Annotated in this window: 43 protein-coding genes, 1 rRNA gene and 1 pseudogene; 34 read left to right on the top strand and 11 right to left on the bottom strand. The window is 43.5% G+C overall.

What is annotated here, in order from left to right; all coding sequences use genetic code 11:
* The 3 genes from BLR88_RS14480 to BLR88_RS20415 form a co-directional block, all read left to right on the top strand.
* A 23S ribosomal RNA gene (locus BLR88_RS14480) occupies positions 1–294 on the top strand; the annotation flags it as partial.
* A 168-nt stretch (positions 295–462) separates the two neighbouring features.
* Positions 463–651 carry an H-type small acid-soluble spore protein gene (locus BLR88_RS14475; RefSeq protein WP_057900092.1) on the top strand — a complete coding sequence of 63 codons (189 nt, stop codon included), beginning with the start codon at positions 463–465 and terminating at the stop codon, positions 649–651.
* A gap of 135 nt (positions 652–786) precedes the next feature.
* The gene (locus BLR88_RS20415) at positions 787–918 is read left to right on the top strand and encodes a hypothetical protein (protein WP_257721579.1); all 132 of its coding nucleotides are present in this window, start codon (positions 787–789) and stop codon (positions 916–918) included.
* Between the two features lie 140 nt (positions 919–1,058).
* On the opposite strand, the gene BLR88_RS14470 is transcribed toward BLR88_RS20415, so the two are convergent.
* From BLR88_RS14470 to fdhD, 3 genes are all read right to left on the bottom strand, one after another.
* Complete coding sequence (locus tag BLR88_RS14470) at positions 1,059–1,874, bottom strand: GNAT family N-acetyltransferase (protein WP_091260997.1); 816 nt, start codon at positions 1,872–1,874, stop codon at positions 1,059–1,061.
* Entirely contained in the window at positions 1,850–3,616 is a 1,767-nt protein-coding gene (locus tag BLR88_RS14465; protein ID WP_057900090.1) for an N-acetylglutaminylglutamine amidotransferase, read from the bottom strand. The genes BLR88_RS14470 and BLR88_RS14465 overlap by 25 nt, the downstream gene beginning before the upstream one ends.
* 448 nt (positions 3,617–4,064) lie before the next feature.
* Entirely contained in the window at positions 4,065–4,862 is a 798-nt protein-coding gene (fdhD, locus tag BLR88_RS14460) for a formate dehydrogenase accessory sulfurtransferase FdhD (protein WP_091260996.1), read from the bottom strand.
* 367 nt (positions 4,863–5,229) lie between these two features.
* Between fdhD and BLR88_RS14455 the strand changes: the two genes are divergently transcribed.
* The 7 genes from BLR88_RS14455 (at position 5,230) to BLR88_RS14425 (ending at position 15,006) form a co-directional block, all read left to right on the top strand.
* Positions 5,230–5,559, top strand: a complete 330-nt coding sequence (locus tag BLR88_RS14455) for a DUF3870 domain-containing protein (protein WP_091260994.1) — start codon at positions 5,230–5,232, stop codon at positions 5,557–5,559.
* A 144-nt stretch (positions 5,560–5,703) separates the two neighbouring features.
* Entirely contained in the window at positions 5,704–6,870 is a 1,167-nt protein-coding gene (locus tag BLR88_RS14450) for a DUF819 family protein (protein WP_057900087.1), read from the top strand.
* 14 nt (positions 6,871–6,884) lie between these two features.
* Positions 6,885–7,955, top strand: coding sequence for a dipeptide epimerase (locus BLR88_RS14445; RefSeq protein ID WP_091260992.1), 1,071 nt, complete (start codon positions 6,885–6,887; stop codon positions 7,953–7,955).
* A 409-nt stretch (positions 7,956–8,364) separates the two neighbouring features.
* Entirely contained in the window at positions 8,365–11,319 is a 2,955-nt protein-coding gene (gene fdhF / locus BLR88_RS14440; protein ID WP_091260991.1) for a formate dehydrogenase subunit alpha, read from the top strand.
* A complete protein-coding gene (locus BLR88_RS14435; protein ID WP_057900084.1) occupies positions 11,320–11,793 on the top strand; it encodes a helical membrane plugin domain-containing protein in 474 nt (157 codons plus the stop codon).
* Between the two features lie 477 nt (positions 11,794–12,270).
* A complete protein-coding gene (speB, locus tag BLR88_RS14430) occupies positions 12,271–13,206 on the top strand; it encodes an agmatinase (RefSeq protein WP_057900083.1) in 936 nt (311 codons plus the stop codon).
* A gap of 372 nt (positions 13,207–13,578) precedes the next feature.
* Positions 13,579–15,006 (top strand): APC family permease, encoded by a 1,428-nt coding sequence (locus BLR88_RS14425; RefSeq protein WP_057900082.1) that lies wholly within the window; start codon positions 13,579–13,581, stop codon positions 15,004–15,006.
* A gap of 446 nt (positions 15,007–15,452) precedes the next feature.
* On the opposite strand, the gene BLR88_RS19640 is transcribed toward BLR88_RS14425, so the two are convergent.
* Together BLR88_RS19640 and BLR88_RS14415 are read right to left on the bottom strand one after the other, a co-directional pair.
* The gene (locus tag BLR88_RS19640; RefSeq protein WP_175493635.1) at positions 15,453–15,620 is read right to left on the bottom strand and encodes a hypothetical protein; all 168 of its coding nucleotides are present in this window, start codon (positions 15,618–15,620) and stop codon (positions 15,453–15,455) included.
* Positions 15,621–15,699: 79 nt separating this feature from the next.
* A complete protein-coding gene (locus tag BLR88_RS14415) occupies positions 15,700–16,893 on the bottom strand; it encodes an MFS transporter (protein ID WP_057900080.1) in 1,194 nt (397 codons plus the stop codon).
* 166 nt (positions 16,894–17,059) lie between these two features.
* On the opposite strand from BLR88_RS14415, the gene BLR88_RS14410 reads away from it, so the two are divergent.
* Positions 17,060–17,275, top strand: a complete 216-nt coding sequence (locus BLR88_RS14410) for a hypothetical protein (protein WP_057900079.1) — start codon at positions 17,060–17,062, stop codon at positions 17,273–17,275.
* Between the two features lie 80 nt (positions 17,276–17,355).
* The gene (locus BLR88_RS19115; protein WP_139184987.1) at positions 17,356–17,616 is read left to right on the top strand and encodes a hypothetical protein; all 261 of its coding nucleotides are present in this window, start codon (positions 17,356–17,358) and stop codon (positions 17,614–17,616) included.
* Here BLR88_RS19115 and BLR88_RS14405 read toward each other — a convergent pair.
* Positions 17,572–17,913, bottom strand: a complete 342-nt coding sequence (locus tag BLR88_RS14405) for a hypothetical protein (protein WP_091260987.1) — start codon at positions 17,911–17,913, stop codon at positions 17,572–17,574. The two genes, BLR88_RS19115 and BLR88_RS14405, sit on opposite strands and share 45 nt — an antisense overlap.
* A gap of 642 nt (positions 17,914–18,555) precedes the next feature.
* On the opposite strand from BLR88_RS14405, the gene BLR88_RS14400 reads away from it, so the two are divergent.
* The 10 genes from BLR88_RS14400 (at position 18,556) to BLR88_RS14355 (ending at position 30,035) form a co-directional block, all read left to right on the top strand.
* Positions 18,556–18,843 (top strand): hypothetical protein, encoded by a 288-nt coding sequence (locus tag BLR88_RS14400; protein WP_139184986.1) that lies wholly within the window; start codon positions 18,556–18,558, stop codon positions 18,841–18,843.
* Between the two features lie 206 nt (positions 18,844–19,049).
* Positions 19,050–20,687 (top strand): PhoX family protein, encoded by a 1,638-nt coding sequence (locus BLR88_RS14395; RefSeq protein WP_091260985.1) that lies wholly within the window; start codon positions 19,050–19,052, stop codon positions 20,685–20,687.
* A 24-nt stretch (positions 20,688–20,711) separates the two neighbouring features.
* Entirely contained in the window at positions 20,712–20,930 is a 219-nt protein-coding gene (locus BLR88_RS14390) for a twin-arginine translocase TatA/TatE family subunit (RefSeq protein ID WP_057900075.1), read from the top strand.
* An 807-nt stretch (positions 20,931–21,737) separates the two neighbouring features.
* A complete protein-coding gene (locus tag BLR88_RS14380) occupies positions 21,738–23,195 on the top strand; it encodes an aldehyde dehydrogenase family protein (protein ID WP_057900448.1) in 1,458 nt (485 codons plus the stop codon).
* A 133-nt stretch (positions 23,196–23,328) separates the two neighbouring features.
* Complete coding sequence (locus BLR88_RS14375) at positions 23,329–24,708, top strand: putrescine aminotransferase (protein ID WP_091260983.1); 1,380 nt, start codon at positions 23,329–23,331, stop codon at positions 24,706–24,708.
* Between the two features lie 14 nt (positions 24,709–24,722).
* Positions 24,723–24,881 carry a hypothetical protein gene (locus tag BLR88_RS20190; RefSeq protein ID WP_254778326.1) on the top strand — a complete coding sequence of 53 codons (159 nt, stop codon included), beginning with the start codon at positions 24,723–24,725 and terminating at the stop codon, positions 24,879–24,881.
* A 236-nt stretch (positions 24,882–25,117) separates the two neighbouring features.
* A complete protein-coding gene (locus tag BLR88_RS14370) occupies positions 25,118–27,238 on the top strand; it encodes a sigma 54-interacting transcriptional regulator (protein WP_408863274.1) in 2,121 nt (706 codons plus the stop codon).
* 187 nt (positions 27,239–27,425) lie between these two features.
* Positions 27,426–27,755 carry a hypothetical protein gene (locus BLR88_RS14365; protein ID WP_057900071.1) on the top strand — a complete coding sequence of 110 codons (330 nt, stop codon included), beginning with the start codon at positions 27,426–27,428 and terminating at the stop codon, positions 27,753–27,755.
* Positions 27,756–27,885: 130 nt separating this feature from the next.
* Positions 27,886–28,611: a response regulator transcription factor gene (locus BLR88_RS14360; protein WP_057900070.1), complete on the top strand. Its 726-nt coding sequence runs from the start codon at positions 27,886–27,888 to the stop codon at positions 28,609–28,611.
* Positions 28,608–30,035 (top strand): sensor histidine kinase, encoded by a 1,428-nt coding sequence (locus BLR88_RS14355; RefSeq protein ID WP_091260981.1) that lies wholly within the window; start codon positions 28,608–28,610, stop codon positions 30,033–30,035. The genes BLR88_RS14360 and BLR88_RS14355 overlap by 4 nt, the downstream gene beginning before the upstream one ends.
* Before the next feature lie 165 nt (positions 30,036–30,200).
* Here BLR88_RS14355 and pdxR read toward each other — a convergent pair whose 3' ends face one another.
* Positions 30,201–31,643: a MocR-like pyridoxine biosynthesis transcription factor PdxR gene (pdxR, locus tag BLR88_RS14350; RefSeq protein WP_057900068.1), complete on the bottom strand. Its 1,443-nt coding sequence runs from the start codon at positions 31,641–31,643 to the stop codon at positions 30,201–30,203.
* A gap of 410 nt (positions 31,644–32,053) precedes the next feature.
* Positions 32,054–32,284 (bottom strand): hypothetical protein, encoded by a 231-nt coding sequence (locus BLR88_RS14345; RefSeq protein ID WP_057900067.1) that lies wholly within the window; start codon positions 32,282–32,284, stop codon positions 32,054–32,056.
* 201 nt (positions 32,285–32,485) lie between these two features.
* On the opposite strand from BLR88_RS14345, the gene BLR88_RS14340 reads away from it, so the two are divergent.
* The 8 genes from BLR88_RS14340 (at position 32,486) to BLR88_RS14305 (ending at position 39,268) form a co-directional block, all read left to right on the top strand.
* Positions 32,486–33,076: a sigma-70 family RNA polymerase sigma factor gene (locus BLR88_RS14340; protein ID WP_057900066.1), complete on the top strand. Its 591-nt coding sequence runs from the start codon at positions 32,486–32,488 to the stop codon at positions 33,074–33,076.
* Positions 33,066–33,980: a DUF3600 domain-containing protein gene (locus tag BLR88_RS14335; RefSeq protein WP_091260979.1), complete on the top strand. Its 915-nt coding sequence runs from the start codon at positions 33,066–33,068 to the stop codon at positions 33,978–33,980. Before BLR88_RS14340 ends, BLR88_RS14335 begins: the two co-directional genes overlap by 11 nt.
* 223 nt (positions 33,981–34,203) lie before the next feature.
* Positions 34,204–35,115: an ABC transporter ATP-binding protein gene (locus BLR88_RS14330; protein ID WP_057900064.1), complete on the top strand. Its 912-nt coding sequence runs from the start codon at positions 34,204–34,206 to the stop codon at positions 35,113–35,115.
* Positions 35,112–35,849: an ABC transporter permease gene (locus tag BLR88_RS14325; protein ID WP_057900063.1), complete on the top strand. Its 738-nt coding sequence runs from the start codon at positions 35,112–35,114 to the stop codon at positions 35,847–35,849. Before BLR88_RS14330 ends, BLR88_RS14325 begins: the two co-directional genes overlap by 4 nt.
* Positions 35,850–35,864: 15 nt before the next feature.
* Complete coding sequence (locus BLR88_RS14320; protein WP_057900062.1) at positions 35,865–36,605, top strand: ABC transporter permease; 741 nt, start codon at positions 35,865–35,867, stop codon at positions 36,603–36,605.
* A 202-nt stretch (positions 36,606–36,807) separates the two neighbouring features.
* Positions 36,808–37,077, top strand: a complete 270-nt coding sequence (locus tag BLR88_RS14315; RefSeq protein WP_057900061.1) for a FeoA family protein — start codon at positions 36,808–36,810, stop codon at positions 37,075–37,077.
* A 56-nt stretch (positions 37,078–37,133) separates the two neighbouring features.
* Complete coding sequence (locus BLR88_RS14310; RefSeq protein WP_204244872.1) at positions 37,134–37,877, top strand: FeoB small GTPase domain-containing protein; 744 nt, start codon at positions 37,134–37,136, stop codon at positions 37,875–37,877.
* Positions 37,862–39,268, top strand: a complete 1,407-nt coding sequence (locus BLR88_RS14305) for a nucleoside recognition domain-containing protein (protein ID WP_057900059.1) — start codon at positions 37,862–37,864, stop codon at positions 39,266–39,268. The genes BLR88_RS14310 and BLR88_RS14305 overlap by 16 nt, the downstream gene beginning before the upstream one ends.
* Positions 39,269–39,306: 38 nt before the next feature.
* On the opposite strand, the gene BLR88_RS14300 is transcribed toward BLR88_RS14305, so the two are convergent.
* The gene (locus tag BLR88_RS14300; protein ID WP_057900058.1) at positions 39,307–39,495 is read right to left on the bottom strand and encodes a hypothetical protein; all 189 of its coding nucleotides are present in this window, start codon (positions 39,493–39,495) and stop codon (positions 39,307–39,309) included.
* Between the two features lie 136 nt (positions 39,496–39,631).
* Here BLR88_RS14300 and BLR88_RS14295 point away from each other — a divergent pair, with 136 nt between their 5' ends.
* Genes BLR88_RS14295 through BLR88_RS14280 form a run of 4 tightly spaced genes read left to right on the top strand, consistent with a single transcriptional unit; the run spans position 39,632 to position 42,705 of the window.
* A complete protein-coding gene (locus tag BLR88_RS14295; protein ID WP_236781919.1) occupies positions 39,632–40,654 on the top strand; it encodes a metal ABC transporter substrate-binding protein in 1,023 nt (340 codons plus the stop codon).
* Positions 40,651–41,406 carry a metal ABC transporter ATP-binding protein gene (locus BLR88_RS14290; RefSeq protein WP_057900056.1) on the top strand — a complete coding sequence of 252 codons (756 nt, stop codon included), beginning with the start codon at positions 40,651–40,653 and terminating at the stop codon, positions 41,404–41,406. The genes BLR88_RS14295 and BLR88_RS14290 overlap by 4 nt, the downstream gene beginning before the upstream one ends.
* Before the next feature lie 17 nt (positions 41,407–41,423).
* The gene (locus BLR88_RS14285; RefSeq protein ID WP_057900055.1) at positions 41,424–42,257 is read left to right on the top strand and encodes a metal ABC transporter permease; all 834 of its coding nucleotides are present in this window, start codon (positions 41,424–41,426) and stop codon (positions 42,255–42,257) included.
* Positions 42,258–42,282: 25 nt separating this feature from the next.
* The gene (locus tag BLR88_RS14280) at positions 42,283–42,705 is read left to right on the top strand and encodes a Fur family transcriptional regulator (RefSeq protein WP_091260976.1); all 423 of its coding nucleotides are present in this window, start codon (positions 42,283–42,285) and stop codon (positions 42,703–42,705) included.
* A gap of 93 nt (positions 42,706–42,798) precedes the next feature.
* Here BLR88_RS14280 and BLR88_RS14275 read toward each other — a convergent pair whose 3' ends face one another.
* Together BLR88_RS14275 and BLR88_RS19970 are read right to left on the bottom strand one after the other, a co-directional pair.
* Positions 42,799–43,941 carry a tyrosine-type recombinase/integrase gene (locus tag BLR88_RS14275; RefSeq protein WP_091260974.1) on the bottom strand — a complete coding sequence of 381 codons (1,143 nt, stop codon included), beginning with the start codon at positions 43,939–43,941 and terminating at the stop codon, positions 42,799–42,801.
* A gap of 108 nt (positions 43,942–44,049) precedes the next feature.
* Positions 44,050–44,238: pseudogene (locus BLR88_RS19970) on the bottom strand (NYN domain-containing protein); the annotation flags it as partial.

The following is a 44,238-nucleotide window of genomic DNA, read 5'->3' as shown; positions in this document are numbered from 1 at the left end:
CGGTCCCTATCTGTCGTGGGCGCAGGAAATTTGAGAGGAGCTGTCCTTAGTACGAGAGGACCGGGATGGACGCACCGCTGGTGCACCAGTTGTTCCGCCAGGAGCACAGCTGGGTAGCCATGTGCGGACGGGATAAGCGCTGAAAGCATCTAAGCGTGAAGCCCCCCTCAAGATGAGATTTCCCACAGCGTAAGCTGGTAAGACCCCTTATAGATGATGAGGTGGATAGGTTCGAGGTGGAAGCGTGGCAACACGTGGAGCTGACGAATACTAATCGGTCGAGGGCTTAACCAAAGATAGACTGGATGTCCTGTGCGTCATGTTTCTTCTGATTCAGTTTTCAAGGTATAACGAAAGAGAACAGCCTTTTGTCTGAAACGTGTTTTTTTAGATAAAGGGCTGTTTTCTTTTTGTATAAATTCGGCCTAAGAACAAAAAATAAAGACCAAGGAGTGATAAACAATGGAAGTAAGACGCGCAAAAGAAATTTTGAATTCACATGATAAAATCGATGTTGGTTTCGAGGGGGTGCAGGTTTGGATTGATTCGATCGATGAACGGAGCAAAACAGCTAGAATACATACCTTGGACAATCCTGCGGATCGCAAAACAGTCGCGCTATCCGAACTGAAAGAATTGGAACATCATTAAAAAGTAGAGGCTGTCGCTTAACGTGGCAGCTTTTTTTATCGACAATGACCGCAGGCATTTGTTACTTCACAAGCAAAAATTTTTCTAGGGAATTTTCAGGCTGGCAGGACACAATATGCCCAGGGGGTGAACCGCTTGGAGTGGTTGATTCTAATCGGAGCTATCCTGGCATTTGTAACTGTTCAAAGGAAATGGTTTTATGATCCGACGCACCCGGAAAGCCCGAAGAAAACCCGAGCAAGCACATGGTTCAGAAGCAAAAAGTAAGCCTTTGAAGAGGAGAGCTTCTTCTCTCCTCCCTCTATACCGGGAGTTAGACAGCAAGGAAATGCCTCTACAGATTCTTTCAGGCTCCCGCTGGTAAAAACAGAAGCCAGGCGTAATAACCTGACTTTTTCCTTCGTCCCTTATTTTTTTGTTTCCGGGAACAAAAAGTCAATGAAATGCTGGGCGGTAGGCTGCGGTTCATGATTGGCGAGCCCAGGCCGTTCGTTGGCTTCAATAATCACGTATTCTTCGCCTGTGAAATCAGGCACCAGCAAATCCAACCCTACAACCGGAATGTTTAGCGCGCGGCCGATCCCTTTCGCCCGTCTGTTCGGATCGACGGCAAGCGCCCAAAAGCTTGCACCGTTGTCCGGATCGTTAAACGCCGCTTTATGATCGATGCCGGTAATCGTTCCGATAATTTCTCCATCCTCCGGGTCTTCCGCGACAAAATAGTTAAAAACATGGCTATACTGATTTTTCATCATTAAAACTGGGTCCGCCTCCACCATATTGCTTTTCCTATAAATCTCATTCACGCGCTCTGCATCACGTTCATCTGTCATGAAGCGGATACGGAATCCTTCGGGCTTCTTTTTTGACATGCGATAGTTATGAAGCCAAAGACGGAATGTAATGGACGGGTCAACGAACAGGAGGTTAGGTGCTTTGGAAAGCAGAACATGGTGGTTGCGCACGTAAATTGCCAAGTCGCGCCGCCCTGTCTCTTCCTCTAGAAAAAGCTCGATAAGCTTGCGATCGTCATCAAAGGTTTGCCCGAAAATGAGGTGACCCCAACCGCAGTCTATAGCAATATCGGACTGCATATCTTTTTTCTTTATTTCAGGAATGTTCTCTCCCCAGCTATGCAAGGAAGGGGTCATAAAACATTCTAGCCGGAATCGTTTTCTCTCTTCTCGATAAGGCATGATTAACACCCCATCTTTTGCAGCCATAATTCCAGCACGGTCAACTGCCAGAGCTTGCTTCCGCCCAATACGGTTATGTGCTCTTCCGGCGCACCCAGCAACTTTTCCACATAAGCCGGGTTAAATAGATTGCGTTTTTTCGCTTTTTCTGTCGTCAAAATGTCGCGTGCAAAATCAAGATATTCATTACGCAAGTATTTCAGGGCAGGCACAGGAAAATAACCTTTCTTTCGATAGATCACTTCATGCGGAATCAATCGTTCCGCCGCTTTTTTCAGAATATGTTTTCCGCTGCTAGCCACTTTCAATTCTGGCGGAATCGAAGCCGCCAGCTCTACAAGTTCATGGTCGAGAAAAGGCACGCGCGCTTCAAGACCCCATGCCATGGTCATATTATCTACGCGCTTTACCGGATCATCGATCAGCATAACCCGCGTATCCAGTCGCAACGCTTTATCCACCGGTATTGTGGCGCCCGGTGCGGCAAAGTGCGTAGATACGAACTTTCCAGACACATCGGAGCCATGGTATTTCGGCTGTAGGGCGTCTATTATTTCTTCGTGCGTGCGATCGAAGAAAGCTTTTTTATATTCTGTTACGGCATCGCGCGTACCGTTCATCATCTTCGGATACCAATGGTAGCCGGCAAACACTTCATCGGCACCTTGACCGCTCAGTACCACTTTCGTTTGCTTGCTGACCTCCTCCGACAGAAGGTAAAAAGCGACCGCATCGTGGCTAACCATCGGTTCCGCCATGGCGGTAACGGATTTTTCGATATTGGGAAGGAGGCGGCGGGAATCAATGAAAATCTTTTGATGTTTGGTTCTGAATTCTTTCGCGATCAGATCACTGTAATAGAATTCATTTCCTTCTTCATTTCCAACGTCTTCGAAGCCAATGGAATAGGTGTGGAGAGAGCAGGGATTGCATTCAGCCATAAGCGCAACAATCAGGCTGGAATCGAGACCGCCGCTAAGCAAGGCGCCTACAGGCACGTCGCTGACCATGCGTCGCTTTACGCTTTTCCTTAATCCATTCAGCACGCGCTCAATCCACTCTGCTTCCGATAGTGTTTCCCTCCGTTCAAACGTTACGTCCCAGTAGGAGAATATCTTTTTTTCTCCGTTTGCGTCGATGCTCATCACAGTCCCGGGTTGCAGCTTTTTTACGTTTTTAAAAATGGTATGCGGAGCCGGTACTACCGCGTGAAAGCTCAAGTAATAGTGAAGTGCTTCGGGAGAGAGCTCCGGACGAATGACTCCGACGCTTTTTAGCGCTTGCGTGTTGGAGGCAAAATAAAATGCTCTTCCTTCCTCAACGTAATATAAAGGTTTAATACCAAGTCGATCTCGGCCTAACAGAAAGCGTCCACGCGTCTCATCATGAATGCAGAAGGCAAACATTCCGTTTAACCGTTTGACGAATTCATCACCCCAGGCGTGATAAGCTTTCAGCAGAACTTCCGTATCGCTGGTTGAGCGGAACGAGTATCCTTTTTTTCGTAATTCATCACGTAGTTCCTGGAAATTGTAGATTTCGCCATTATAAACGATCGCTAGTTTTAACTCTTTGTCGATCATTGGTTGGTGGCCGTTTTCTGATAGGTCGATAATGCTCAGGCGCTTATGTCCGAAGCTTACTCCGTCTTTTGTATAGATTCCTTCATCATCCGGCCCGCGTGTTTCAAGAGCCGGAAGCATTTTTTCTATAAGAGTTTCATCCGTATGGTCTTTATCATAACGAATCACTCCACAAATGCCGCACATTGTTCTTTACACCATCTCCCATTTAAAAATTTATAAGAATAACATTTTTATCCTTTTTTCTCTATTCCACAATCTTTAGTCAACAAAATGGACTGAATTATAATAAATATAAAATTTTTCTTTATTCAACATAACATAACGCGCGTTTTATGATAACGTATTTTATGGCTTTATGCAAACGATGGAGGAAATTTGCTTGTTTTTTCCTAAATATGATTCTTTGTTCTTTCGAATTGAAAATAAAAAGACCTGCGACTTATTTCCTGTAAGGAAATAAGCCGAGCAGGTCTTTTTTTCAGAGCTTAGGCCGCTTCAGATTACTTGGAGTGGACTTTTCTCATAAATTCGTTTACATTAGCGGGTACTTTGCGATCAAGTTTTGATACAATAGATAAAATAAGAAAAAGGTGAGGGACATTGTTTTCCTGCTTTTTTCTTAATTTTTTCGTTATGGCTTTTTGATTCGTTCAGGATGCGTGTACACATTCAAAGAAGAATCACGAATAAAACCAACAGCGGTAATGCTCAGGTCTTCGGCTAGCTGGAGAGCCAGTTCGGTTGGAGCCGATTTGGACAGTACGATTTCACAGCCGATTTTCGCCACTTTCAACAGAACTTCAGAAGAAATACGACCGCTGAAAGCGATGATTTTATCATGCACAGGGATTGCGTTTTTCAGACAGAAACCGTAAATTTTATCCAGCGCGTTGTGGCGTCCGATATCTGTACGAGCAAGAACGATCCCGTTCCGGTCGCATAGTGCGGCGTTATGCGCGCCGCCTGTGCTTTGAAACAGGGCGGAAGCTTCCTGCATGAGGCGGATTAAACGAAAACACTCTTCAATAGTAAGTGTTACATTCTTTTCAGTCATTACTTTGGCCGTACGGGCATCGTTATAGAAATAGAAGTTTTGTCGGCTTTTACCACAGCAGGAGGAAATATAGCGTTTAGAATAGAATTGTTGGCTGATTTTATGAGCTTTATGCAATTCTACATAAGCGAATCCTTCCTGCTCCTGAATGATCAAGTTTTTGATGTCTTGATAGGAACGGATAACGCCTTCGGAAGCCAGAAAACCGATGACAAGATCATCAACGTATTCAGGTGTGCATACCACGGTAGCGAATTCTTCTTCGTCAAGAAAAATGGTCAATGGAAACTCGTTTACCACCTCGTCCTGGCATTCATACAGTTCGTTATTCTTATAGCGTAAGATTTGGCGCGTGCGGACTACAGGATAGGGCATGATAATCACTTCCGTCTTTTTTTATTCCTTAATTTTATTCTTCCGTTTTCAAAAGTCAAACTACGACTCTTACATTCGCTCTGGAAACGTGTTAACCCTGAAGAAGGGAGGAAGGAGAAGGAATGGATAAATATGGATATAGCGGTGACGGATCGCCCGTTCAATGCGGTGATTACTATAATAATGAAAAGCAGAAAGGCAATAGATTAGCTGATTTATGAGTTAGTAAAAAATGGTTGTCAAAAAATTAGTTCAATGATATAGTAAAATTAACTCCAAATGAAACCGTATACATGTCATAAGTTTCAACAAATTTCCGTTTGATTGTCGCTTATGACGTCTGTATCTTTATTGGGGGACATCGATTGTGTATTATGACAAAGATACAATTTATTTAATCGGGGATGTCAAAGCTCCACAAAATAATCCAATAACCGAGCAGTATAAGTCCTATTTCCTAGCACTAGTTGTCGATCGATCTACTGGTAAGATCGTTGATGCGGAATGTTCTGCAACGATTCAACTTACGGCGAAATTTGTTCAGTCATTATTTGTTGGACGGCGGATACAAGATGAAGGTCTTGTTGATGAAATTGCGAACCGTTATTTTGGTTCTTCGCAAAAAGCTCTAATTGTCGCATTAAAGGATGCTCGAAAGAAGTATAATCAAATTTTCACCGCTGCTTTGTCTAAATAAACCTAGACAAAATCCAGTCTGACCGTCAATATGGTAGACTGGATTTTTTATCTTGAAAAATACATATTATTACAAATATTATAAATATTTACTGTGTTACTGTAATGGTTATGGAACTTTTTTTACTACGAGGAGGGCCAGATGATGATTAAAGATGGATTTATGTATTTAAGTGTACTTGTTGCACTTGCGGCAGTAATGGTTGCGTTAGAAAAGCGTTTCCGCACTAAAGGATTATTTAAGTTTATTCCGGGAATTGTTCTTATTTATATTGGAGCTGCATTGATGAATACATTTGGTCTATTTTCTGAAAGTGATTCAATTAGTTCAACAAATAGGACAATTCGAAGTGCTTTATTACCTGGTATGCTAGCTTTAATGTTATTGAAATGTGATATTCGTGAAGTGTTTAAGCTCGGCCCCAGAATGTTAGGTGCCTTTTTTTCAGCAGTGTTTAGTATTTTAATAGGGTTTACTGTCACATATGTAATATTTAAAGGGTTTTATGTTCAAGATACGTGGAAGGCTTTTGGAGCATTGGCGGGAAGCTGGACGGGTGGTTCAGCAAACATGGTAGCGTTGCAGGGGATTTTCCATGTCCCAGAAAACATATTTGGTTATGCTTTAATGATGGATACGATTAACTATGCAGTTTGGGTTATGTTTATGTTCTGGCTTGTTCCATTTGCAGGAAAATTCAATCGTTGGACAAAAGCTGATGTCGGCTTTTTAAATCATTCAATAGAAGTTTCAGCGGCAAAAGAAGAAAATGAAAAAGAAGGCCCATCCTTTCAGCATATATTATATTTGTTAGGAATTGGGTTACTTATTTCTTCACTTTCCACTTTCGCAGGAAATCATTTGCCTGTCATCGGTGATGTTATCAATGCAACAACATGGACCATCATGATTGCTTCGGTTGTTGGACTTATACTTGCTGTAACGCCGGTTGCGAAAATACCAGGTTCAATGGATATATCCAATGTTATGTTATATATCGTAATTGCACTCATTGCATCACAATCGGACTTTTCTAATATTACACAAGCTCCGATTTATCTGTTGTCAGGCTTCTTAATTCTGCTCATTCATTTAATCGTTATGATTTTACTTGGAAAATTGTTCAAATACGACTTGTTTACATTAGGTGTTGCAAGTCTTGCCAATATCGGTGGAATGGCATCCGCACCAATGCTTGCTGCTTCTTATAATCGTTCGCTCATTCCGATTGGTGTCATAATGGCTCTGCTAGGTTCATTTACAGGAACATATTTTGGAATGTTAGTCGGTAAAATTTTGTCAAGTTTGTAGAAAGGATGAATTTTATGATTATTCGAGAGTTGTATGTAAAACAACGCCATTTACCACTGCGTGTACCTTTTAAAACAGCTCTTCGTACAGCTGTCGATATTGAAAGTTTAGAAGTTATGATTGAATTGGAGAATGGATTAACCGGAATTGGAGCGGCAGTGCCAACTTGGGTGATTACGGGTGATTCCAGTGAGAGTATTAAGGCGGCATTGCTAGGCCCTATTCGTTCAGCTATTATCGATGAGGATATAACCAATTTTAAGAAGGTGTTAAAAAAAGTACAAAAATGCTGTATTGGCAATACGAGTGCAAAAGCTGCGGCAGATGTTGCTCTTCACGATCTTTATGCTCGACTACTGCAACTCCCGCTCTATGCTTTACTAGGTGGGAAAGGAACGATTGAAACAGATATGACAGTCGGGGTTGACGATCCAGACGTAATGGCTGCGAATGCAGAAAAATCGGTGAAGGACGGGTTTAAAGTTTTAAAAATAAAAGTGGGGAATGACCCAACGTTAGATATCGCGCGGATACAAGCTATAAGAGAACGAATCCCTGCAACTATCAAAATTCGTTTAGATGCTAATCAAGGATGGACACCAAAAGAAGCTGTTCGTCTTATTCGTGAAATGGAAAACTTAGAGCTCGGAATTGAATTAGTTGAACAACCCGTCCATGCAAGAGATCTTGAAGGTTTAAAGTTTGTAACGGATCGGGTAAACACACCGATTATGGCAGATGAAAGTTTATTTTCTGCAAGTGATGCCTTAATGCTTGTCTCCGGACGATATGTAGATCTACTAAACATTAAGCTTATGAAATGCGGAGGAATCGATGAAGCTATTAAACTAGCAAGCATTGCTGAAGCCAATGGAATAGCATGTATGATTGGGAGTATGATGGAGTCATCATTGTCAGTAGCTGCGGCTGCACATTTTGCCGCAGGACATCCAAATATTAAGTTTTATGATTTAGATGCTCCGCTTTGGCTTGTTGAGGAGCCAGAGGGGATGATCTATAACGGAGGAAATATACAGTTAGTTGATGTACCTGGTCTTGGAATTACAAGGGAAAAAGAGTGGTAGGGGAAGATATTTTTTAATGGATTCTTGCCAAATATGGCGTGGAATGATTCGTTACAATTTCACTGGACAGTTAGCGGAACCATTGGTATAATATATGAAAATAATAACAAAAGATGTTGAATAAAGAAACATATATAGGGTTAAGTTGAAGATAGATTGTTGAAGCGCATTCTATTAGCTTTTTCTCTTTTGTTTTTTGATATGGCGGACTGGTTTTAGATACACTGCGTGGCCGAAGGCTATTCCATCATGAAACGGTTGTTATAGAGGTTAGTTTCTCTATAAAGCTGTTTTGTGATGGGATTTTTTGTTTATTTACTTATGGGTGCGAGAAATCGCACAAATGAAGAGGTAGGAACCTCGGAGCGGTTCGTCGAATTCGATCGAATATCGGATAAGGAGGAGAAAGATGAGTTCTACAGTAAAAGTGTCTATTCGTATTGATGGGCAGGAGGTAAAGGCGATCGAAGAACAGAATGTCATTGATGCGATTAAGGCGAGCGGCATTGATATTCCACACATCTGTTATCACCCGAACCTGGGCACGATTCAAACGTGTGATACTTGTATGGTGGAAATCAACGGTAAGCTGGCGCGTGCTTGCGCGATGAAAGTAGAGGACGGCATGAATGTAGAGACAAAATCACCGATGGCGAGGGCGGCGCAAGTGGAAGCGATGGATCGCATTCTGGAAAACCATCAGCTTTATTGCACTGTTTGTGACAACAACAACGGAAACTGCCGCATTCATAATACGGTCGAGATGATGCAAATCGAGCATCAAAAATATCCATATAAGCCAAAGCCGTACAAAGTGGATATGTCCCATCCGTTCTACCGCTATGATCCGGATCAATGCATTCTTTGTGGTCAATGCGTGGAGGCTTGCCAGAATGTTCAGGTAAATGAAACGCTGTCCATCGATTGGGAACGCGAGCATCCGCGGGTTATATGGGACGATGACGTTCCGATTAACGAATCATCCTGTGTATCTTGCGGCCATTGTGTAAACGTATGTCCATGTAATGCGCTGATGGAAAAATCAATGCTTGGCGAGGCTGGCATTATGACAGGCATGAAGCAGGAGTTGCTTGGCCCGATGATTGACTTTGTAAAAGAAGTGGAGCCGGGGTATAGCGGCATTTTTGCCGTATCTGAATTGGAAGCAACACTGCGCGCAACCCGCATAAAAAGGACGAAAACGGTTTGTACGTTTTGTGGTGTCGGCTGTACGTTTGAAGTATGGACCAAAGGACGCAAAATTCTCAAAATCCAGCCGACTCCGGATGCGCCGGTTAACGGTATTTCCACTTGTGTGAAAGGAAAATTCGGCTGGGATTTCATTAACAGTGAAGAGCGGCTGACGAAGCCACTTATCCGTAAAGGCGATGAGTTTTATGAAGCGACATGGGAAGAAGCATTGGAGCTGATTGCAAACAAATTCCAAGAAATCAGAGAACGCGACGGTGCGGACGCGTTTGGTTTTATTTCATCTTCTAAATGCACGAATGAAGAAAACTATTTAATGCAAAAGTTCGCGCGCGCGGTTATCGGAACGAACAATGTCGATAATTGCTCCCGCTATTGCCAATCCCCGGCGACAACGGGATTGTTCCGTACGGTCGGATATGGTGGTGATGCGGGCACGATTTATGACATGGCAGGAGCCGGCCTAGCCATTATCGTTGGCGCCAACCCGGCAGAAGCACATCCGGTTATCGCTACGCGTCTGAAGCGCGCTCATAAATTAAATGGACAGAAGCTTATCGTTGCCGATCTGCGCAAAAACGAGATGGCAGAACGCTCGGATTTATTCCTGCGTCCGGCGCCGGGGACGGATCATGTCTGGCTGTCCGCCGTCACAAAATACATCATTGACCAGGGATGGCATGACAGGGAGTTTCTCACCAAGCGCGTAAACGGTTTTGATGAGTACGTGAAATCGCTAGAAAAATATACGCTGGAGTATGCGGAAGAAGTCACTCGTATTCCGAAAGAACAGCTAATCCAGACAGCGAATATGATTTATGAAGCTGATGGAACAGCTATTTTCTGGGCGATGGGCGTTACTCAGCACTGTGGTGGCAGCGAAACGAGTACGGCGATCAGCAATCTGTTGCTTGTGACGGGAAACTTTGGCCGTCCGAATGCCGGCGCATTCCCGCTGCGCGGACATAACAACGTACAGGGGGCGTGCGACTTCGGGGCGCTTCCGAACTTCTTTCCGGGTTATGAACTTGTAACGGACGATGCGGTGCGTGAGCGTTATGAAAAAGCCTGGAACGTAAAATTGCCGCGAGAAAAAGGGCTTGATAATCCCGGTATGGTTGAAGCCATTCATAAAGGCAAGCTGAAAGCTATGTATCTAATGGGGGAAGATATGGCATGGGTTGACTCCAATGCGAACCATATTCATGCCGCACTGGAAAAGCTGGAGTTCTTCGTCGTTCAGGACGTGTTTTTCACAAAAACGGCTCAGTTCGCCGATGTTATACTTCCAGCTAGCCCGAGCCTTGAGAAAGAAGGCACATTTACGAACACGGAGCGCCGTATTCAGCGTCTGTATCAGGCACTGGAACCGCTAGGTGAATCCCTTCCAGATTGGAAAATCATTACCGCCTTGGCGAATCACCTTGGCGCGCATTGGTGTTATGAGCATCCAGGAGAAATTATGGCAGAAGCGGCAAGCCTTACGCCGCTGTTTGCTGGTGTAACGTATGAGCGCCTGGAAGGATGGAATAGCTTGCTCTGGCCGGTAAATGCGGACGGAACAGATACACCGCTGTTGTATACAGAGCGCTTCCCATTCCCGGATGGAAAAGCGCAGCTTATGCCGACTGACTGGGTTCCACCTGTGAAAACAGGGGACGAATATGACCTGGTGTTAAATAACGGTCGTTTGCTTGAGCACTTCCATGAAGGAAATATGACCAATAAGTCCAGGGGGCTTTTATACAAAGTGCCGGATACGTTTGTGGAGGTATCGCCGGAACTTGCGAAAGAGCGCGGGATCAAAGACGGGTCCCTTGTCCGGCTCGAATCTGAATACGGTGCTGTAAAACTGCGTGTCATAGTTACTGACCGCGTGCGAGGGAACGAAGTGTATGTGCCGATGAATTCGACCAATGAAGATTCGGCGGTTAACCTTTTGACGAACAGCTTCTATGATTTGGTGACACATACGCCTGCTTATAAAGAAACAAGGGTAAAAATGCAAGTGCTCCAGGTGGAAGGTGAAAGTCCGCTTCCCCGCTATAACTCTCGTTTTGGCAAACGCAATCCGCAGCGCGGGGTAGAAGTGGAGCGGAAATGGAAGCGTGCGGATTATAAGGCATTGGAAACCGCTGGACAGGGGGAGAAGTAAATGGCAAAACCTACAACCACGATCAAGAAGCACGAACCGACCGAAGCCGAACTTCAGGCGCAGGCGCTCGAGGAATTGACTGGTCTTATCGCCAAAAACGGTGAAGCGCTGCAGGAATTACTGAAAGTGATTCGCCTTTTGTATGAAAGCGGAGCCTTAGAGATCATTGGGGGGCTAATCCAGGCGCGAGAGAAAGTTGTAGAAATCGGTATTTCCCAGCTTTCCAAACCTACGATGACCCGTGGTATTAATAGTGTTATGAGTGTGGTCGGAATGTTGGGGGAAATGGAGCCTGAAACAATTAAAAAAGTAGTGGAAGGCATTGTTAATGGCATGCGTTGTTCCGTCGAAAAAGCGAGAGCGGACGAAAAAATGAGCTTGTTTGATTTAATAAAAGCTTATAAAGATCCGGATGTAAATCGTGCTATAACGATTATGTTGAGCTTTCTGAAAGGGATGGGGCAAAAGTTGTAACTTCATCCAAATACAAAGAAAGAAACTGTCTCAAACGGTTATCTGATTATAAATAGAATACAATGTGTAGATTATTTATTGTTTTGTATATGCATATATAGCAACACAAAAAGGGGGCCCTATCACTTTGGGCCCCCTCTTTTTTTATATGCATAGAATTATGCGTATATGCATATGTGCGGAAAGTTAAAAGGCATTCTTCCTAATTTTTTAATTACTTTGACTTATATTGAAATTGGCATAATAATTGCTTTGTATATCTATTGTAAAAAGAGATGAAATGATTTTTTATGTTCATTCTCTTATTTCATGGAGTAGGAGTTGATGTTATGCAAAACAAACTATTTCTAATCGCTGTTCTACTTTCCATGATTTTACCTGCGTAAATGTAATTAACGGAGCCGGTTCTCAAGAATGCATTTGATGTTTTGTTTTATATAAATATGGACAACAAAGATAAATGGAGGGACCGAGATCATGCAATATCCGCTTTCACCGGATGTACAACCGGAATTTTGTACAACCGGTTCTTTTATGAGACTGCCTTCTAAACGTGAAAACGCAAAGGTTGCTATTCTTGGCATGCCTTTTGATACAGCTGCTTCCTTTAGGGTAGGCGCCAGATTTGCGCCGCAGGCAATTCGTCAGGCGTCAATGACATTATTCCCTTACCATCCAGTGAATGATGTGTATCCTTTTGAAGATACAAATGCCATTGACATAGGGGACGTACCTGTTATTCCACACAATATTCACCGTAGTTATGAGCTTATCGAAGAGACTGTATTGAATCTAATGAATGAGGAAATTGTGCCGATTGGATTGGGCGGAGACCATTCTGTCACATTGGCAAGCTTACGCGCGGCGGCCAAAGTATACGGTCCTGTTGCTTTGATTCATTTTGATTCTCATACAGATACGTGGGATACGTACTATGATGAAAAATATTGGCATGGTTCTACCTTTATCCGTGCATATGAAGAAAAATTATTGCAGTCAGATAAAGTGTTCCAAATCGGAATTCGGGGCACGCTCAATCATCCTGGAGATGTGCAGGCGAGTGTAGATTTGGGCTACAATGTGATCACGACTCAAGAGCTGCGTAAACGTGGGGTAGAGGATGTTGTCCAACAAGTAAAAGAGACAATTGGTAACACCCCTTGCTTTTTAAGCTTTGATATCGATTTTGTTGATCCTTCCTGCGCACCTGGAACCGGCACATTGGAAGTGGGCGGCTTTAACAGTCTTGAAACGCTTGAAATGATTCGTTCTTTCACCGGTTTTAACTATGTCGGTTTTGATTTGGTAGAAGTTTTGCCTCCTTATGATCCGACGCAAATCACCTCTCTTCTGGCTGCAACATTAGTGCATGACTTTGCCAGTCTGGTAGCGTTGAATAGAAAGAAAAAATAGAAGGTGTAATAAATAAGACAAACAGGCTTTCCGTAAGCAAATGTTAAGGAAATGTCTATACGTACATGAGCGTAGGTGCTACAACATCTACGCTCATGCTGTTGACAAAGTACAGGTCAACAGCATGAGCAAAAAATTCATACCCAAAATTGCATAAGTTATTCTATTATTCATAATTGTTATTACATAATTATTTGTAAAATTTAAATGTATTCTTTTTTGTTTTACGCATAAATCGCGCAAAATACTGCGATATATTTTCCTCTCAATAATTAGAACAATTTTAATATTCTTACATGGCATGGTGTTTGCTTTATCAATATGTTGTTCGAAAAATTTCGATTTATGTAGTAGTTACAAGGAGGAAGATATATGGAAAAAGTAACTTTAAAGCGTTCTTTGAAGTTGTGGCACATTGTTTTAATGGGCATTGGATATATGACGCCGATGGTTGTGTTTGACACGTTTGGAATTGCTTCTGAGACGACCGGGGGGCATGTACCCACAGCTTATATTCTTGCATTGGTAGCAATGTTATTTACAGCTGCTAGTTACGGTAAGATGATACAGGTATTTCCAAATGCTGGTTCTGCATATACGTATACACAAAGAACTATCAGTCCGCATATTGGGTTTCTTGTCGGTTGGGCCGCGTTAATGGATTATTTATTTTTGCCAATGGTAAATGCTTTGATTGCTCAAATTTATCTTTCTGCTACTTTTCCTGGGCTTCCTGCGTGGATATGGGTTATTGGATTTGTCGCTATTGTAACGTTAGTTAATATTTTTAGTGTAAACTTTACAGCTAATTTCAATACAATGCTTGTTGTTTTTCAAACACTAATCATGGTTGTTTTCATCGGGGTAGCCATAAAGAGGCTGCTGAATGGGGATGGTACAGGAATGCTGTTCTCCATAGAACCATTCTATAAAGAAGGAATTAATACTTCGGCGCTTATCGCTGGCGCGACCTTGATGTGTTTTTCTTATTTAGGATTTGATGCGGTGACAACACTTTCAGAGGAAACACCCAATCCAAAGAAAACGATTCCACGCGCGATTTTTCTTGTAGCATTGATTGGCGGTGCTATGTTTATTATAACGTCTTACTTTATTCAATCAGTATTTCCGACCGCGGCCCATTTTAAAGACCCGGAAGCCTCTTCTCCTGAGATTGCTGCGTATATGGGCGGCCTGGCATTTCAGGTATTTTTCCTTGCAGGAGGACTTGCAGGAACGCTTGCTTCCGGGGTGGCATCGCACGCCAGTGTTTCGCGTTTGCTGTATGTAATGGGACGGGACAGTGTGCTTCCGAATAAACTGTTCGGGTATATTCATCCGCGCTGGAGAACTCCGGTTGCAAATATTGTGCTCGTTGGCTTGATTTCTGTGACCGCGGTTTTTTTCGATTTGGCTACGGCTGCCTCTTTTATTAATTTTGGTGCATTGATTGCGTTTACATTTGTGAATCTTTCTGTTATTTCGTACTATGTTGTTCGTAAGAAAATGCATAAAACATTCAAGGGATTTTTCTCTTATCTGGTTATGCCGCTTTTGGGCGCTGGTGCTGTAGCTATTCTTTGGGCAAATTTAGAAAAAAGTTCTTTAATGCTCGGAATTGGGTGGGCTATTGTCGGTTTTATCTATTTATTGTATATTACGAAGTTATTTAAAGTTAAGCCGGCGAGCATTCACTTTGAAGAGATGGAGGAAATGCATCCTTCTAGTTACATCGATGAAGAAGAGAAATCATTTGCGGTTGAGGAAACAGGAGAGATTAATCAGGCTAAAAACGCATAGCTTTTATATTTAAAAAGCGTTGGATTCGTTAAGAATCCAGCCATTTTTTCTGTTATTTGGTAGTTCAACTTTCTCACCTTGAACCACGTTATGAAGCATTGTATAAAGGGCATAATTAAGCAATGGCACAATATTGGCGCCATCGAAAATCGCTGTGTAATGATCGTACGTTCTAAATCTAATACATTTTGCAGAGAAGATAAATGTCCTTAGTGAATAAAGTGCATGAGGAGACCAACCTTTCTCATTGAGTTGTCTGGACAACTACTCTATTCGAGATTTGGGAAGGTACTCTTTTTTTATGCCAATTGAGCCTTACGGTTCAAGGAATTTTAGTTATGAAATTCATTCATTTGACTTTGAGTATTCTTTAGTTCGGCTCATCCGAATTTATCATTGGCAAAAATGGCCGATCGACTAGGGGTTAGCCGAATCGTACCCTTTCGTTATTCTCTGTAATGGTATTTTATGAAATGACTTGTTTGGGGCTCTGGGTACAATCCGATGCGGTTCACCTGTGTGTCAATAATTCCATCGGCTAACGCGAACTGCTGTCGGATATTTTCCGCCTGTTCGGGTGTATTAAAGTAAGCGAGGATATATCGTTCCTTCATTAAACATGTCACAAAACATGTCGCATCCTTTCCGTAACATTCAGACTTATGCTTTTATTGTTCACGGTTTTATTCGTATTTATGCGCGAGTTGGAAAAACGTTTCGCATAAAAACCCAACAGAGCATAAGCAGTAAATTTAACCCGATCAGATACAGTACGAGCGCTTTGGTAGCTGTGGTCGCCATGACGAGCAATACGAATAATAGCGTGCTGAGCAGACGCCCCAGGCTGAAAGCAAACTCGCGAATAACGATATATTCTACCCTTAATTTTGCTTTCTCCATGCTTTCCCCGATCACATCAAATGATGTGGAAACAAGGGGCACGGCAAAAAAAGGGTAAAACAGAGCGGTACCGATACCAAGCAAAAGCAGTGTGCTGAAGCGGATTTGCGAGAGCAGTGGCAAAACGGCCACTATGAGCATGAAAGCTCCGATAAAAAGTGAATATTCCCGTTTGTGAGGACGAATCCATTTTCCCACAATATAGTAAGACACAAGTGACAGAGTAGACGTAAGAAATGCGTATATTCCTACTGTCAATTCGCTTGAAGAGGCGATAAACACCAGTAAACCGACGAGAAAGACAACTACGCCTTCTCGCATACCCCAGAAAAAATAGGAAAACACGACGTAATGCCAACGTGAAACGTTGCGGGTATCATTCCATACACTGCGCAATGAAAAGTGTCCTTCGCATTTTCTTTTGGTGATAAAGAAGCTGACCACTACCGCCAAAGTGAAAATGATGAGCGAAATAGAAAAAATAAGCCGGTATCCATTTGCTTGGTGTGAGACGAGCCATCCAGCAAGCAACGGGGCACCTCCGGCGGCCATCGACATAAGCAGTCCGTTCACCCCGTTAAAAACATCTCGGTTTTCTGGCCCGGTAATTTCAAAATACATAACGTAATATCCAAGCCAATAGAAGCCGGCTCCTATGCCAAGCAAAAGGCCAAGCAGAGCGACATAGTTTGTGGCTGACGGACCGAGCATGAGGACAGTTAGATAAAATATGGCCAGAATGAAAACGCCGAGGCGAATGCTTATGACACGATCCCATCTTTTTATAAGGTGACCGCCGATCCAAAATGTAGCTAGAATAGAAAAGAAGGTAAAAAAGTTAAACCATCCGATCATGGCATAGTCTTTTTTTACTTTCCACAGGTAGATATTGACGAAAGTGTTGGAGAGGCCGACGGAGATAAGGTATAGCGTATTCATTAGCAGAAGAAGCCAGGACTGTCTGTCCAGTTTTCCTGTTTGTTTCATATGAAAGCTCCTTTTTATCTTATTGAGACGGTCGTTTTTAGCGTACCCTGCCGTACTTCTCTTTTTGCAAACAGAAATTTCCACAGATGGTTTTTAGTTTATAGTGGATTGACAACATAAAAAATTTTTATAATATACCACAAGGGGTATATAGGGTATTTACTATTTGGACATATGCTATACGGGATTGAAAATTTACTGGGGAAATGGGCAAAAGAATAATGCAAGGGTATTTGGTGAGAAAATAAATGCATCCGCTGTGAAGCAGAAAGAAGGTGAAGATATGCTTCGCGTAACTCCGGAAGCGATTGCGAAGCTGAAGGAGACAATGGAATATCCGAAGCAAGATATTCTCCGCATTTTTATTGCTGGAGCTGGTTGAGGAGGCCCCAACTATGAGATGGCTCTGGAGGAATCCATCGAAGATACGGATAAAGAAGTTATGGTTGACGGCATTCGTTTATGTTTAAAAAGATGACCGGAATATTAGTTTCACGAAAAAAACAATACGATATCTCTTTGTACTTATTTAAGCGTACTGTTTTACTACTTATATGTGGCAAAAGAGAGGAGAGGCAGTGGAAAGAAAAGGGGGGAGGGGCTTTGCTTGATGCAAGAAAAAATGAGCAAATGTTGTATAAAAAAGCCCCGACATTTTCATGGCCGACTTCTAAAAGATTAATTTTGCAGTTTATCGCGGAGCAGGGCGATATCCGCTTCTAGCTCGTCCACTTTCATTGCCATTCGATTCTGGCGCAGCTCCATTCGTTCCAGGCGATACATACCTCGTTCTACGTCTTCAATTCGGGAAAGTAATTTCTGTTGTCCAGTTTCTAAAGATTGAAGAATCAATTCATCGGCTTTGATACTTTCAATGTGTTTGCAGTTAATAGAATCTTTTAGTTCGTCAAAGCGCTGATTCACCTCTTTTTCAAAAGTATCAATACGTTGGTTTAGGTTTTGAACCTCACTTTGGACTCCTTGTAAAGCTGACAAAATCAAATCAAACCTATCGTTCATTTTTCATCACCTCCTGTTTATATTTTTAAAATTGTCCTTCCTAAGCCAAGTGCAAGAGGTATTTAACTAGTTCGTTAGTCGCAACGTTTCCTGCTCTCTTATTTTTCTCGTTATGTTATGAATGCTGAATGACTAAGATGATACTCCACACGGCTAAAGCCGTGGGATTCTTGGGGCATTAGCGCCCGCCGTTCGCTTTGGACAACGCACAAGTTCAGGGTGGGGTGTCATCCCATCCCATACTACACCGCATGTACCCACATGGGCAGCGTACCACCAGTACGCTATTCGTGCGTTCACTCCCATGGTTTTACTTCGCTATCAGAACCTTATACCATGACGTCCACAGGAACATGTGACCTACTACCAGTAGGATAAGTGTCGCTCATATATTTAATTATACAGGAAATGGTTGCTCTAAGCATACCCATGGATGGGATACAGAGCAACGCCGCCTTTTATCCCATGATGAAAACCGTGGGTTTTCAGACGGTTGCAAACAAATACTTGTGAAACACCGCCTGTATACTTTGTGCAGACGAATTTCTTCGCTTAGAAAAAAGCGAGAGTGAAACAGAAGAGGCGAGAGTTTTCTTTCGATTTTGCGCCTTTCATCATGAAGTTCCGCTTCGGTTTGGAAGTGTGGTGATTTGCGTAAATCGAACAACAGGCAAGCTCGATCAATATCTGGGGCTTGATGTGTTTCCTGAGGAATTTGAGGCGATTTCCCCTGTGCCATCTGTTTCAAATGAACAAGCAGTAGCATGTTTTTGTTCCAAATTGGATTTTGAGTTGCAGTGGAGAAAAGAGTATACGGAGGATAACAAAGAGTACTACGAGCTAGCATATGTGCCTATATTTCCTTCGATACCGGGTGAGTTGCGTTTTATCGAGGCGCATACGGGAGAAATAATAGTAGGGAAAAAGTGACGAGACAAGACTGTTCCGAAAGCGGGCGGTCTTTTTTGTGTTTGCATAATCTTTACATGTACTTAAATCAAAATTAAAAGTTCTATAAAAAACGGCTTGTAAAATAAAGGTGAATGTACATAAATATCATTTGATATTTCGATATTCTTGCGTGGTTGGAAGGAAGAAAGGGACACGAATTTAACAAATCAGGAGTGATATCTTTCATGGAGATGAACCGGAGGGAATTTCTTACATACTTAGGCGCCGGAACGGCTGCTTTGGCTTCTATTGCAACAGGAATTCCGGCCTTTGCCGCTGAAAAAACATTATCCGAGAGAACGGCGAACCATCTTTTTGGTTTAAGTGAGGATAAGTGTAAGCCAACGAAAGTAAAGTTTAAACCAATCCAGGCAACAGATAAAGATGATCTTGTGCTTCCGCAAGGATACAAATATGACATTGTCGCTTTGTATGGAGATAAAATTAATGCAAAAGGTGATACATTTGGGTTCAACGCAGACTTTACCTGTTTTCTGCCGATAAACGGTAGCAGTGAACATGGTCTACTCTGGGTGAACCATGAATACCTTGGCGAGCTTGAATACTATGTGACTGGGTACGATGCTCTAAATGCTGATCCGAAAAATAATAAACGCACGGCCGAGCAAATCGAAAAGTACCTGTACTCGCTGGGGGGCTCTGTCATTGAAGTTAAGAAAGAAAACGGGCAGTGGCGCTTGATTTCTGATTCGAAATACGGACGGCGTGTTAGTGGTCTGACCAAGCATACATTAACAGGACCGGCCGCTGGTTCTCCAGCGGTAGGCGGCACACGCGAAGTGATTGGCACATTCGCCAACTGTTCCGGCGGGGTTACGCTCTGGAACACCATTCTTTCTTGTGAAGAGAACTTTGACAGCGTTGTTGAAGACACGAAACGAAAAGATGCAACACATTACGGCTGGGTGGTAGAAGTTGATCCGTTTGATCCGAATTCCACGCCGAAGAAGCATACGGCACTTGGCCGTTTCTCTCATGAAAATACGGCAATGACCATCGCGCCGGGAGGACAGTTAGTTGTCTACATGGGAGATGACGCAAATGACCAGTACGTATACAAATATGTTTCTAAAGGAACATATAAGCAGGATGCAGGGAAAGCAAACACGAAACTGCTTGAAGAAGGAACGTTATATGTGGCTAATTTCGGCAAAGGGAAATGGATTGCCCTGGACTATGAGAAGAATGAAGCGCTGCAAAAAGCCTTTAAATCACAGGCTGATGTGTTGGTTAATTGTCGGGAGGCCGCGAAGGTAGTAGGTGCAACGCCGATGGATCGGCCGGAGGATTTGGAAGTACATCCAATTGACGGCACGGTATTTATCTCTCTGACTAATAACTCCAAGCATGGCAATTTCTACGGTCAAGTTATCAGATTATTCGAAGAAGATAACAATCACGCTGCTGAAGAGTTTACGTTTGAAATTTTTGCGGCAGGCGGTCCGCAGAGCGGATTCGCTGCGCCGGATAACCTTGCTTTTGATAGTGCAGGCAACCTCTGGGTTGTAACCGATATTTCTTCCAGTTCGATGAATAGCGGAATCTATAAAACGTTTGGCAATAACGGTCTGTTCTTCATCCCGACGTCAGGCCCGGATAAAGGGATCGCTTCACAGTTCGCGTCTGCCCCAGTCGGTGCTGAAATGACCGGCCCGTGGTTTACGCCGGATGAAAAAACACTATTCCTGTCTGTACAGCATCCAGGTGAGAACCTGGAATCATACGCGGCACCGACTAGCCACTGGCCGCGTGGCGGCGCTTCCATCGCGCTCCCGGGTGTTGTAGCGATTACTGGATTTTAATTAAATAGAGGAGGCAATAGCATTATGCTATCAAATATCGGAATTCCGGGACTGATTCTCATTCTTGTGATTGCGCTCATCGTATTTGGGCCGAACAAATTGCCGGAAATCGGCCGTGCGTTTGGTCGTACGCTAACAGAGTTTAAGTCGGCGGCGAAAAATTTAACGCAGGATGATGACGAAGAGAAGAAAAGCACGCCAGCGCTTGTCAATTCTGAAGAGAAAGTTAAGAAGCTTTCGTAATCGTTACGAAAAGAACGGTATCTGTGGGTACCGTTCTTTTTTTATGCATAGAAAAAAGAACGGTTGATCATTCGATGCTTACTAGATATTTTGTGGATACTGCTTTTGGATTGAGGATGCGGACAGACAAACTTTGTTCGTTGAAAGTGAACACAGACGCAGAAAGAGGAAGCATATTTTGGTGTTATGCAAATAAGCATAACTTTAAAAAGAACGATGCTAATCTTGCTAGATTGTGTTATTTTGATTACCGCTCAAGGAAAAATACAAAATGGCCGTATGGTTGCTTTGTTTGGTTCTGGCACGTTTTTTGTTTCTATAAAAAATAAGGATGATATGTGCCATGTTGAGACATCAAAAGAAAATACGGAGGTGGTATTGATTCATTCGGCGCCGTTACCCATCTTTTTAGCCATACAATTTCCAACCAGGAACTGCCAGAGAAAGAGTGTGATGTGTTAAACATCACAAATTTTATAACTGCGTTACCAGCATTCGCTCCGGCTGTTTCCCAATACTAATATCATTATTATGCTTATATGAATATAATTATTCAAAAACGCATAAAAATGTCTGAATTAATAAAAAATGAAAGGGTTACGAGGCTATGAAAAAGTGTTGATATGATGCTATTCGTAAAAAGATAAGCGTTCGCTTTTAAATTTGGCACAGGTTTTGCGAGAAATTAAAAAGCGAATCGCAAAATTTAAACATGGAAAAGAGCGAGGAGGACTGCACATGGCAGAAGTGGCAAAGACACAAGGGTCGCAAAGCGTACAGGGAGCGGGCGCTTTTGAAGTATTAAAAATGTTTATTGACGGACAATGGGTCGAATCTTCAACAGGCGATACGCGCGAGGTTGTGAATCCAGCCAATGGTGAAGTAATCGCAGTAACGACTGAAGGAAATGAAGAAGATGTGCGCAAAGCTGTGGCAGCAGCAAAACGTGCTTTTTATGAAGATGGCTGGTGGGACACTCCGGCGAGCGAACGAGCGCGTCTGTTGTTCGAAGTTGCGAACAAGCTGGAGCAAAGAGCGGACGAATTTGCCAGACTGGAAACACAAGATAATGGTAAACCATTGCGTGAGACTCGGATCGACGTGGCGGACGCGGTCGCTTGCTTTCGTTATTATGCGGGGCTTGCCACGAAACCGCACGGTCAAACATACGAAGTTGCGGACCCGATACAAGCAATGGTTGTCCGTGAACCAATCGGAGTTTGCGGCCAGATTATCCCGTGGAACTATCCGCTGCTGATGGCTGCTTGGAAACTCGCTCCGGCTCTGGCTGCGGGCAACACGGTTGTATTTAAGCCTTCCGAAGTAACGCCGCTGACTGCCATCAAGCTGTTCGGCATTTTCGAAGAAGTCGGATTCCCGGCTGGCGTAGTTAACTTGGTGCTTGGCGCAGGTCAGACGGTGGGGCATGAGATTGCGGTTAACTATGACATCGACAAAGTAGCGTTTACGGGCGGCACGAAAACTGGTCGAAGCATTATGCAGGCTGCAACTGGGAACCTGAAGAAAATTTCGCTGGAGTTGGGCGGTAAGTCCCCGAATATTGTATTTGCGGACGCAGACTTTGAAACAGCGGTAGATTATGCACTATTTGGTATTTTTGTTAACCAAGGGCAGGTATGCTCCGCAGGTTCTCGTCTCTTGCTGGAAGAGAGCATTTACGACAAGTTCATCGAGCGTCTTGTAGAACGCGCAAAAAAAATCGAGGTAGGGCCAGGCTTGGCAGAAGAGACGGAGATGGGGCCGCTGGTTTCCGAAGCGCACATGGAGAAAGTGTTGAATTATATTAAGATCGGCCAGGAAGAAGGCGCGAAGCTTGTTTGCGGTGGATATCGCATTACGAAAGGCGAGCTGGCCAAAGGGTACTTCGTGGCACCAACGATCTTTGTCGACACAACACCGGATATGCGTATTGTACAGGAAGAAATTTTTGGACCGGTACTGGTTGTACAGAAGTTTAGGGATGAAGCAGAAGCGATTAAACTGGCAAACGATACGGTTTACGGCTTAGCTGGCGCGGTGTTTACACAGGATGGTGCAAAAGCACAGCGCGTGATTCGTAAGCTTCGCGCGGGTATCACTTGGATCAACTGCTATCATCCGACCTACAACGAAGCGCCGTGGGGTGGATATAAGCAGAGCGGTATTGGTCGCGAACTCGGCACATTCGGTTACGAAGAATACACGGAAGTAAAACAAATTAATATCAATCTACAGGTAGAATCGACTGGCTGGTTCAAAAACTAATACTGGTATTTTTCTTCTATCTCTATATATCGTATCAAGCCATAAAGCAAAAAAAACGGTAAGATTGCAGGCCGGATGCGGAAAGAAATGCATTCTGGCTAAATAAATTCAATGAAAGTGGAGGCATCAAAGCATGGAAACAACTATGAACAAATATAAAGAGGTATACGAATATACAGCCAAAGTTTTGGACATTATCGAGAAGACTGATGTAACGAAAGAGGAAGCACAATGGATTACGAGTGAAACCGTGAACGGGTTCCGCGAAAACGTAAACTCTGGATTTCTTGAGTACCGCAAATCGGTTACGAAAGGTGGACAATACGCTTCCGTAGAATGGAAAGACTCGGGTCTGAATTGCTTTATTGATGTAAACGGCAAAGAATACATTGACTGTCTGGGTGGTTTCGGTATTTATAATGTGGGACATCGCCATCCAAAGGTGGTAAAAGCGGTAAAGGATCAGCTTGATAAGCAGGCATTGCATAGCCAGGATCTTTTGGATCCGCTGCGCGCGATGCTGGCGAAAGCGTTGGCTATGCTCACACCGGGCGACTTAAAATATTCCTTCTTTGGCAACAGTGGTACCGAAGCGGTGGAAGCAGCACTGAAATTAGCGAAAATCTATCACCATAAAGAAGGGCGTAGCACTTTTATCGCGACGACACGGGCGTTCCACGGCAAGAGTCTTGGTTCCTTGTCCGGTACGGCAAAAGGCGTTTTCCGTAAGCCGTTTATACCGCTGGTAAGCGGATTTCGTCATGTTGCGTTTGGTGATATTGATATGATGAAGAAAACGATGCATGCCTGCCATATGGTTGGTGAGGATGTAGCGGCGGTTATCGTTGAACCGATTCAGGGCGAAGGTGGAGTTATCATTCCGCCGGACGATTATCTGCCGAAGTTGCGTGAACTGTGTGACGAGTATGGCGCATTGCTGATTTTCGATGAAGTGCAAACAGGTATGGGCCGTACGGGTAAAATGTTCTGTGCAGAACACTATGGAGTGACACCGGACATTATGACTTTGGCAAAAGCGTTCGGCGGCGGCGTTATGCCAGCAAGCGCAACCATTGCTACGGAAGAAGTATTCTCTCATCTATTCGATAACCCGTTCCTGCATACAACAACATTCGGCGGTAACCCGCTGGCATGCGCGGCGGCTCTTGCTACTATTAACGTGTTAATTGAAGAAAAACTGCCGGAACGCGCTGCGGAAATGGGAGAATATATGTTGAACGGGCTGCGTGAAGCGGCTAAAGGACATGAAAATAAAGTGCTTGAAGTACGTGGTAAAGGTCTTTTGATCGGTATCGAATTCGTTAGTGACGAAATTGGATACGAAGTGGCAAAAGGCTTCTTCGATAATGGAGTTTTGACAGCGGGAACACTCATCAATGCGAAAACAATCCGCATCGAACCACCGTTAACGATTGAAAAAGAACAGTGCGATAAAGTATGTGAAACATTTGCGAAGGTGCTAAAAGAGGTGGACAAAGCAGTTCTCGTATAGGCTGCGTGAGGTAGATGGTCATTCAGTATCCGGTGCTTAGTCCTTATTATGGAAAAGTAGAAAAGATTATACATCCGTCTGCCTCATACTTTTACGAATGGGAGACATTGTTCTTGATTCGTACGAGTGACGGAATGATCGAAGAAATCGTAGCCGATACTATATTCCTATGAAGTAGCGAATGGGGATCGGATAATTCCAGGGATGGTACTCGCATATATTAGGGAAGAAGCCCCGCAAGCCGGAAATGATGAAAATGACAAAATGAGCGATTTATGCGCGGATGAATAAAAACAAGCAGGAAGTGTGGAACAAGTTTTAACGCTTTCCTGCTTGTTCTCATATGTATGCAGTAGTGTATAATAAAATTAGTTTATGCATAATTTCTTGAACGGAAGGAGGAAGGAAAGTGCTGGTATTTACCGAAGAGAATGTACGAAAAATTCATACCATATCTACAGACATGTCATTTTCTGAAGTTGAACGTTATTTAGAAGAGCAAAAAGAACCGGTTTTGTTTGTCAAGAAAAAAGAGGAAGTCATTGGCTATGTTCGTGTCCAGGATTTATCGTCCGATAAGGAAGCGGAAAACAATGAAATTCCTTTCTGGCAGGCACATTTGATACCGCTGCATTTTGCTTACCATATTTATTGCGATATATCTGTATCTGATGTATTTAAGCTGCTCGGGGAAGAGATTGTTATTGTAAAGAATAAGCAGGATGAAGTATGCGGATATTTGCGTAGGGAAGACATTTTGATAGAACTCCTGCGGCAAGACAACCACAATATTGACCTGTTCCGAACGATTCTTTCATCGATTCCAAAGGGGATTTTTGTGGTGGATAAACAGGGGAGTATCATCAATTATAACGATGAAGGATTGCGCATGATCCGCTGTGAGAAAGAGAAAATTCATAATCGACCAGCGCGTGAAATTTTCGGCGCGGAACAAATTGAACGTGTATTCGCCACAGGCGAGACGATTCTTAACCAACTTCATATTCGTCCTGAAATGGGAATTTTAGCTGATTATAGTCCAATTCTTAGTCCGGAACATGAGGTTAAAGGCGTTGTGATTGTGGTACAGGATTTGCCGATGCTAGAAGAGATGGCGATGGAACTTGATTATGTAAAAGATTTGAATAAAGATTTAAAAGCGATTCTTTCTACCATTTATGACGAGATTCTGGTTGTCAATCATAAAGGGGAATTGTTGCGTTTTAGCGACAATAACACGTTGAATTTTCGCCAGGATGATTTAGAAAATCTCGTAGGCAAAAATTTGCTGGAACTGGAAGATCAAGGGCTGTTTAAACCATCCGTTACACGCCTTGTGCTTGAGCGAAAACGAAAAGTTTCAGTTATTCAGGATATGAGTAACGGAAGAAAAGTGCTGGCAGTTGGAAATCCAGTGTTTGATGAAGAAGGCAACATTGAACGGATTGTCATTGCATCCCGCGATATTACAGAAACGACAAAGCTAAAAAGCGAATTAAAAGAAATGAAAAAGCTGTCCCAGCAGTATAAAGAAGAATTGGAAAGTTTGAAAAGCAGGCATACGTTAAACCGAAGCGTTGTATATTGCAGTCCCAAAATTGACCGTATTATGCGCGAAATTGAAAAGATTGCTCGATTTTCTTCCACCGTGTTGTTGACCGGTGAATCCGGCGTTGGTAAAGAGGTGTTTGCCAAGGCGATTCATCAATTGGGCGCACGCGTGAACCAGCCGTTTTTAAAAATCAACTGCGGCGCGATCCCGGAAAATTTGTTGGAGAGCGAATTATTTGGATATGAAAAAGGGGCGTTTACAGGCGCCGATCCGAGAGGGAAGGAAGGGTATTTTCAAAAGGCGAACGGTGGCGTACTTTTTTTGGATGAGATTGGCGAAATGCCGCTGTCACTACAGGTAAAGCTGTTGCGCGTGCTGCAGGAGCGGGAAGTGATTCCGGTAGGCAGCACACAGACGATTCCGGTCGATGTGCAGATTATCGCTGCAACCAACAAAAACCTAGAACAAAAAGTAGAGGAAGGAAGCTTCCGTGAAGACTTATTTTATAGATTGAATGTAATTCCGATTCATATTCCGCCGCTTCGAGAGCGCCCGGAAGACATTCCGGTATTAGCTTATTATTTCTTGCAGAAGCTGAACGAGAAGTATCACCGCGATATTCAATTGAGTCCGGACGCACTTAATTTGCTTGAAGTGTATTCTTGGCCGGGGAATGTCCGCGAGTTGCAGAATATCATTGAACGGGCGGTCGTGACGACCGAAGAAGAAATGATTCACGCCGATCATCTGAATCGGTTCCTGCAATGGAAAAAAGCTTCAACGAAAGTAAGACCGATTATCACGAATTTGATTCCATTGCAGGAAGCGCTCGAAGATGTGGAGGAGCAGTTAATTTTGCTGGCGATGGAGCGTTACAAAACGACCACCATGGCGGCGAAGGTGCTTGGCATTAGCCAGTCTTCCGTCAGTCGCAAATACCAAAAAATTGTGCAAAAGCAGGCGAGTATGCATGCATAAATTGTTTGGCCCGCTGGTTCGCAAGTCTGAGAGGGGTGCGAATGGGCGGGTTTTTTAGGTGAAAAGGTCAAAAATAGGAGGATATATCTTGTTATTTATCATATTTGGCCTATATAATATTCGTTGTATGGCTATTTTTTATATTTAACTCATGGAAATGTTTTTATTTTTGATTATGGGGGAGAAAATGTCAAATTTATCTTGCAAATTTGACGGCAGAGAGTTTGCCAGTCTTGAAAAAATGGTAGAGATACTATTGCATGAAGCAAGTGAGCAAATGGCGCTTATTGATGGAGGAAAAAAGAAAAATAGCCATCAGGAAAGGGCATATGCGAAATGGCGTCTGGTTCATTTGCAACATTGCTTCGGAGAATATGTACCTGAACAATACAGAAGTACATATAACTCCCTGTGGAGTCAGCTCTATCGCTTGGAGCACCAGAGTAATTATCGGCATCCGTACATCGTATATCTGCTGGAAAAAGCGTTGGCTCAAGAGCATTCGCACATCGAATAAACGTGCTGTCCTATTAGAGGACGGCTTTTTTGTTATGCAAAATTTAAGCCAGGCTTAAGGAAAGAGGATTTTGGAATGTGTTATAATGACGGAAAATCCATGCCGCATACGATAGGTTGAGGTGACGGGAATGCTTGCGATGCCGGATATGTCCGCCAAAAAAATTTTGCTGATCGATGATGAGATAGATATTTTGCATTTGCTGGAAACCGTGTTAAAGAAAGAAGGATTCTCTCATATTTATAAGGCATCAAACGGATGGGATGGAATTGATATGTGCTGTGCGCATCAGCCGGATATTATCGTGCTTGACATTATGCTGCCTGATATGGACGGCTTTGAAGTATGCCGGCGCCTGCGTGACATTACGGTGGCACCGATTCTTTTTTTATCGGCGAAAAACGAGGATACGGACAAAATCCTTGGTCTTGGGCTCGGTGGTGATGATTATATTACGAAACCGTTCAGCCCAAAGGAAGTAGCGTATCGGATAAAAGCTCATTTTCGCCGCCATTATTATTTAAGCAGAAAAGAAGAGACAGTATACACATTTGGTGATGTGGAAATTGATGCCAAGCGTGGAGAAGTGCGGAAGGCAGGGAAACTGGTAGCGTTAACTGCGAAGGAATATCAGTTGCTATTGTTTCTTGCGCGCCATCCGAACCAAATTTTCAGCAAAAGCAAACTGTATGAAGCAGTCTGGGAAGAAGAGTATTTCGGTTATGATAACACCATTATGGTGCATATGCGACATCTGCGTGAAAAATTGGAAGACAACCCGTCTGCTCCTGTGTATTTGCTGACGGTACGGGGGCTTGGATATAAATTGCAGAATGAGGGGAAAGTGCAAGCATGAAGTGGAAGATGACCAGTTTGTTCCTTGTCCCGCTCATTTTGATGACGGTCGCATTTACGTTTATTAATTTAGCGGCCGTTATTTATTTTTCATCGGCAGAACCGGAGAAAAACGCATTCATCTCCTTTTTTCCTTATGAGGAATATACACGGAAGTTTGGCCGTTTTATCGTATTTGTGGATGATAAGCCGCAAGTTTCGCCTGAAGGAAAGAAAGAACTAAGCAAGAAGCGAGCCTGGATTCAGATACTTAATGCGAATGGTACTGAAGTATACAATCTGAATAAGCCGGAAGCTGCCCCAAAGCATTATACGCCGGGAGAGCTTGTGCATTATTACAGATATACCGCTTCGATTCAAGACTCGACGTTGTTTGTTAGCTGGGTTACTCATGAGGACACGAAATGGACGTACATTCTTGGGTTTCATTATCATACGATTTCCCGATATGTGATGTCGTTTAGCCCGTTCAAAATGATAAATTTTTGGAAAGAAGTCATTTTGGCAGTGTTTGTGTTAACATTCTTAATGGTGATTACGATCGGGTATTTTTTTGGCCGCAAGTTGACACGGCCCTTGGTCGAGATTATCGGAAGTATACAGGCACTGGCACAAGGGCATTATTCCATAAAATACAACATACGTGGTTTGTATAAAGATGTATATAAAAGTTTGAATCAGCTGGCTGATGCCCTAAAGGCCAGCGAGGTGCAACGGATGCGGCTAGAGAAAATGCGTGATGAATGGGTTACAAATCTTTCGCATGACTTAAAAACGCCGCTTGCTTCCATTAAAGGGTTTGGGGAAGTGCTGGCCGATTCAGACTATGAAATTTCACCGGACGAAAGGCGAAAATATGCCGACATTATTGTTGGTAAAACGAGCTATATGGAAAAATTATTGGAAGATTTACGGTTGACATACCAGTTAAAAAATAATCTGCTTCCGTTGCAAAAAAAGGAAGAAAATGTGGTTGAGCTTGTCCGGGAAATTATTATTGATTTGTTGAACGATCCGCAATACGGAGATAGAGCGATCGAATTTGTTACAAACAAAGAGCATGTACCGCTTTTGCTGGACCGGGCTTATTTCACTCGTGCTTTTACCAATCTTATATACAATGCGGTTATTCATAATCCGCCCGATACCCGTGTCTGTGTAACCGTGACAGAAGAAGCGGAAATGGTGACAGTACTTATTCGGGACAGTGGGAAAGGGATTGCGGAAGAAGAGATAGATAAGCTGTTCACCCGCTATTACCGCGGGACGAGCACGAATGAGCGGCATCAGGGCTCCGGTCTGGGCATGGCGATTGCCAAGCAAATTATTGACGCGCATGGCGGTGAAATTTGTGTCACAAGCAAACTTGGGGAAGGAACAGCGATTCGTGTTGTTTTTTTGCGGCAGAAAGACAAGAAATTATAAATATGTGTTCATGGTTTGATATTTGTTTGGAAGGGAAAGTAAGAGAGGAAGGAAGAAGGGCTTTGCATAAAGACAAGGGGCTCCGGCTTGCTTTTTCTTCTCCCCATTTTCCCTTTTTACCCCTCTTACCATCATATAAATTTCGAAACATTAATTTTATATCATTTAAGTTTTATTGGCCAGATTATAAAATGCTTCAGAAAATTTGAAGATAGCTTCTTCAATCGTATCCTCATAAGCTCGACCAAAAGTAAATCGAACATATCCTTTTTTTGTCCCTAAAGCACTTCCGGGTACAAAAATCACTCCATAATTCAGCGCAGTTTCGAGTAACTTTTCTTCATGTATAGGAGTTTTCATCTTACACCACATATGGATTCCGCCTTTGGGAATAAAAAATTCGACGTGATCGTGAAGATAATTCTTTATTGAAGAAACCATAGCATCCCGCCTCTTTTTTAATTCCAATACAAGTTGATTTATATGTTCATGAAAATAGGGAGACGTCAAAAATTCATTCGCTATCCACTGTGAAAAAATGCTATGTCCGAAATCAATCTGCTGTTTAGCATCGGACAGGCGGTTAATGACCCGTTGCGGCCCGGTAATCCATCCTATTCTCAAGCCGGAAGAAACGATCTTGGACAAAGAGCTAATATAAAGAACAATTCCATAAGGGTCCATAGATTTTAGCGTAGGAAACGGTTCCTGTTCAAAAGCGGTTAACGTATACGGATCGTCTTCGATAATAGGGATTCCGTATTTTGCCGCGATATCGAGAATTTTCTTGCGACGTTCGGGATGCAGACTGACTCCTGTTGGATTTTGAAAAGTTGGATTTAGAAAAATCATGCGAAGCCGATGTTTTTTATGAAGAGTCAGGAGATCATCAGGGTTTACTCCATTCTGGTCAACCGGCAACAAATGCACTTTTAAACCTACTGACTTAAAGATAGGCAGTGAATAGCAATACGAAGGATCTTCGATAGCGATCGAATCTCCCGGTTTGAGCAGGCATTGCACAATGAGATGCAACGCTTGTTGCGCGCCGGAAGTAATGAGAATGGAGGATGCGGTTGCATCAATGTTTTTGTATTTTTTTACATGGTTAGCAATCGTTTCACGCAACTGGAAATTTCCTTGCGGATTTTCATATCCTAAATGAAAATTGAAGTTTCCTGTTTTTATTATTTGTTGAAATTGTGCTTGCGGAAATAGATCAGGAGATAATTCTCCTGTGGCTAAATCGATAAGATCTTTATTGAGCGCTTCTTTTAGGATGCGGCGGATTAATGGTATGTTGGGTAAAAGAGAGCCTCCGACCACATATCGATTCCAATTCGGCACCCGTTCTTTAGAATTCTCCGCAAGAAATGGGCTCACGCGTGTCCCGCTTCCTTGTTTGCTAATAATAAGCCCTGATGCGCGCAGTTCCTCATAGGCCGTGACCACTGTGCTTCGATTCACGTTCAATTCTTTGGCAAGAATGCGTTCGGAAGGCAATAAGCTTCCGGGAGGATATTCTCCGTTGAAAATCCGGTATTCGATATATTCGACAATTTGTTTATAAATAGGTTTATCATGCAAACGATCAGGTTTCCATTCCATATTCATATTCCTCTTTCTTATGAATCCGGGTTGAATAAAAACTATTATAAACAAGTGGATGGTAAATAAAAAGTTGAATTGGATGGTCCATTTTTTTCATGTTTAATTATTCTAAAGGTATAAATGGCTGATTTGATGTAGAAGAGGGAGGAAAAATGAAAAAAGTTAAAATATATGAAGGTAAATATTGTTAAGGAATGCGGTGGGAATATGAGCGATAATATGTTTCTTTGGATAGTCCATATTTGTCTTGTCGTTTTCGGTGGAGCCATTTGGATTTTTTATAAAAATAATAAAGATTTTCTATGACATAAGTAAAGCCGGTTATTTCTTGATGGAGAAATAATCGGCTTTTTGTCATTTAAGAGGCACACTTGTTGATTAGCCATATGGTGGAGGAAGAAATTCAGCTATTTATTAATGTACGGAGCAAGGAATTCTTTCACTCTTTCTTGCACTTGTGGCGAGAGACGGGAGAACATCTCCAGCATCTCCGGTGTTATCGTAAAGTCTTTGTTCGTTTCCAGAAATGTTTTTGCGTTTTGCGCCATTGCTTCAAACAGCGTCAGCTGCTCTTTTTCCGGCAACTGAAGCGCATTTTCGAACATTTGCTTAAACATTGTCATTTGTTCTTCCGTCATTTTGTTCCCTCTTTTCCTGATGTAATTTTTTCAACGTTTATTATACATTAGCGATGGTATACGGAGAATGGGGAATAAGCGGAAAGTTCCTCATCTATTAGCGCAATAGAAAAGAAAATGTATCTTTTGCAAAGAAAAATGAACGATGGAAATGGATTGAACCAATATCAAATGTAGAATCAAAAAGGGGGGTGAGATGCGATGGAGCAGGAAAACGAAGAATTGTTGGAGAACATTAGGCGGTCGATTGCTGGTGACAGGGAAGCGTTTGCTAGAATTTATGATTGTACGGTGCGCGATGTGACGGGAACTGTGCGCTTTTTGCTTGAAGATAGAGCGAGTGCTGAAGATGTCATTCAAGAGATTTACATTGAAATATATAAATCGCTGCCGAAGTTTAATCCGGCTCGATCTTTTCGCTCTTGGGTTATCGGAATTGCCATTCGGCAAGTGAACAATTATCGGCGACGAAGATGGCGTTTATTTCGCCTATTGGCGAAAAACCAACAATATACTTCTCAGGAAACCGAGCCGGATTTTTCAGGGGAGGTGGCGGACAGGCTGGATAGTCTTGAGGTGATTCGCCTGGTTGACAATTTGCCTTATAAGTACAAACAGGTGATTGTACTGCGGTATTTGTACGAGTATTCACAGGAGGAAATCGCGCGTATTCTGGATATTCCGGTTGGCACGGTAAAATCACGGCTCCATTTCGCTCTCGAAAAGCTTCGTAACATATCGTATACGAACGCTTATTCTCTGGGAAAGGCGGGGGAAAGTCATGGACATTGAGAATCGGTTGCGTCAGATTTTGAAAGCAGAGGCGGAACGAATGAAAGGAACACCTGAGATGAGAAACCGAATTTTAAGCAGTATTTCATATAAGGGGGAACAGAAGAGAATGAAAAAACGTTTGATAGCGGGAGTTGCGGCAGCGGCAATTATGATTCCGACGGCAGGATTCGCAGGTTATTCATATTTGTCGGACGGTATTTTCGGCTCTCAGGAGAACTTCGTTGCCCAGGGAGGCACGAAAGCAGAATATCAGCATGTTGAAGAAAAGCTGGCACAGGCCAAAAGGGTATTGAACAGCAAAGAATACAAGGAAATGGAAGCTTTGTTGAAAGAAGCTGCGGGCTATCATGCGAAAATGGCGGGGCCGGACGGAACGCTTGATGCAAGCCGTTTGAGCGAAGAGGAAAAACAACGTTACAACCAACTGGAAAAAGAGCTTGCCCCTTATTCGGCGAAAATAATGGCGGCCGAAGAAAGCCCCGTTGACACTTTGACCTTGGAAGAGTCGCAAAAGCTGTTGACATTTCCGGTGCGAAAGCCGACGTATGTACCGGAAGGTTATGTGCTGCGCACCGAAGTAGGAGCAGTAAGCAAGGATACAAAGGAACGGAAGCCGGTCATTAATATCTATTATGAGAAAGGAGAAGAAGGGCTCGGCATTTTGCAGCAGGAGCTTGAAGACCCGGATGACATTCATCTCTTCGGTACGTATTCCAATATAAAAGAGTATACGCTTGAAGGTTTTCAGGCGTTATATGGTGAAAAAGACAAGCGCAACGCAAATGGACTCTCTCTCATCGTTCCCGCAAAAGGAAAGCAAAGCGCGTACCATATTCATGTGTCCGGTCCGCTTCCGAAAGCCGAACTGGAGAAGGTGGCGCTTTCTATCGTACAGCAATAGAGTACTATAGTTGTAAAGTAGAGCATGTTATGTACATGATTCTTCCCTTAAACCATACAAGGATGTCGATATATCAAATGTGATTTATATAGAGTCTTCCGGAGAAGGAAGGCTCTTTTTGCGAGAGCGTAATTAAGAAAGAATTAAGGAACGCTAAAAGGGAGATTAAGATACGGACAGTACAATGAAGTCAAATTAAATCGAGAGGATAGGGGGAATAGCCATGACTTCATTTGTAATCGAAACAGAGCAACTAACCAAGAGATTTAAAAAATTTACACCGGTTCACAACCTTTCCTTACAAGTGCGAAAAGGGGAAGTGTATGGATTTCTCGGTCCGAACGGTGCGGGAAAAACGACAACCATTCGGATGTTGCTTGGGCTGATTAAGCCGACGTCAGGAGACATTCGCATTTTCGGTAAACCATTGGCAAGCCATAGACTGGACATCGCCCGGAAAGTCGGCTCTCTTGTAGAATCGCCTTCCTATTATGGACATTTGACCGGCTATGAAAACTTGGAAGTGACGCGCAGGCTGCTTGGCGCGGATAAAAAAGATATTGATCGTGTGCTTGACATTGTCCGGCTGACTGAATGGAAGAACAAAAAGACCAAAACGTATTCGCTGGGCATGAAGCAACGGCTCGGCATCGCGCAGGCGCTATTGGGAAATCCGGAATTGCTCATTCTCGATGAACCGACGAATGGTCTTGACCCGGCGGGCATTCACGAAATTCGTGATTTAATTGTCAGTTTACCTGAACACATGAATATTACGGTGCTTGTATCAAGCCATATTTTACGTGAGGTTGAGCTGATTGCTGATCGGGTGGGGATCATCAACCGAGGGCAATTGCTGTTTCAGGGCAAGCTTTCGGAATTGCAGGCCCGCAGTAAGCCGAAGCTGCGTGTAGAAACAGATAAGATGAACGAAGCGGCGAGACTGTTGTTTAATGCCGGGTATCGCGTAGAGAAAAGCGAGGATATTCTTTACATTAATACGGATAAAAGCGAAGCGGCTAACGTTAACCGTCATCTTGTATTAAGCGGTCATAAAGTATGGCATTTGAGCGAAGAGAGAAAATCGCTGGAAGATATTTTCCTTGAACTAACGAAGGAGGCGCAGAGCGTATGAGTCGCCTGGCTGTTTTTATGACTGAGATGTATAAGCAGAAGAACGGTGTGATGTGGTGGCTCGTTATCGGTGGCCCGCTGCTGATTGCGGCTCTCGTATGGATTGATGTAGGTGTCCGTTACGATTACTTAATTACAAAGAAGAGCAATGCGGGACTTGGTTCCTGGGGAATTATACTGGGTGAGTTAATGTTTTTGTGGGCGTTTTTTTGTCCGATTGGAGTTACGTTAATTGCTGCGATTGTGCATTACCGGGAGTTCAGCGAAAACGCGTGGAAACATTTGTTGAGTTTGCCGGTGACAAGAAGAAATGTCTATTTTTCAAAGTGGTTTTTAATATTATTGCTTACATATCTTGCTATTTTTGTTTTGTTTATCGGATTGTTTGTAGTCGGTAAAATACTTGAATTTTCCGAACCATTTGCCTGGGAGCTGTACGGTCGCTATGCCTTATATCAGGCATTGGGTGTGCTTGGCATCGTTAGCATCCAGCATTGGCTAAGCTCCCGTTTTAAAAATGTAATTGTACCGATTGCGATTGGGATTACCTTGAGCGTATGCGCCCTTTTTTTTGCTCAATCCGAAATGCTTAGTTTCTTTCCGCATGTGACGATTCTTTATGCGACACCATTAGAAGACATTGCAAACAACCGTCCCGTATGGAGCGGGCTGATTGCTGGACCGCTATTACTGGTGCTGGGAATGCACGAATTTAAGAACCGGGACATTGTATAGGAGGAAGGGAAGAGGATGAAACAATTGCTTGCGGCCGAATGGCTAAAACTGCGCCGTTCAGGCATGATATGGATCGCCGTACTTGTGCCGCTGTTTTTGGTGGTGCAGGGCGTAGGGAATTTTCTTCGTTATCGGGATACGGTTTTTGCCGGAAGCACGCGCACAGAATGGGAAATACTGTATGAACAATGCATGTTTATGTATCCTACTATGCTGATGCCGCTTGTCATTACGGTGCTGATCGCTTTGCTTGCGCGCGTTGAAAATGTTCACGGCGGATGGAAACAATTATTGACGTTTCCGGTGACGCGCGGTCAGGTTTATGTTGCGAAATTAGTGATAGCCTGCATGCTTGTTTTGCTTAATATGGCGGTATTGAGCGGCGGTACGTTGGCAGGGGGATGGATCACCGGAGCGGAAGGACAGGCACCTTATGGTTTGTTGCTGGGCAGAGGAGCACTGGCGTTTGTGGCCGCGTTGCCTATTATCGCGATTCAATTTGTGCTAAGTTTTCGTTTTTCCCACATCGGGATTCCGTTGACCCTTGGCGTCGGATTTGCGGCGCCGGCAATTTTCGCTGCGAACTCGGAAAAACTGTGGATTTTTTATCCGTGGACGTATCCGATTACTACATTTTTCGCACCTTCGATGGAACGGTTTGATAAAGGACTCTTAATGTATGGCATTGCCGTTACGCTGTTTGTTATCATCATGACGTTTGGCTTGCGCGAGTTTAAAAACAGGGATATGACATGAAAATGGAGAGGATAGCACAAAAAGGATGGATAGGAAATACAGTAAATAATGTAACGGAAAGAAAAACTACTTGCATTTTTTGCCCATATGCAAAATAATTTATATGAGGAAAATAATATCCTTTTCTTTTTTTAGACAAAAAGTTGAGCTTGGTAAAATATTTAGCGCTTGGCTAATTGTCAAGTTGTTTCGAGGTGATTGGATGGTTGGCAGCAAGCAAGGAATTATCCCTTTAGCGGAGCTCTTACCTGGTGATAAAGCGAAAGTAGTAGCGCTGTCTGGCGAGGGTTTAGTGCGCAGGCGGCTTCTGGATCTAGGAATTGTGCCACAGACCGTAGTAGAAGCCGTACGGCGCAGCCCGATCGGCGACCCGGTGGCGTACCGGGTGCGTGGAACGCTTATCGGATTACGAAAGGAAGACGCGATGAAGATCATGGTTGAACCGTTGCGAAATAAGGAGGAAGACAAATGAAAGGGTTACAAGCGGAGAGGAGAAAAGAGCTTTTACACAGTAAATTTGGAATCGAGATGACAACATCTGAGCAGATTGTCATTGCGCTTGCTGGAAATCCGAATACAGGGAAGAGTACAGTATTCAACGCGTTGACGGGCTTGAATCAACACACCGGAAATTGGCCTGGAAAAACGGTGGGGAATGCGCAGGGAACATTTACACATCGGGGTGAGTCGTTTCTTATGGTTGATTTGCCAGGCACATACTCTCTTTTGCCGAATTCCGCGGATGAACAGGTAGCGCGTGATTTTATCTGCTTTGGTCGTCCTGATGTGACGCTTGTTGTAGTAGATGCGACGGCGCTGGAACGGAACTTGAATCTTGCACTGCAAGTGATGGAAATTACTGATAAGATTGTGCTATGCGTAAACTTGATGGATGAAGCGAAACGAAAAGGAATTACGGTAGATACAGAGCGTCTTTCGCAAAAGTTGGGCGTGCCGGTCATTGCCACAGCTGCCCGTCAAAAGCAAGGACTGAAGGAATTGCAGGATGCGCTGTTCGATGTGGCAACCGGTCGTGTGGTTCCGAAGCCACTGATTCTCCGATATAGTGAACAGATAGAACGGGCGGTAGAGCAATTGGAAGCGGAGATCGCACCGCTGTTGCGAGGGGTGCTTAATCCGCGCTGGGTGGCGCTGCGCTTGCTGGATGGGGATCATACGTTGCTGGAAGATATGGAGAAATATTTGACGGATGACGTGCTGCCACTACATTCTGTAAGTCAGGGGGTATCGCCATCATGGCCGCAGGCATAGGGAAGAACGACTTGAACCATTTGTATGCGATTGCACGTCGAATTGAAATGGGGAACAAAGAGCCGATAAGAGATGTACTGGTAGAACAAATTTTTCAGTATTCTCAGAAAATTGCTGAAGAAGTCACCAAGACGAATGAAAATAAACGAATGGATTGGGATAACAAGCTGGATGACATTTTGACATCTCGTTACCTTGGATTTCCAATTATGTTGGCCATGCTGGGGGTAGTGTTCTGGATTACGATTGCGGGGGCCAACGTACCGTCGGATTTGCTGGCAAGCGGTTTTGGTTGGCTAGAAGGAAAATTGACGGCTTTGTTTATGTGGGCTGGCGCTCCAGCCTGGCTGCACGGCATTCTAGTGCTTGGTTTATTTAGAGGTGTTAGCTGGGTCGTTTCGGTTATGTTGCCGCCGATGGCCATTTTCTTTCCATTGTTTGCATTGCTTGAAGATTTTGGTTATTTGCCGCGAGTTGCGTTCAATCTTGACCGATTGTTTAAAAGAGCGGGCGGACACGGTAAGCAATCGCTAACCATGGCGATGGGGTTCGGATGTAATGCAGCGGGGATTGTTTCTTGTCGGATTATCGAGTCGCCTCGCGAGCGCATGATTGCGATTTTGACGAACAATTTTGTGCCATGCAACGGAAGATGGCCGACGTTGATTTTGATGTCGTCGCTATTTATGACCGCAGCGGTCGGCACAGGTGAAAGCATAACGGTTGCTGCACTAATTGTGGTTGGCATGGTATTGTTCGGTATTATGATGACGCTGTTTGTATCGTGGGCGCTCTCTAAAACATTGCTGCGTGGTGTGCCGTCCCACTTCACGCTGGAACTTCCACCGTACCGTAAACCACAGGTGGTGCGCACGTTTGTTCGTTCGGTATTTGACAAAACGTTATTCGTATTAAAGCGTGCTGTGATTACCGCTGCCCCGGCTGGCGTCATTACGTGGTTGCTGGCCAACATTACGGTTGGGGAGCAAAGCATGCTGGCGCATGCGGTAAATTGGCTTCAGCCGTTCGGACACGCGATTGGGCTGGACGGATATATTTTGATGGCGTTTATACTTGGACTGCCGGCCAATGAAATTGTTGTGCCGATTCTTATCATGGCGTATATGGCTTCCGGCGCAATGTTAGAGTTGGAAGATTTAAGTGCGCTTAAAGCATTGTTTTTGGAGCACGGTTGGACGTGGCTAACAGCGCTTAATGTGATGTTGTTTTCGCTTTTGCATTATCCGTGCGGTACGACGCTATATACGATCGCGAAAGAGACGAAAAGTGCAAAATGGACGGTGCTTGCGGCTCTTATTCCGCTTTCCATTGCGATTGTGGTTTGCTTTGTGGTTACTCAGATTGTCCGCTATTTCGGTTGGGTGGCATGATATAGATCATGATATAGATAATAAAGTTAGGAAGGCAGCTACCTGTGGTAAGGGGCTGCTTTCGCTCTATTTTCAGCTTTTCCTTTTTGAACGTGAAACGGAAAAGCGAACGGCTCGATCAGAAAAGGATTTGAATAAAGTCCAGAAGTCTGAGGAATTATCGCTTGTGCCTTTAGCTCATGAGTCGCTTCATAATTTTTTAGCTGGTCATATCCAGCATTCATCATGATAAATTCAATGTCGGTATTCGAAACTTCTTGGTAGTTAATGTCTCATTTTTTTGTTTACAAATCGTAATCATTACGTTATACTGTTTTTTGGAAATCGGAAGAAATCTTATTTACAGAGTGAGGGATGACAAAAGTGAAAGGTTATTGGAAACTTTTCTATAGTTTATTCGTACTAAGCCTTGTGCTGGCTGTTTTTTTGATAGGCTGTGGACAAAAAGGTGAAGGGGCTGCTTCTGCCGGGAAAGCAAATGGAGAAAAAATACAAGTATATACAAGTATATTTCCTTTATATGATTTTACACGGACTATTGGCGGTGAGCATGTACAGGTGACAAATTTGTTGCCGCCTGGAGCGGAAGGTCATGACTACGAACCGTCAGCAAAAGATATGGCCAAATTAAATGAAGCGAAGTTATTCATCTACAATGGGGCAGGTTATGAGACATGGATTGAGAACGTCACGAAAAATCTTGATCCGCAAAAAACGAAAGCACTGGATGCAAGTCAGGGATTGCAGCTTATAGAAACAGAAATGCATGAACATGAGGGAGAGCACGCTCATGAAGGGGAACATAGTCATAAAGGAGAATCGGTGCATGAAGAGGATCACAGTGAGCATGCTCATGGAAAATACGATCCGCACGTTTGGCTAAATCCGATGTTAGCCAAACAGCAAGCAGAGAAAGTGAAAAATGCGCTAGCAGAGGTTGATCCGGCTCATAAGGATGCATATGAAGCGAATTACAAGAAGCTTGCCGCGGATTTAGATGCGCTCGACAAAGAATATAAAGACGTGATCGGTAAAGCGAAGAAAAAAGAATTGGTTGTATCTCACAAGGCGTTTGCATATTTAACGAGACAATATGGTTTAATCCAGTTGTCTGTATCTGGTCTTTCTCCTTCAGAAGAGCCGTCTCAGCAGCAATTAAAAAGTTTGATTGATACGGTAAAAGCGCATAATATTAAATATGTGGCATTTGAAGGACTTGTTGAGAATAAAGTAGCAAAAACGGTACAGCGGGAATCCGGTGCGGAAGCTGTGACACTTTATACGATTGAGAATGTAACGAAAGAGCAATTTGACGCCGGTAAGACTTATATTGATTTAATGAAAGAAAATCTAAATACGTTGAAGAAGGTGCTGGAAGTACAGTGAGTGACATTGTTTTAGACGTGCAGCATGTTTCGCACCGTTATGGGAGCAAACGCGTACTCGAAGATGTTTCCTTACAGCTGCATCGGGGTGAAATGATGGGACTTGTCGGACCTAACGGGTCTGGCAAGTCTACTTTGCTTAAAGTTATTCTTGGCGCATTGCCCTTGCAGGAAGGAAATGTTACGTGGTTCGGTAAGCCGCTACGCAAGTTTGACGAATGGTCGCGTATTGGGTATGTTTCGCAGAAAGCGAATAGTTTTAATACCGGATTTCCGGCCACGGTATTCGAAGTCGTTATGATGGGATTGACTGCGAAGATGGGATTGTTTCGCAGGCCTGGCAAGAAGGAGAAAGAACGGGTCAGGGAGGCAATTGCGACAGTTGGTATGGGTGGATTTGAAGGGCGGAATATCGGTCGCCTGTCCGGGGGACAGCAGCAGCGTGTGTTTATTGCACGGGCGCTGGTCAGCGATCCGGATGTGCTCATTTTAGATGAACCGACCGTCGGCGTGGACGCACAATCAGAAGCGCATTTTTATGACTTGCTGAAGCGTTTGAACGAAGAAAATCGCATCTCTATTATTCTTGTTTCTCACGATTTAGGGGCTATTAGTACGAAAATGCATTCCATTTCCTGTCTAAACCGCAAGTTGCATTTTCACGGACGAGCCGAAGAATTCGAACGGATACGCCCCGAAATTTTGTTGAAGTCATACGGTTACGATGTACATGTGCTGCATCATAACCATTAGAAGGGAATCAGAAAGCGATGATTGAAGCGATACTAAGTTACAAATTCATGCAGCATGCGCTGCTATCCGGGTTAATTATCGGTTTTGTGGCCCCGCTAATCGGCGTGTTTCTTGTAGTACGCCGGATGTCGCTGATTGCGGATGCTCTGTCTCATATCACGCTATCGGGCGTAGCGGCGGGGTTGCTGCTTTCACAGTATATCCCGTCCTTTCAGAGCATCAGCCCGGTTTATACAGGAATGTTTTTCGCGGTAGGCGGCGCCTTTATGATAGATAAGCTGCGTCAAGCGTACAGGTTCTATCAGGAGCTTGCCATCCCGATTATTTTGTCCACCGGTATCGGACTTGGTGTAGTGCTTATTAGCCTGGCGAACGGCTTTAATGTCGATTTGTTCGGATATTTATTCGGCAGCTTGTTGTCTGTTACGGAAGAAGACTTGGTGCGGGTTGTGATCGCCAGCTTGGTTGTAATTGCAATTGTTTGGTTATTTTACAAAGAATTGCTATATCTTTCATTTGACGAAGAAGGAGCGCGCATTTCGGGCGTTCCACGCAATTTGATTAACGTTGTATTCAGTGTTTTGGTCGCGCTTGTCATTAGCATCTCCATGCAGGTGGTGGGCATTTTGCTTGTTTCGGCGCTAATTACGTTACCGGTGGCGGCCGCGTTGCAGTTGGCCAGCAGTTTCCGGCAGACATTTATCTATGCAATTGTCTTCGGAGAAGTATCCGTTTTGAGCGGACTGTTAATTGCCTATACGTTTGATTTGGCTTCGGGCGGCACGATTGTACTTGTTGCCGTCTTGCTGCTTGTGTGCGTACTTGTCGGCAAGCGGCTACGCAACTCTTGAAGTGAAGTAAAAGGCGGTGGAAATAATGACCGTGGAACAGGCTTTGCAGATTTTAAAGAAAAGTGGATATAAATATACGGGCAAGCGGGAAGAGATGATCCGCATTTTCGCCGAAGAAAAGCGGTATTTGTCGGCTCGCGATATGCTTGAGTATATGCAGGAGCATTATCCTGCGCTGAGTTTCGATACTGTATACCGGAATTTAACATTGTTCGCGGAGTTGAATATTTTGGAGGTAACCGAACTAGGCGGAGAGCGGAAGTACCGTTTCCGCTGTTCAACGGAAGACCATCACCATCATTTGATTTGCTTGTCCTGCGGAAAGACGCGCCATATTAGATTGTGTCCGCTGGATGGGGGATTTGGCGAGCCAGAAGGATTTACGATTACAGGGCATAAATTTGAAATTTATGGTTATTGCTCGCAATGTGAAGAGCAGCATGTGTGAAACCCCTTGATTTATAAGGGGTTTTCTGTTTTTATAGTTGACCAAACGCTTAGAAAATAGTGTTTTGACCACATTTTGACCACCTTTAGTATACTAAAGTGAGTTTTGAGCACTTTTCATTGCTTCTTCAAATCGATGGGAAGCGTCTTTTTGCATGTCTGGAGTGACGTGGCTATAAAGGTTGAGTGTCATTTGGATATTGGAGTGACCTAGCCGTTCAGAAACGATTTTCGGATGCTCGCCCAGTTTCAACATAATGGTTGCATGTGTATGTCGTAAGTCGTGAAAACGAATGACTGGTAAACCAGCTTCAACAGTCAACTTCCGGAAATAATCTGTAACCCCACGCGGATTCATGGGATTCCCATATGCACTGGCCGCCACAAGATCTTGGTCGTTGTATGCTTCTCCTATTCTTAGTTTTTCTTTTCGTTGCTGAAGCTTGTGGTTTTTTAATTCTTGAACCACAAAATCAGAAATAGAGATACTACGGTGCGAGCGTTTTGTTTTTGCTTCCTGAAAAATAAGCCCCTGACCACTTACCCAGCTCAATGTTTGATTGATGCTGATCTTCCCGTTTTCTAAATCCACGTCCTTCCAACGCAACCCGAAGATTTCACCACGGCGCATTCCTGTATAAATGGCGAGCAGGTACACGATGTAACGGCGGGTTCCTTTTTCTTTTGCATAGTTAAGAAATTGCTGTGCCTGTTCTAGTGTCCATATCCCTTTCTCTTTTCTTTTAAGTTTCGGAACCTCCACGTTGCTCATAATATTTTTCGAGACTAGCTGCCATTTGAGCGCCGTATTAAATGCGCTACGCAGAATGGAGTGGATGAAACGAATATACTCGCTGGAAAGATCCTCTTCTACAAGTCGTGTATAAAATTTTTGAATATGAATAGGTTTGATATCAGCCAATTTTAAATGACCGATAGCCGGGATAATTCGATGGTGAATGGTTCGCTTGTATCCATCGAAAGTTGTCGCTCGGGTTGTTTGCTTTGCTGCGTTATCCAGCCATTGTTGTAGAAAAACAGCGAGACTATCCTTACTTGTCTCAAAGAATTCCCCATTCTCAATTTGTGCAATCATTTCAGCGCACGCTTTTTCAGCTTCTTTTTTCGTCTTAAACCCTGATACAGTTTTCTGTTTCCGTTTCCCGGTTTCGGGGTCACGGCCTACATCGATAGTAAATGACCACTTTGTCCCACGTTTGCGGAAGTATCCTTTCATTTTTCATCCTCTCCTTTATGTGAATATTGTGGATAAACTTGTTGATAAATAGGAGCGTATGTTCTATTTTGTGGTGAAAAAGAAGAGCCCTAGAGGGCTTGATATATGTTATCTTTTCCATGAGTCGATCATTTCCTGATTGATTATTCTTCGTGCGTCTACCATATCTAATAGTTCATCGTGAGGAAGACACCCTTCTTTATCGGAGTAGAAAAGAGTGATATGTACACCTTCAGATTTAGCAATTTCAACTGCTGGGAGGAAGTCACTATCACCTGTAAGTATGGCAGCATGGGT

The organism is Aneurinibacillus thermoaerophilus, from assembly GCF_900099925.1.
Taxonomy (GTDB): domain Bacteria; phylum Bacillota; class Bacilli; order Aneurinibacillales; family Aneurinibacillaceae; genus Aneurinibacillus; species Aneurinibacillus thermoaerophilus.
The sequence above is the reverse complement of the archived record's forward strand: the minus strand, read 5'-3'. Positions and strand labels throughout refer to the sequence as shown.

Bases quoted from the DNA above. Each gene is read 5' to 3' on its own strand.
- BLR88_RS14345 (WP_057900067.1), bottom strand. From the start codon at position 32,284: ATGACGGAAGAACAAATGACAATGTTTAAGCAAATGTTCGAAAATGCG.
- BLR88_RS14425 (WP_057900082.1), top strand. From the start codon at position 13,579: ATGGAAAAAGTAACTTTAAAGCGTTCTTTGAAGTTGTGGCACATTGTT.
- BLR88_RS14365 (WP_057900071.1), top strand. From the start codon at position 27,426: ATGTCAAATTTATCTTGCAAATTTGACGGCAGAGAGTTTGCCAGTCTT.
- BLR88_RS14320 (WP_057900062.1), top strand. From the start codon at position 35,865: ATGAAACAATTGCTTGCGGCCGAATGGCTAAAACTGCGCCGTTCAGGC.
- BLR88_RS14475 (WP_057900092.1), top strand. From the start codon at position 463: ATGGAAGTAAGACGCGCAAAAGAAATTTTGAATTCACATGATAAAATC.
- BLR88_RS14315 (WP_057900061.1), top strand. From the start codon at position 36,808: ATGGTTGGCAGCAAGCAAGGAATTATCCCTTTAGCGGAGCTCTTACCT.
- BLR88_RS14450 (WP_057900087.1), top strand. From the start codon at position 5,704: ATGATTAAAGATGGATTTATGTATTTAAGTGTACTTGTTGCACTTGCG.
- BLR88_RS14405 (WP_091260987.1), bottom strand. From the start codon at position 17,913: ATGAACGATAGGTTTGATTTGATTTTGTCAGCTTTACAAGGAGTCCAA.
- BLR88_RS14305 (WP_057900059.1), top strand. From the start codon at position 37,862: ATGGCCGCAGGCATAGGGAAGAACGACTTGAACCATTTGTATGCGATT.
- BLR88_RS14375 (WP_091260983.1), top strand. From the start codon at position 23,329: ATGGAAACAACTATGAACAAATATAAAGAGGTATACGAATATACAGCC.
- BLR88_RS14470 (WP_091260997.1), bottom strand. From the start codon at position 1,874: ATGGCTGCAAAAGATGGGGTGTTAATCATGCCTTATCGAGAAGAGAGA.
- fdhF (WP_091260991.1), top strand. From the start codon at position 8,365: ATGAGTTCTACAGTAAAAGTGTCTATTCGTATTGATGGGCAGGAGGTA.
- BLR88_RS14360 (WP_057900070.1), top strand. From the start codon at position 27,886: ATGCTTGCGATGCCGGATATGTCCGCCAAAAAAATTTTGCTGATCGAT.
- BLR88_RS14380 (WP_057900448.1), top strand. From the start codon at position 21,738: ATGTTTATTGACGGACAATGGGTCGAATCTTCAACAGGCGATACGCGC.
- BLR88_RS14465 (WP_057900090.1), bottom strand. From the start codon at position 3,616: ATGTGCGGCATTTGTGGAGTGATTCGTTATGATAAAGACCATACGGAT.
- BLR88_RS14325 (WP_057900063.1), top strand. From the start codon at position 35,112: ATGAGTCGCCTGGCTGTTTTTATGACTGAGATGTATAAGCAGAAGAAC.
- BLR88_RS14390 (WP_057900075.1), top strand. From the start codon at position 20,712: ATGCTATCAAATATCGGAATTCCGGGACTGATTCTCATTCTTGTGATT.
- BLR88_RS19115 (WP_139184987.1), top strand. From the start codon at position 17,356: ATGTTTAAAAAGATGACCGGAATATTAGTTTCACGAAAAAAACAATAC.
- BLR88_RS20190 (WP_254778326.1), top strand. From the start codon at position 24,723: ATGGTCATTCAGTATCCGGTGCTTAGTCCTTATTATGGAAAAGTAGAA.
- BLR88_RS14435 (WP_057900084.1), top strand. From the start codon at position 11,320: ATGGCAAAACCTACAACCACGATCAAGAAGCACGAACCGACCGAAGCC.
- BLR88_RS14285 (WP_057900055.1), top strand. From the start codon at position 41,424: ATGATTGAAGCGATACTAAGTTACAAATTCATGCAGCATGCGCTGCTA.
- BLR88_RS19640 (WP_175493635.1), bottom strand. From the start codon at position 15,620: ATGAAGGAACGATATATCCTCGCTTACTTTAATACACCCGAACAGGCG.
- BLR88_RS14355 (WP_091260981.1), top strand. From the start codon at position 28,608: ATGAAGTGGAAGATGACCAGTTTGTTCCTTGTCCCGCTCATTTTGATG.
- BLR88_RS14310 (WP_204244872.1), top strand. From the start codon at position 37,134: ATGACAACATCTGAGCAGATTGTCATTGCGCTTGCTGGAAATCCGAAT.
- BLR88_RS14335 (WP_091260979.1), top strand. From the start codon at position 33,066: ATGGACATTGAGAATCGGTTGCGTCAGATTTTGAAAGCAGAGGCGGAA.
- BLR88_RS14275 (WP_091260974.1), bottom strand. From the start codon at position 43,941: ATGAAAGGATACTTCCGCAAACGTGGGACAAAGTGGTCATTTACTATC.
- pdxR (WP_057900068.1), bottom strand. From the start codon at position 31,643: ATGGAATGGAAACCTGATCGTTTGCATGATAAACCTATTTATAAACAA.
- BLR88_RS14340 (WP_057900066.1), top strand. From the start codon at position 32,486: ATGGAGCAGGAAAACGAAGAATTGTTGGAGAACATTAGGCGGTCGATT.
- BLR88_RS14445 (WP_091260992.1), top strand. From the start codon at position 6,885: ATGATTATTCGAGAGTTGTATGTAAAACAACGCCATTTACCACTGCGT.
- BLR88_RS14280 (WP_091260976.1), top strand. From the start codon at position 42,283: ATGACCGTGGAACAGGCTTTGCAGATTTTAAAGAAAAGTGGATATAAA.
- BLR88_RS14300 (WP_057900058.1), bottom strand. From the start codon at position 39,495: ATGATGAATGCTGGATATGACCAGCTAAAAAATTATGAAGCGACTCAT.
- BLR88_RS14330 (WP_057900064.1), top strand. From the start codon at position 34,204: ATGACTTCATTTGTAATCGAAACAGAGCAACTAACCAAGAGATTTAAA.
- speB (WP_057900083.1), top strand. From the start codon at position 12,271: ATGCAATATCCGCTTTCACCGGATGTACAACCGGAATTTTGTACAACC.
- BLR88_RS14415 (WP_057900080.1), bottom strand. From the start codon at position 16,893: ATGAAACAAACAGGAAAACTGGACAGACAGTCCTGGCTTCTTCTGCTA.
- BLR88_RS14395 (WP_091260985.1), top strand. From the start codon at position 19,050: ATGGAGATGAACCGGAGGGAATTTCTTACATACTTAGGCGCCGGAACG.
- fdhD (WP_091260996.1), bottom strand. From the start codon at position 4,862: ATGCCCTATCCTGTAGTCCGCACGCGCCAAATCTTACGCTATAAGAAT.